We start from the raw sequence: 57,671 nt of genomic DNA on the forward strand, positions 1-57,671 counted from the left end.
GCTTTTTTGTCGTTAGCCTCGTCAGCTGTCGGCGTGGTGTCTGCAGCGTCGGATGGCGTATCGGCAGCCGTCTCAGGTTGTGGCTTGGTGTCGCCTTGCTGAGCCGCTTTGCGCGCTTTGGCGCGGGCAACCGCGGCGGCGACGGCGGCTTTTTTGTCGTTAGCCTCGTCAGCTGCCGGCGTGGTGTCTGCAGCGTCGGATGGCGTATCGGCAGCCGTCTCAGGTTGTGGCTTGGCATCGCCTTGCTGCGCCGCTTTACGTGCTTTAGCGCGCGCAACCGCGGCCGCGACGGCGTCCTTCTTGCCGTCTTGGCTGTCGGGGATTGCCTGTGAACCGGTGGCCTCTGAGGCTTTTTGCGCCTCTTTGGCCGCCTTACGTTCACGTGCTTGCCGTTTGCGCTCCTCACGCAACTTCATCATTTCACTGTTGTCAGGTTCATCACTGCCTGCTTGCGCCGCTTCGGCCTGTTTCGCTTTCGCTCGGGCGATTGCCGCCGCCACGGCAGGTTTGACATCGCTCGATGCCGACTGCGCGGCTTTTTTCGCCTTCACCCGCTCCACTGCAGCGTTAAGCGCATCATCGGAGCCCGTGTTTTGTTGCGCGGCTTTTTTGCGACGCTCCGCGGCTTTGCGATGTTTTTCTTCTCGCTCCTGCTTTTCACGTTCCATGCGCGCTTTTTTGGCTTCAAAGCGCTGACGTGCGCGCTCCGCGGCTTCTTTTTCCGCTTCAATTTCACGAATTTCCGCTTTGGCCTGGCGATAGTATTGCACCAGCGGGATTTCACTGGGACACACATAGGCACAAGCGCCGCATTCAATACAATCGAAGAGATCATAGTCTTGGCACTTGTCGTAGTCCTGATCTTTGGCATACCACTGCAATTGCTGAGGTAAAAGGTGAGCGGGACAGACATCGGCACAGGCACTGCAACGAATGCAGGCCATTTCTTGCTTGGCAGGCGCTATTTCCTTGCGCGTTGGCACCAGCACACAGTTAGTGGTTTTGGTTACCGGCACTTGTGTATGTGGGACGGTAAAGCCCATCATCGGGCCACCAATGATCACCCGTGGCTGTTTTTTCTCTGCCTTATAGCCATGGTGTTCCAAAAGCTCGCCAATTGGCGTGCCGAGAAGCGCCCACCGATTTTGCTGGGTTTTGAGCGTTTTCCCAGTCAAGGTGACCACACGCTTAATCAGCGGCTCGCCATCTAACACGGCACGTTTGATCGCATAGATGGTCCCGATGTTTTGCATCAGCACGCCAATACTAGCGGGAAAGGCTTTGGCAGGGACTTCTTTCCCGGTAATGATTTGAATCAGTTGCTTTTCACCGCCAGATGGATACTTGGTAGGGACGACCTGGATGAGTATATCCTCATCAACGGCTTTCACCGCGGCTTTAAGCGCCGCGATAGCCTCAGGCTTATTATCTTCAATGCCAATCACGGTCAGCTTAGGCTTAACAATGTGATTAAGAATCTGTATCCCTGCGACGATTTCATCGGCGCAATCTTGCATCAGCCGATCGTCGGCGGTGATATAAGGCTCACATTCTGCGGCGTTGATGATAAGTACTTCAGTACGCGCCAAGCCACTTTGCAGCTTTCTTGCGGTTGGAAAGCCTGCGCCTCCCATTCCCGCAATGCCCATAGACCGGATATGATCGATCAATTGCTCGGGCGGCTGAGTTTGATAGGCCGGTAGGGCAGGCTTAGGTCTCCACGTATCTTTGCCATCGGGCTGAATGACCACGCAACGGTCGGACAAGCCTGAGGGATGCGCAATGGTTCTATCTTCGATAGCAATCACGGTGCCTGATGTCGGTGCATGTACCGGCACACATTGTTGAATATCTGTCTCAGTGAGGGCTTGTCCCGCGAATACCTGATCGCCCTGGCTCACGCATAGTTTGCCCTTACTGCCAATATGCTGCTTGAGCGGTATAACAAGCTCGGTAGGGAGAATCTTTTCTAAAATGGCCCCCTGATTCGACTGGGTTTTATGCTCAGGCGGATGAATGCCACCATGGAAATCCCAGATCTGGCCATGTTTTATTTGTTCGATAAGGCTGTCCATCAGGCGCGTGCTCTCTGACTCTCAGTAACATCTAAAACGGGAATTTGTTCAAGCTTCCATTTCCAGGTTTCGGGCGTGTCCTGAACGGGGATCATTTCAATACAGTCGGTCGGACAGGGAGCGACACATAAATCACACCCAGTACAATCTTGCTCGATCACGGTATGCATCGCTTTGGTGCTGCCCACAATGGCATCGACCGGACAGGCCTGAATGCATTTAGTGCAGCCAATGCAATCTTCTTCATGAATGAAGGCAACGGTTTTGATACTTTTTTCTTCATCGTGGGCGAGTTCGGTCGCTTCGACACCCATCAAATCAGCCAAGTTTTCAATGGTTTGCTGACCACCTGGTGGACATTTGTTAATCTCGTCACCATTGGCAATGGCTTCCGCATAGGGACGACAGCCAGGGTAACCGCACTGGCCACATTGCGTTTGCGGCAGAATGGCATCAATTTGATCGACAATCGGATCCGCCTCCACTTTGAAGCGAATCGAGGCGAAACCGAGAATTGCACCGAATATGGCGGCAAGCGCGGCAAGCACTATCACCGCTATCACTATTCCACTCATGATAAAGTCACCAGTCCTGTAAAGCCCATAAAGGCGAGCGACATTAACCCTGCAGTAATCATCGCCACGGACGCGCCTTTAAAAGGTGCCGGAACGTCAGCGGCCGCAATGCGCTCACGCATTGCAGCGAATAAAACCAGCACCAAAGAGAAACCACACGCCGCACCAAAGCCATAAATAATCGACTCGATAAAACTGTGCTGTTGCTTAACGTTGAGTAGAGCGACGCCTAACACTGCGCAGTTGGAGGTGATCAAGGGCAAAAATACACCCAATAGCCGGTGCAGTGTTGGGCTGGTTTTATGCACCACCATCTCCGTGAACTGCACCACCACCGCAATCACTAAGATAAAGCTCAGTGTACGCAGGTATCCGAGATCAAGTGGGATCAGAATATAGGTTTCAACCAGATACGAGCTCACTGATGCCAAGGTCAACACAAAGGTTGTGGCAAGCCCCATCCCAATTGCTGTTTCCAGTTTTTTTGATACGCCCATGAATGGACACAAGCCCAAAAACTCCACCAGTACGAAGTTATTGACCAATACCGTGCCCACCAGTAGCAACAAATACTCAGCCATGCTGTTTAATCATTTAATGTTTTTGTGATCTGCCTATTATCGACCTTTGAAGCGGCTATAACAACCGCCATTACGCAGGGTTTTTGCTTGGCTCGCTGTAAGCTGTTAGTGACGCTTTACGCGTACCTTATTCTAGGGGTAGTGGCAGCGTAGCGTGTTCGATCACGGTAAGAGTGTGTGATGAGATCATGGAGAAAGTAGGATAGGTCAAGGAGAAGAGAGACATAGAATTGGCTCCCCCAACTGGGCTCATCGGGAACGCCTAGTTGGGGGCGCCCAGCCCAGTGACATATTCCGCATTGCGGAACGATTAGTCTGAAGAACTAAATTTGCCATCGGACATAAATTTGGCTCCCCCAACTGGACTCGAACCAGTGACATACGGATTAACAGTCCGCCGTTCTACCAACTGAACTATGGGGGAATCGTGTCGCTATTGTGTTCTGTGAGGTCTCAAGATAGTGGCTCCCCCTGCGGGATTCGAACCTGCGACATACGGATTAACAGTCCGCCGTTCTACCAACTGAACTAAGGGGGAATTGCCTTGAGAACGGAGCGAATGTTAACGAGCGCCTTGAAAGGTGTCAACTGATGAAAAGCAATAAAATCTATCTTTTCAATCGACTGCTGAAAAGCTAGCCATCGACGAGGATAAAAACACCATAGTGGCGATTGATTAAGCATGGCGGCTAATTTTATCTTGACTTTTTATACGGCCGATTATGAAAGGGCTCTCAGCGGTTACCCACAGATTCTGTGGATAACCATGTGTGTGGATCCTGATCAACTCACGCGATGACTGATTTTCTACCAGCTTGACGCAGTGGTGATACGCATAAACAAATATATAACGTGTTTATTTTTAATGGTTTTTGTTTGTTTAACGCAATAAGATTGAAAAAAAAACTGTTGGGGATTATACACAGGTCGCTATGTGTTCACCCCCTGAGTATCGGGGATAAAACGGTCGTACTAGAGAGTATTGGGCAGAGATACGCACGAAAACACGTGATTTAGAGGATTTATTTTTATCGCACTATCTTTAGTTAGCGTTTTCTTTGCTTAGCGCTTTGTCTTCGTGTAGAGGCTGGATGCAGTGCATGCATGCCAAAAGAGGACAGACAGGTTACCTAGGAGCCATAGTGAGATCAAGCATTCAATGAGAAAAAGATCGCAATGATTATCTTGCGAGTAATGAACCGCAGTCGTTGACTCCGTAGGGCGAGTCAGGACAATAGGCTTTTCGCGTTAGCGCCCCAATCTAGACACAGTGGTCAGCCCCTAACAGGATAGTTTCATGAGTAAAACATTTACACTGCACTCTGCTTTTAAACCATCAGGGGATCAGCCTGAGGCCATTCATCGCCTGTGTGAAGGATTAGAGGCCGGTCTTGCCCATCAAACACTGCTGGGGGTAACAGGGTCGGGGAAAACCTTCACCATGGCCAATGTCATTGCTGAGCTTAATCGTCCGACGATGATATTGGCCCCCAATAAAACCTTGGCGGCGCAGCTCTACGGAGAGATGCGCGAGTTTTTCCCTGATAATGCGGTGGAGTATTTCGTCTCTTACTACGATTATTATCAACCAGAGGCGTATGTCCCTTCGACGGACACCTTCATAGAGAAAGATGCATCGATTAATGATCATGTTGAGCAGATGCGCTTGTCGGCGACAAAAGCGTTGATGGAACGCCGTGATGTGGTGATTGTGGCGTCGGTCTCTGCCATTTATGGGTTGGGCGACCCCGATTCATATTTAAAAATGATGCTTCACATCCGTCGTGGTGACTTTTTAGACCAGCGCACCATCTTACAACGCCTCGCTGAATTGCAGTACACCCGCAATGATTTGGCTTTTGAGCGCGGAACGTTTCGCGTTCGCGGAGAAGTCATCGATATCTTTCCGGCCGAGTCAGACAAAGATGCCATACGGGTAGAGCTGTTTGACGACGAGGTGGAAACCATTAGTGTGTTTGATCCCTTAACCGGGCAGGTGAGTGTCAAAGATATGCCTCGATGCACCATCTATCCTAAAACGCACTATGTGACACCGCGCGAGCGGATCCTCGAAGCGGTCGAGCAGATAAAAGTGGAGTTAGCGGACCGTAAAAAAACACTGCTTGAGCACAATAAACTGCTGGAAGAGCAGCGGATCACTCAGCGAACGCAGTTTGATATAGAGATGATGAACGAGTTGGGCTATTGCTCGGGTATCGAAAACTACTCGCGTTATTTGAGTGGCCGCGCAGAAGGCGAACCACCACCGACCTTGTTTGATTATTTACCCGCCGATGGACTGTTGATCATCGACGAGTCGCACGTCACGGTGTCGCAAATTGGTGCCATGTACAAGGGCGATCGCTCGCGTAAAGAGACCTTGGTGGACTATGGGTTTCGGCTGCCTTCAGCGTTGGATAACCGACCGCTAAAATTTGATGAGTTCGAGGCACTGGCACCACAAACCGTGTATGTCTCTGCCACGCCGGGTAACTATGAAGCTGAGAAATCGGGCTCGGATATCATTGATCAAGTCGTGCGTCCAACGGGGCTGATCGACCCTGAAATAGAAGTACGTCCGGTGGCCACCCAAGTTGATGATTTGCTCTCCGAAGTACGCGCCCGTCGTGAGCGAGACGAGCGCGTACTCGTCACGACCCTGACTAAGCGCATGGCTGAAGACTTAACCGAATATATGCAAGAACATGACGTCCGCGTGCGGTATCTGCATTCCGATATTGATACGGTGGAGCGTATGGAAATCATTCGAGACTTGCGCCTCGGTGAGTTTGATGTGTTAGTTGGGATCAACTTGCTGCGAGAAGGGTTAGATATGCCCGAAGTGTCATTGGTGGCGATTTTGGACGCGGATAAAGAAGGCTTTTTACGCTCTGAACGTTCATTGATTCAAACCATTGGCCGCGCAGCACGTAACCTTCACGGCAAAGCGATTTTGTATGGCGATTCGATGACCAAATCGATGAAACGCGCGATTGATGAAACGGAGCGACGCCGGGCTAAGCAAATTGCGCATAATGAGGCGCATGGCATTACGCCTCAGAAACTGAACAAGAAAGTGATGGACGTGATGGAGATAGGTACGGGTAAACGGAGTAAACCTGCGAAACCAGCAGCCAAATCGCTGCGTGCCGTTGCCGAGCCTGATGCGGATTATGCGTTGAAGTCACCACAACAAATTGATGCTGAAATCAAAAAATTGGAAAGTCAGATGTTTGAGGCCGCGCAGAACCTTGAGTTTGAAACCGCGGCACAATTGCGAGATCAGTTACAAGCACTGCGTGAGCAGTTTATTGTTAATAGTTAATGGGGTGAACAATCACCGCTTGAAAGTAAAAAAAAAGCCAACCTAAACGACAGGTTGGCTACAGTGTTTCAGTGAGTGAAAACTCACAAACAACGTCAGTTGGCTAGGTGACCCCTGAGGGTCACTGGAATAGATGCATTTGGCGTGCCAAAAATAAAATATAGCCATTACATCGACAAAACGTGTGGTTTTAACGGACTCGTCCCGCTACAATGGTTGCAAAATTGCATAATGCAACGCATTTCGCATACGCTCGTGCAACTGAGTGAGTTAACGCTACACGCCGCGATGCGATTCTTGGAGGATACATGCCAGCACTATCACCCAGTAAACGAATATTGATGGTGGAAGATACAGCGTCGGTGGCGGCGTTATATAAATCCTACCTTAACCCCTTAGATGTGGATGTCACCATTGTAGGGACGGGGCAGGATGCAATGGCTTTTTTCGAGCAAGAAGGCGACCAGTTAGCACTGATGATTTTAGATTTACGCCTGCCAGATATGTCGGGCATCGATGTGCTTGCCAAAGTGCGTGCGGTCGCGCCCGATTTACCCGTGATTATCATGACCGCTCATGGTTCGATTGATGCCGCTGTCGATGCGATGCGTCATGGTGCCAATGACTTTTTGATCAAGCCTTGTGAAGCCGATCAGTTGCGTGTCACGGTCAATAAGTCGCTCAAACCCAAGCCGAGTCATCCAGGGAAAGCGACAAAACAGGAAAGTGAATACCACGGGTTCATTGGCCGTAGCTTGCCGATGCAGGCGGTCTACCGTGTGATCGAATCGGCCGCACCCAGTAAAGCCACGGTGTTTATTACCGGTGAAAGCGGGACCGGTAAAGAGGTGTGCGCCGAAGCGATTCATGCTGCCAGTACACGAAGTAACAAGCCGATTATTGCACTAAATTGCGCGGCGATTCCGAAAGATTTGATTGAAAGTGAGTTATTTGGCCATGTGAAAGGAGCCTTTACGGGCGCTGCGTCCGAGCGTGAAGGGGCTGCAGAAATGGCCAATGGTGGCACCTTGTTTTTGGATGAAATTTGCGAAATGGATATGGATTTGCAATCCAAACTGCTACGTTTCATTCAAACGGGGAGTTTTCAAAAGGTTGGCTCTTCGCAAGTGAAGTCAGTGGATGTTCGATTTGTCTGTGCCACCAACCGCGATCCCTGGCTCCAAGTACAGCAGGGGAAATTCCGGGAAGATCTCTACTACCGCTTGCACGTCATTCCACTCGAGTTGCCACCTTTAAGAGAGCGTGGAGACGACGTCATCGCCATTGCCAATGCGTTGCTTGCTTTGTTTTCCGCGGAAGAAGGCAAAGATTTTTGTCGTTTTAGTGACGAAGTGACCACGCAGCTCCTTCGCTACGATTGGCCAGGCAATGTTCGGCAGTTGCAAAACGTGATTCGTAACATTGTGGTGTTGCATAACGGCGAAGAAGTCAGCAAAGAAATGCTACCATCGCCAGTCGCTCGCGTTTCTGGTGTTGAAATTGCATCTAAAGGGGATAACACGCGATCGGAAACGGCGAACAGCGCACTAGCGACGCACGAGCCCGTCAAACCAGCATCACCAGTGGTGATGAAAGCCGATATAGAACCACTATGGAAAACGGAAAAACGGGCGATTGAAGTCGCGATCGATGTGTGTAATGGCAATATCCCGCAAGCAGCGGGGTTACTTGAAGTTAGCCCTTCAACCTTGTATCGAAAGCTACAAGCTTGGCAAAAATCTGCGGCGCATGAATGATAGGAATGGATGTATGGCCACCACAGTAAATACTGACACATTACGTCGACTGAAATCAGAAGTAGGCGAGGATACGGTGACGGCTTTGCTCACTGTTTTTAGCGATGAGCTATCGCAATACCATTCTCAATTGTCTGGTTCTCCGTCGATCGAGCAAGTGCGTGAGATCAGCCATGCGATAAAAAGCAGTGCAGCCAGTTTTGGTGCGGATGATCTGGCCGAGATGGCGCGTGAGTGTGAATCACGGGTCAAGCAAGGCCAGCAAGAGTGGATGACACATCATTTAGATGAGCTAACCGAAATGCTACGAGGAACGGCTTCTACCTACCGAGAAATGGCCGTCGAGCAGAGTTTCATCAATAGCTTGACGTAGTTTATCCCTGTCATGACGCCAATGATGATTTGAAGAGGCCAAGCTGGCCTCTTTTTGTTGGTAACGCGTGGCGAGCTGCGGCGCGTGTTGTTCTCCGATCACAACATCGATTTCTTTCCCGCCCATCGTGCGCTCGCACCAGGAAAGCATCGTCGCTAAAGGCATCTCGCCCGCTGGCCCGATTTCCTTGCCGAGGTTCCTAATAAACACCAGCTTGGCCTGAGCATGTTTTAACGCACGGCCGAGTTCAGGGACCAATAGTGGCGGCATCACACTGGTCAAAAAGCTGCCAGGGCCGAGTAAAATCAAGTCAGCCTGCTCGATAGCCTCAATCGCTTCGCGGGTCGCGGGGACGGTTGGGGACAAAAAGAGACGCGTCGGTGGCGCGCTTAGCTCATCAATGTGTGTTTCCCCCGACACTGTTTCGCCCTCTGGCGTTAACGCGGCAAGTTCAGAAGGGTGCTCAGACATCGGCAGTAAATTGGGGCGGATATCTAGCAGATCGCGAATAAGTTGGATGGCTTCAAGCGGACGGACTGAGAGGTTATCCAGCGCCGTCAGGATCAGGTTACCTAAATTATGCCCGTTCAGCTCACCTTTCCCTTTGAAGCGATATTCAAACAGCATGGAGCCGACCGAGGGCTCGGTAATTAGTTGGTTGAGGCAGTTACGAATGTCGCCCCAGGCTATCCCCCCTTGGCATGCGCGAATACGACCCGTTGACCCGCCGTTATCGGTTGTGGTGACAATGCCTGTTACCTGCTCGCCATAGTCACCCAATGCCGATAAGACGCGTCCCAGACCATGTCCGCCCCCAATCGCGACGATACGTTGTGAATGCTGATCTGAAACTTGTTGGGTCATTGCTTGGTTTCCTGAGAAAAAATCAATGCGCCTAGTTTACCTGAAGCTCGAGCGACAAGGTATTGACCGCAGCAGTAAAGTGTGAACAAGTCAGGAAAGTAGGATAAAAGGGTGAAAGCAAAAAAAAGAGGTAACGCGTCGCGTTACCTCGCCCAATCAAGCAAATGAATAAATAGGGCAAATAGCAAGGCAGCAATAAAAACGGTTTAATGGGGATCTTGCATCATACTCAACAGATAATCCCGTGTGGCGACACAGGAGCTGTTCGCCATTAACTGTTGTTTTTCCCCGGTGGGGAGCGGCAGCAGCTCTAACCAGCGCTGGCATAACCACGCCAAATTGGAGAACTCGGTCTCTCGGTGCATTTGTTGTAGTTCAGGATAGCGCTCAAACATCGACTGTAAGCGCTCCACGAGAGGCTCGCTTTGTTTGTCGACGTGGCAATCAGGCCACCGAGGTAACGCGTTTACCGAGGCAAACAAGATGTGGCTGTGCTGCTGGTTAAACGCATGAATCGCAAAGCGTGCGGTTCCCCGTGCCGTGATCACTAAGCAGCCATCTTCTTGGCTTCGGGTATAGTCCTCAATTTCAATAAAGGTACCAATATCCACGTGAGAGCGCTGAGCTTGTGTTTCCGCCATACACACCCCGATAGGCAGTCCATGCTTTAACGCGAATACGAGTGTGTCTAAAGAGTCGCCTGTTGGAATGCGAAGAGGCATCCGCCCCCCTGGCAAGATGTGACGATCATTAAACAAAATTGGTGTGGATTGTCCCATGTGACACCCCCTGACAAGCAATGGCGTTGGTCTAGTAATTTAGATATTGCAAAAGGGGTGCCTACTTTTTGAAACGCCCTTATACCAGCGGTTCGGCATGGTGACGCCGCGGTTGCGTAGCGCTTGAGAGAGAAAAGTCGCAATTTGCAATGCAAATCCGCTCGTGATACCGCATTACGCAAACGCTAACTTGCCCGCGTTGTGGCGGCTTGTGAGTAGGGGATTGCTCTGACTCGTCGTCAGCATCGCGGTATGAAGACAAAAAAATAGCCTCGACGTGGAGGCTATTAAAGGGGGTGTTTTAACATCAACACCGCGTTAGCGGTTAACCTGTGGTTTTTTTCCTTTATTTGGGTTGTAACCATGGCGAACGCGAGCGCATAAAGGGCGCGAGGTTGAGCTTTGTGGTCTCATAGTCTAGCTTTTTACTCTCTTGTCGGAAGAAAAATCAGGTTGATGATCGGGAACAACGCATCAACAACATAATGATGGGGGATATGGCGTCGAATAACAACATTGTTTGCTTAAAAAAGCATCAATATTGGTATTTCGTCTAAACAGCCGCTTATTATCAGCAAATGTTATTAAACTAAAGCAAGAGCGGGCCGATATCCGCTCTGGTCCTGGGCTGCGACGTCAAGGTGCTGTAGGGGCGATACTGTCTGGTATGCCTTTTCGGCCATATTTTGCTTTATTGACGATGAAGGTGTAGCGTAAAAATTGCACAAGCGGTTTGTACTGGCGCAACAGCCGATCACACTCGGTCGGTGTTGTGCGAGTGACTGTGCCAAATACTGATGAGTTCAGGAGGACACAATGAAACACAAGCGCTATAGCAACAAGAAAATGAAAGAAATGCTCAACGAGGTCATGCCAGAAATGGAAAAAGCACGCGAGGACAACCGTGCTCTGCACGATGAGGCCAATGATCGCTCATCCGATAGTGGCCCCGTTTTTAGTCCCGACGATGCCAAAAAATAGTGGTTTACAGGACAAAGCCAGCCTCGAAGCTGGCTTTGTTGCGACATTATCACCGCTCGAGTCTACCGTAGCAGCCGTTTCTACCTTCTCCCTCCATTTTATATCCTCGCTCGACCCTCGTGCCTATTCGCGATGACAGGTTCCATTTACGCTCATCCAAGCCAGATTTTGTGACCGTGATAGCTGTCTGACATCACGTGCATGTGTTTCTGTTGAGTTTTTCCGACAAATAACGTTTAGTAACGGCTTTACAATTAAGTAACATTTGACGCATATTGGCAGTCAAAGTCACTGAGATTGCGAAGATAGAGAGAGGCTTGTGTGTTCTTTTGACCGCAAGCTAGTTCAGCATTAGTGCCAATGCCCCCAGATTCAGTATAAATAGCAATTTGTTCCGTATTTTGTTTCTTGTGGTGAATAAAGCGCTAACGCGGCCTCGTCTTACCAGCTTAAAATTCCTTTATGTGACTTTTGAGTAGTGAAAGATGAGTTTTTAATCTCATTCTATGGCAAAATACTTCAGATTTATGGCAAAACACAGCGTTGCTTGGTAATGTTTTGCCTCTAATCGCGCAGTGAGGCGTAGCACAGCTTTTTAGATTGTGCAAAACGGATTCTCCCGCCAAGCGGCGTCGATTGTCATGGATGCAATAGCGATTGTTATGGAGTTACACGATGAAGCTAAACACGATCACCCGAACCCTCTTTATGGGCGCTGGCCTTTCTCTGGCTCTAGCAGGATGCAGTGAACCAGAGCAAAAACAGACCTCTCAATCTAACCCTGAAACCAAACAACAAGCCGAGTCCGCGACAGGCGAACCGCAACTGGCGGCAGAGCAAGAACTCGTGCGTGGCAACGGTGCCGAAGTGGCGTCGTTAGATCCGCATAAAACCCAAGGTGTGCCAGAATCGCACGTTATTCGTGACCTGTTAGAAGGCCTGGTTAACCAAGATGCAGATGGCAATGTCATTCCAGGCGTCGCTTTACGCTGGGAAAACGAAGATAACAAGGTGTTTACCTTTTATCTGCGGGAAGACGCCAAATGGTCTAACGGTGATCCTGTGACCGCGCAAGATTTTGAATACAGCTTTAAGCGTGTGGCTGATCCAATGACCGCATCACCGTATTCTTGGTATCTTGGCTACACCCACATGGAAAATGCCAAAGCCATCATTAAGGGTGACAAAGACAAAGACACATTGGGCGTTGAAGCGCTAGATGATCATACCCTTCAGGTGACGTTAGACACCGCCGTGCCTTACCTGGTGAAAATGATGGGCCACACCACCATGAAGCCGGTGCATAAAGAAACGGTAGAAGAATATGGTGAACAGTGGACCAAGCCTGAAAACTTCGTCGGTAATGGTGCGTATGTGGTCGACGAATGGGTGATTAACGAGCGTCTTGCATTAACGCGCAACGACCAGTATTGGGATAATGAAAACACCACGCTCGATAAAGTCACTTTCTTGCCGATTGAAAACCAAGTATCGGAAATGAACCGTTACTTGGCCGGCGAAATCGACATGACTAATGAGATCCCCAACGAGCATTTCCGTCGTCTTAAAAAGGAACATCCTGAGGATCTTTCAATCGTCGGTAACCTGTGTAGCTATTACTACATCTTCAATACCAAGCGTGAACCTTTTAATGACGTGCGTGTACGTAAGGCGCTGTCTTACGCGATTGACCGTAACGTGATCACTGATGCCTTGCTGGGTCAGGGACAAAAGCCGGCGTACTTCTTGACGCCTGAAATCACTGCTGGATTTGATCCTGAGCGGCCTGCGTACGCCAAAATGAGCCAAGAAGAGCGTGACGCGGAAGCGAAGCGTCTGCTCAAAGAAGCTGGATTCGGTGAAAATAATCCGCTTGATTTCTCACTGCTGTATAACACCAGTGAAAACCACAAAAAGCTGGCCGTCGCCATTGGTCAAATGTGGAAAGACAAGCTGGGTGTGGATGTTGCACTCAATAACCAAGAGTGGAAAACCTACCTCAACACCAAAGATGAGGGGAACTTTGATGTGGCGCGTGCCGGTTGGTGTGGCGATTACAACGAAGCCTCTACTTTCCTTAGCTTGATGCGTAGCTCTAACTCGTCAGGTGGTGTGCACTATGATAGCCAAGCCTACGATGCGATCATGGAAAACGCCATGACCACCACAGACGACGCGAAACGCACACAACTGTACTTGGATGCAGAAGCCCAAATGGCAAAAGACATGCCGATTGCGCCTATTTACCAATATGTAAAAGCGCGTCTGCTTAGTCCACAAGTCGGTGGCTTCCCTGCCAATAACGCTGAAGAAAAGATCTACTCAAAAGATCTTTACATCAAGGCGGAGTAACGCCTGATTCACAGCTGATAAGGGAGCTGCAACATGCAGCTCCCTTGGCTGGTTGTCGCTATGTAGGTATCGCCTAGGTAGCAGACGCTGTGAGGCTCAAAACGAAACGGTACAGTTATGTTGAAATTTATCGCCAAGCGCCTTTTGGAAGCTATTCCAACCTTGTTGGTCTTAATTACTATCTCTTTTTTCTTGATGCGGTTTGCACCAGGCAACCCTTTTTCAAGCGAACGCCCATTGCCCCCTGCCGTAATGGAGAATATCAATGCCAAATACGGCCTCGATAAGCCGGTGTTTGAGCAGTACACCACCTATTTAGGTAATATCCTAAAAGGCGATTTTGGTCCCTCATTCAAGTATGTGGACTACTCGGTGAACGAGTTGATCGCGGGCTCGCTCCCCGTGTCAGCGCAGATTGGTGCTGTCGCATTTATTTTTACCCTCTTATTCGGCGTGAGCATTGGCACCATTGCCGCGCTTAAGCAGAACACCTGGATTGATTACACCATTATGTCCACGGCCATGTTGGGCGTGGTGATGCCATCCTTTGTGCTCGCGCCCGTGCTGATTTACATCTTCGCCATTAACCTTGGTTGGCTCCCTGCGGGTGGCTGGCAAGGCGGGGGCTGGCAATTTATGGTGTTGCCGATGATTGGCATGTCCTTGCTGTACGTGGCCACATTTGCTCGTGTGACTCGTGGCAGCATGATTGAAACCCTAAACAGTAACTTTATCCGCACCGCGCGTGCCAAAGGGCTCAGTTACCCTAAAATTATTGTTAAACATGCGCTCAAGCCTGCGATGCTACCGGTTGTCTCCTACATGGGGCCCGCGTTTGTGGGCATTATTACTGGGTCGGTGGTGATCGAAACCATTTTCGGCTTGCCGGGTATCGGTAAGCTATTTGTGAACGCCGCGTTTAACCGTGATTATTCATTAGTGCTTGGCTGTACCATTTTGATCGGTACACTGACCATTCTTTTCAACGCGATCGTCGATATCCTGCTTGCGTATATCGATCCTAAGATTCGTTACTAGGGGTGACATGATGCTGACGAAAAAAGAAAACATTGACGCCCTCGAAAACTTTGCTGAAGAAGTCGATGTCAAGGGGCGTAGCCTTTGGCAGGATGCAGCGATTCGTTTTAAGCGTAACCGTGCTGCGATGGCGAGCTTGGTGATTCTTGTATTGATTGGCTTAAGCGTGATCCTTGGCCCCTACATCAGTGCTTATGCCTATGACGCGACCGATTGGTATGCGATTCATGCCGCGCCTTCATTGGGCTTAGAGGGCCATTGGTTTGGTACCGATGCGTTAGGCCGAGATCTCTTTACTCGCACCATGATGGGCGGGCGTATATCGATCATGGTAGGCGTCATGGGCGCCTTTGTCGCCGTCTTGATTGGTACCTTATATGGTGCCACATCAGGCTTTATTGGCGGCCGCACCGATGCGGTGATGATGCGCTTGGTGGAAATCCTCCAGTCGATTCCGTTTATGTTCTTTGTGATTGTGCTAGTCACCTTCTTTGGCCGTAATATCGTGCTGATCTTCGTGGCCATTGGCTGTATTGCCTGGTTAGATATGGCACGTATTGTGCGCGGTCAAACCCTGAGCTTGCGGAGTAAAGAGTTTGTCGAAGCCGCTCACGTTTCAGGGGTGAGCACGCGCCATATCATTACCCGCCATATCGTGCCAAACGTACTTGGGATTGTTGCGGTTTACTCGACCTTACTGGTGCCGAACATGATCTTGTTTGAGTCTTTCTTGAGTTTCTTGGGGCTAGGTGTACAAGAGCCAATGACCAGTTGGGGGGCCTTACTACAAGAGGGCTCGCAAACCATGGAAATTGCGATTTGGCAGCTGCTGTTCCCTGCCGCCTTTATGGTGATGACATTGTTCTGTTTTAACTATGTCGGCGATGGGCTTCGTGATGCCTTGGATCCAAAAGACAGATAAGCGACGTTTTTTGCCATCGTAAAAAACGCAATAATATGAAAAGCGCAGGTTTATTTCCTGCGCTTTTTTGTTACTGTTAAATGCGTGTTTCAAGGATGAGAATCGATAGCAGTGGTGGCTGTCGATAGAGTGACAAAGGAGCTGTCATGCGATCCCTCTCAATTCAATGGAAGGTCACCCTGGTGGCCAGTGTGTGTGTTGCCGTAACCGCGGTGACATTATTAACCTTCTCAACATACGTTAATAACCAGTTTCAGCAAACGGTGGGGCAAGCGAGTACCCAAACGCTGCGCAATGCGGCCCAACGCCTCGCGACCAGCCAAGCCCAAGTGCAAGCGACGCATGTTCAACGCTCGTTGGATGAAGCGGTGTATCGTGCCCAAATGCTGGCGCAAAGTGTGGTGTACCTACAATATAACGCTGAGCAAAACTTTACCGACAGTGGCGAGCTTCGCGGCTCAATCAATGAGCTGGTGCGGCGCTCAGTGGAGAACTTCGATACGGTGCAAGCTGCGTTCGTGGTGTTTAAGCCCAACGCGCTCGATCAAGAAGATGACTTTTATCAGCTCGATACAGAACGGGGCGCCAATGCCGCAGGGCGTTTTGCCAGCCGCTGGCAAAAGCGGGACGGCGAGCTGCAAGGTACCGTGCTCAGTGAGAAACAAATTAACAACGGCGATAAAAATGACAACGGGCAAGCAGCGAATCATTGGTACCAGTGTCCATTGAGCCAAGGCGCCGCTTGTGTATCTGCGCCCAAACAAGCGGGCAGCAGTATGAGTGTCACCATTTCCTCACCGCTGATGCGTGATGGGCAAGTACTGGGGGTACTAGGCATTGATATTGCGCTTGGCGGCTTACAGTCAGTGATCTCAGAGGCGGATAAAGCCCTATTTGAGGCGCTGGCAATGTCAGTGTACTAAGCCAAGGTGGGAGAGTAGTCGCGTCGGATAACTCGCAAGCAACGGGAGGGAAGGTCGATGATTTGCCGTCGGCGCCCGGTAACATGGGTGGGTGGCTGACCGAAGGTCAACCACAGACCGTGTGGCAAAAAAGCCAGTTGATGACCTATGTGCCGATTGCTTTGCCAGGCACCACGTGGGGAGCCCTTATCACCTTGCCGGAAGATGTCTTACTCTCTGAGGCAAACCAATTAAGCCAACAAATTACCGCGCAACGCAGTCAAGCCGCGTGGACAGAACGTAGCTTAGGGGTTGTGGCAACCCTGCTTGCATTGGTGATCGCCGGATTCGCGGCGCGCCAAATCGTTAAACCCCTGAAGCTACTGGCGGAACGATTGGCAGAGATTGCCGACGGCGATGGCGATCTCACGCAACGTATCCAGCTTAAAAATCGTGATGAAATCGGGGTACTGGCGGGGCGCTTTAACCGCTTCCTCGATAAGCTGCAGCCTATTATGGCGAATGTGATTAATAGCGTTGAAGAAGCGGAACATACGGCCAAAGAAGCTGCCCGTGTGGCCGCGCAAACCCGAGATGGTAGCCGTGAGCAAGTATCAAGCTTGGATGCAGTGGCGACAGCATCAGAAGAAATGACGCAAACTGCCTCACAGGTTGCCAGCCATACTGAGTCAGCGCTGACTGCAGCCAACGCGGTCAACACAGCCACTGAGAAGGGTGAAACCATCGTCACGGGATCGTCGCAAGCCATGGCGCGTTTGGTGGAGACGCTGAATGGGGCGACCCATGATGCGCAAGCCTTACAAAAGAGTAGTCAGGACATTACTGAAATCTTAACTGTGATTGATACCATGTCTGAGCAAACTAATTTGCTGGCGTTAAATGCGGCGATAGAAGCGGCGCGTGCGGGTGAGCAAGGGCGCGGGTTTGCGGTAGTCGCTGACGAAGTGCGTGAACTGTCACAGCGTACTAACCAGTCAATCACCCAGATCCGTACCGTGATTGATTCGTTGCAGTCCGGCGCACAATCAGTGGTAGCGGCGATTCATGATGGAAATCAGCTAGCGGATGATACCGCTGAAAAGGTGCAAGAAACCGTCACCAGTTTGGACCAAATTCGTACTGCGATGCAGGATATGATGGGGCTTAACAGTGAAATTAGCGCGGCGGCGGAACAACAAAGCGCGGTGTCAGGCGACGTGACGCAAAACGTGACCCATATTCGTGAGCGCAGTGATGAACTCTTGTCGCATGCCGAATCGGCGGCGAGTATTGCCAGTCAACTGGAAGCGCTGGCTGGCCGTCAGCGTGCGCTAACGGCCCAGTTTAAAGTCTAACCTTGGTGATCCGCGGTTACTCTGGCGCTTCCTCTAGAGGATACCAGTAGCCGCGGTTTACCCACAGCGTGAGCATCGGCCAAAACAGACTATTGTCAGCGGCTTTACCGAGCGTTTCCCAATCGATAAAACGTTGATTGCACAGCCTAGGGGTCAGTGACTCACAGCCTTCCGGTAAGTCAAAGCTCTCACCGAGCATAAAAACCATCTCTGGCTGATCGGCGTGATAGAACGCACGCAAGCCACTGAGCTTTTCCAGACAGAGTCCATCTTGCATGGCGGCTTTGAGACTATCCGGCTGCCACTGAGGATCGGGGCTCAGCAAATCGAGTTCATGCCGAGCTTGAGAGAGAAACTCGCCAATCCAGCGCTTTTTGCGGGTCTCGTCGTGCATTAATTCCATCATCATTTCGTCCATCTGGGCGAGATGCTGTGGATCCAATGCCGCAGGCGCGTCTGGTTGGGCTGACATGGCAGGCCAATGGAAATGATTATCGCCGGCTTCGTCAACAATCACTTGGTCGGCATAACTGCTCAGTAGCTCGCGGGCTTTTGGTGAGCGATAGCCAATTGAGTAGCTGAGTGAAGGCTCAAGGGTATCGCCTTCGTGTGGAAAGCCTGGCGGGATATAAAGAATATCGCCTGGCTCTAGCACCACATCGATGATGGCATCAAAGCCGGTGATCTGCTTGAGCCCGGTGTCTAAGTTGGCTTCTTGGTAATCACCTTTTGGCCCAACGCGCCAACGGCGGCGGCCTTGGCCTTGCACGATAAACACATCATACTGGTCAATGTGTGGCCCGACGCCGCCCTGAGGCTGGGAATAACACACCATCACATCGTCAAATAGCCACTGCGGTAGCGAGGTAAATGCGTCAGCCAGTTCACGTACGCCTGGGTGCCAATGGTTAGCGGCTTGTACCACCAGTTGCGCATGGGTCTCTGGGAAATCATCGAAGTGCTCGAAAGGGCCGTTTGCGACTTGCCACTTGCCATCGGCTTGGGTCACCAGGCGCGAGTCAATGTCCTCTTCCATCGTGAGTCCTGCGACTTCTTCAGGCTCAATCGGATCGTCAAAATCGGCTAATCCCTGGCGGATAACGGTGGGGCTTTGATGCCAATGTGTGGCCATAAATTCGGCGAGCGAGAACTGAAATTGATACATAACGACTTAGTTTACGAAATTTGCGGCAGTATAACGTGACGAGCGGGGCGGTGCGAGGGGGAGAAAAAACGGCCTCCATATTGGAGGCCGCGAGCATTGGACGCATTTTGCTTACAGTTTATCCGTGAGCTTGACCGCATCGCCAATGTAGTTAGCCGGTGTCATTTGCTTGAGGCGTGCTTTCTCGTGCTCAGGCAAATCAAGGCTATCAACAAAGGTACGCATTCCTTCGCCATCAACCCGTTTGCCACGTGTTAGCTCTTTGAGCTTCTCGTAGGGCTTTTCTATCCCATACCGACGCATCACGGTTTGAATAGGCTCGGCAAGGACTTCCCAGTTTTGATCCAATTCCGCTTCGAGTGCGGCTTGGTTGACTTCCAGCTTGCTGATCCCTTTCAGAGTCGACGCATAAGCAATCAGGGTGTAGCCCACACCCACACCGAGGTTACGTAATACGGTGGAGTCAGTCAGGTCACGCTGCCAGCGAGAAATCGGCAACTTTTGCCCAAGGTGAGAGAAAATGGCATTGGCTAGGCCGAGGTTACCTTCCGAGTTTTCAAAATCAATCGGGTTAACCTTGTGCGGCATGGTCGATGAACCAATTTCACCCGCGATAGTTTTTTGCTTAAAGTGGCCCAGCGCAATGTAGCCCCAGATATCACGGTCAAAATCAATCAAGATGGTATTGAAGCGCGAGACGGCATCAAAAAGCTCGGCAATATAGTCATGCGGCTCGATTTGAGTGGTGTACGGGTTCCAATCAATACCTAATGAGGTCACAAAGGCTTCGCTGTAGGCATGCCAATCGATCTCTGGATAGGCCGACAAGTGCGCGTTGTAGTTGCCCACTGCGCCGTTGATTTTACCAAGGATTTCACTGCTTTTAACCTGCTTGATTTGGCGCGCCATGCGGTACGCCACGTTTGCCATTTCTTTACCCATGGTCGATGGAGACGCAGGCTGACCGTGGGTGCGTGAAAGCATGGGCACATCGCGGAACTGCTGGGACAGATCTTTGACGGCGTCCGCCAGACGTTGCATTTCTGGCACGATCACGGTGTCACGTGCTTCTTTGAGCATCAATGCATGCGACAGGTTATTAATGTCTTCAGAGGTGCAGGCAAAGTGAATGAACTCGCTCACGGCATGGAGTTCTGCGTTATCGGCAATCTTTTCTTTTAGAAAATACTCAACCGCTTTGACATCATGATTGGTGGTGCGCTCAATCTCTTTGATACGCGCGGCATCTTGTTCGTCAAACTCAGCAGCAATGCGGTCGAGTTGGGCATTGGCGTCATCGCTGAAAACGGGCACTTCAGCAATGCTGTCTGTGGCTGCCAGTTTTTGCAGCCAACGGATTTCTACGATGGTGCGGTATTTAAGCAATCCAAATTCACTAAAAATCGATCGCAACGCAATCGTTTTCGTACCGTATCGGCCATCGACCGGTGAAACAGCAGTCAGCGCTGACAGTTCCATTTTTTGTCTCCTGAGTTCAATCTGATTAGCTTCGGGCTAGAATGAGTTTGGCCTGCTCAACCATTTGTTTGCGACCAAAGATAAGATGCCGGCGTTTACCGCCTACTTGACGCCATAGGACAGCACTGCGGATACCGGAAAGCAAGATGGCACGCACGCGATGTTGCACGCCAGTTTGCTGTAAATGTTGTGGATCACCAGATACTTGAATGCGCGGCCCAAGTGGGCTGATCACGTCGAGATAAATGCTGGCAAGGTTGCTGATCATTTGCTCATCGAGCAAATCAAAATGGCTCACTTGGCGCTCGATCGTTTCAATACGATCGCCCAGTTGTGCCATGGCATCACGGCGGCTGGACAGCTTGCGCTCCAACGCCAACAAATTAATCAGGTAGCGCATGGTTTCGCTACCATTGCGGCTATTATCGAGTTGGCCAATGAGGGTCTCTAAACCAAGGTGAAGGCCTGATTCACCGCCACCGGTGACATTCCCTACTTCTCCACGAAATACGTCTAGGGTAGAAGAGGGATTGGTGATGATAATGCTGCTCAGGCTCGTATTTAATGCGTCTTGGTCACAATACCCATTGCGAGATACGTCCTGCACCAATTTTGCTGCCTGACAAATGCTGGCAAACGCCAGGGTGCGATCATAAATCGTCTCTGCCACTGATCACGGCTCCTTAAATACGTTGCTCGATAATGCCACCGCCTAGGCACACATCGCCATCGTAAAAGACAGCGGATTGCCCCGGCGTTACCGCAATTTGCGGCTCGTCGAAGATAACTTTCACTGTATCATCATCAACGGGCGTGATAGTACACGATATATCGTGTTGACGGTATCGGGTTTTTACCGTGCAACGGCGGGTCTCAGTCACAATCTCGCGATCGACCCAGTGTAATTGCGCTGCGATGAGTCCTTCTGAATAGAGTCGAGGATGATCATGGCCTTGACCGACGAGCAATACATTACGCGCAACGTCCTTATCGACCACATACCAAGGCGCTTCGCTACCGTTGCCACCTTTAAGACCGCCAATGCCTAAGCCTTTGCGCTGACCCAAAGTGTGGTACATCAACCCTTGGTGTTCACCAATCACGTCGCCCTCAGTGGTTTCGATAGGGCCGGGCTGTGCGGGTAAGTACTGCGACAAAAAGTCAGTGAACTTACGCTCGCCGATAAAGCAAATGCCGGTTGAATCTTTTTTCTTCGCCGTCACCAAACCTTGCTCTTCCGCGATTTGGCGTACCTGCGGTTTTTCTAAATCGCCCACAGGGAACAGGCTGCGTGCCACTTGATCATGGCTAAGCGTGTACAAGAAATAGCTTTGGTCTTTGTTATTGTCTAAGCCGCGCAGCATTTGCGCTTTTTCGCCGTTTTCAGGGAAGGTGCGACGGACATAATGTCCCATGGCAATATAATCGGCATCCAGCACTTCGTCGGCAAACTCGAGAAACGCCTTAAATTTGATTTCTTTATTGCAGAGAATATCAGGGTTGGGCGTGCGACCCGCTTTGTATTCGGTCAAAAAGTGCTCGAAGACGTTGTCCCAGTACTCAGCGGCAAAGTTAATGGTGTGCAGCTCGATGCCAAGCTTGTCACACACATCTTGCGCATCGGCCAAGTCTTCTGCAGCAGAGCAGTATTCTTCGTTGTCATCCTCTTCCCAGTTTTTCATAAACAGGCCTTCTACCTGATAACCCTGTTGTTTCAACAAGTAGGCAGAAACGGAGGAATCAACACCGCCGGACATTCCGACAATCACTTTTTTGCTGCTGTTATCTGACATGGTGATCACAAATGCTGCTATCAATAAACGGACGCTGAGTTTAACAGAATCAAATCGCCGGATACAGATGTGATAGGGCTCACACGTTAACCGTTATCCAAAGTGAGTAGATGGGTGGGGAGGTGGTCGCGTGGCCTGTGACCGAGGCGGCATATGTTAATACTATTAGTAGCAATGAGGGTTAATACTTGGGATTGGATGCCGCGCAAAGACTTGTGAACCCCTTAGGTTTATCGACCGATTCCCGCACGCAGACACGCCGTATACCCATCCCTGGGGGCTCCGCCGCGCCATCCTTGGCGCGGAGGGTCTGTGTGCGCAAATCGATCGATGGTGTGTTCAGGTACTCCTAGTACTCATTGCGTTTCTTCGACGGTGCGCGCTTGGACGAGCGAGTGCGTCGGCGTGGTGCTTTCCCTTTTGGTCCTTTGGGTTTAGGGGTGAACTGCTCGAAGCCTTTCGGGGGCGCAACCTCACGCCACTGGCCCAGTTGCAAATCATCCAGCTGCCATGGGCCGAGTTGGGCGCGAATCAAGCGCAATGTCGGGTGGCCGATGTGCGCGGTCATCCGGCGTACTTGCCGATTTCGTCCCTCTTGTAGCACCACCTCTAACCAAGTGGTGGGAATGTTAGCGCGATAACGCACCGGAGGGTGGCGTTCCCATACAGCGGGCGGGGCGATCTTGGCGACATCGGCAGGCAGCGTCAGACCATCTTTCAGTTCGACACCGTCACAGAGCGCCTGAATCGCCTCATCGCTGGGCTCGCCTTCGACTTGTACCCAATAGGTTTTGGGAGACTTGGATGAAGGTTGGGTGAGTCTCGCTTGCAAGGCACCATTATTGGTGAGCACCAGTAAGCCCTCGCTGTCTTTGTCGAGCCGACCGGCCGGATACACGTCTTTCACCGAGACAATGTCGGCCAATGTACTGTCACCTGGCTCCCCACTAAACTGGGTCAACATGTTATAAGGTTTGTTAACAAGTATCACTTTGGTGGCGACGGTGGCCGCTCGGGGGGGCTTTCCACCTTTGGCCGATGGAGCTTGGGTGTTTGAAACAGCCTTTGACGCTGGCTGGGGGCGGGCTTTATATGGCATGAGGGCTGTCAAATAGATTAAACGGCAAATGAGACTTCCGTATTATACACGTAATAATCTGTTTGGCGTGTTGTATGAATTCGAGTATCCTCAACTCGCATCTTACACAAAGATAACAAATGGACGCTAGGAGATTAAAATGGAAAGTAAAGTAGTTGTACCGGCGGAAGGTCAGAAGATCACACTCGACGGCACAAAACTGGTAGTCCCTAACCACCCTGTGATCCCTTACATTGAAGGGGATGGCATCGGGATGGATGTTAGCCCTGCAATGATCAAAGTTGTTGATGCAGCTGTTGCTAAAGCCTATAACGGTGAGCGTAAGATTTCATGGATGGAAATCTATACTGGTGAGAAGTCTACTAAGGTATATGGTGACGATCAGTGGCTGCCAGCTGAAACTCTCGACTTTATTCGCGAATACAAAGTGGCAATCAAAGGGCCACTGACGACCCCAGTAGGTGGTGGTATTCGCTCATTGAACGTGGCGCTTCGTCAAGAGCTCGACCTTTATATCTGTGCGCGTCCGGTACGTTACTTCACTGGCGTTCCTAGCCCACTGAAAAAGCCAGAAGACACGGACATGGTGATCTTCCGCGAAAACTCAGAAGACATCTACGCGGGTGTTGAGTTTAAGGCAGGCACCGCCGAAGCGGATAAAGTGATTAAGTTCCTGCGTGAAGAAATGGGTGCCAACAAAATCCGTTTCCCTGAGCAGTGTGGTGTAGGCATTAAGCCAATCTCAGAAGAAGGCACCAAGCGTTTGGTTCGCGCCGCTATCGAGTACACCATTGATAACGACCGTGACTCACTGACTATCGTCCACAAAGGTAACATCATGAAGTTTACCGAAGGGGCGTTTAAAGATTGGGCATACGAAGTAGCCAATAAAGAGTTTGGTGCCGAGTTGCTTGATGGCGGTCCTTGGATGACGATGAAAAATCCAAAAACCGGTAAAGAGATCATCATCAAAGATTCCATCGCGGATGCCTTCTTGCAGCAAATTCTGCTGCGTCCTGCGGAATATGATGTGATTGCCACCATGAACTTGAATGGTGATTACGTATCTGATGCCTTGGCCGCACAGGTTGGTGGTATTGGTATCGCCCCAGGTGCCAACATTGGTGACGGCGTGGCGCTGTTTGAAGCGACCCATGGCACGGCGCCAAAATACGCCGGTCAAGACAAGGTGAACCCAGGCTCACTCATTCTTTCAGCTGAAATGATGCTGCGTCATATGGGCTGGTTTGAAGCGGCTGACTTGGTGATCAAGTCAATGGAGAACACCATCGCCAACAAAACAGTGACGTATGACTTCGAGCGCCAAATGGAAGGGGCAAGCCTCCGTAAGTGCTCTGAGTTTGCTGACGAGATGGTCAAGCAAATGTAATCACTGCCTATCAGTGAAGACCAAACCCGGCTCAGTTAGCCGGGTTTTTTAGTTGTGGTAGAGGGGATAATCCACTTGGGCTATCAGTCTATATCTTCCCATGACAACGGGGTGCCTTTGGTTAACGGGCGTGTCGCGCGCTTTCCGATCACCGCATCATAGTGTTTCGGTGCCAACCCAAAGCCAGGTCGAATACTGCGCACATTATCCGCCGTCAGTGGTTCACCGGACGCGATATCCTCACAGACATACAAAGAGCGCCTAAATTGACGGTTGCTTGCTTCGGCCTCTCGGGTGGTGAGGGCGCTTTCTCCTAACGCTTGCCACGCCGCGCGGGTTTGCTCACAAAGCGCACTGAGTACAGGTGGGGTAAGCGAGAAAGCGGCATCTGGCCCTCCCGAGTTTTCAGAGAGCATCACGTGTTTTTCAATCACGCACGCGCCGAGTGCCACGGCAGTGATCGCGGCGGTATTGGTCAGCGAATGATCGGATAAACCCGCCAATGCTTGATAGCGGGTGGCTAAGGTTGGAATGGTTCGCAGATGGCTTTGTTCAAGCGGCGCAGGGTAGGCGCTGATACAATGAAGCAACACTAACTCACGACAGCCGTTATCACGGGCGGTTGCCACCGCCTCGGCAATCTCTGTCTCGTCAGCCATGCCGGTTGAGATGATCATTGGTTTGCCGGTTTGCGCGGCATAGCGAATCAAGGGCAAGTCAATCGCCTCGAACGAGGCAATTTTATAGGCGGGGGCGTTAAGATCTTCGAGCAAGTCAATCGCGGAGCAATCAAAAGGAGAAGAGAATAAGGTGATGCCTTCTTTTCTCGCGTGATCAAATAACGGCTTGTGCCACTCAAACGGGGTTTGTGCCCAGCGATATAGCTGGTGGAGACTATAACCATCCCAGAGTCCGCCTTTGATCTGAAACTCATCGTGGTCGCAATCAAGGGTAATGGTATCGGCGGTATAGCTTTGCATTTTGACGGCATCGGCACCGCAGGCTTTGGCCATGGAAAGGGTTTGTTTGGCAAGCTCAAGGCTACCATTATGGTTGGCCGACATTTCGGCAATGATATAGGGTGGATGTTGGGGACCGATCAAACGGCCTGCAATCTTAATGTCGTTGTTCATAAACCGCATCGATATTCAGTTTGGTTTGAAGGGCGCTGGCGCCTTGCTGCCACTCATCAGTGGACAAAGACAGGCACACAATCTCGACTGTTTTTCCCTCAGGCAGAGAAAAGGTGCGTTGCCGACTTTGCGGCGTTTCACGAAAGCCAAAGCGTTGATGTAGCCGAACCACCCCCTGATTATGACTGAGCACTTCACAGTTCAACTGGGTCACGCCCAAGGTCTCAAACGCTACACTTAATGCGCCAAACTCCATAAGCGCGCCGCTGCCACGCGGTGCATCCGGAGCCGCATAAAAAGCCCAGGTCGCACTAGTACTATTCTCGCTATCGAGGTCAAGATTGACCACGCCAAGTGGCTTGTCCGGTTGGCCGTCTACGCGCTTGTAGACGATATAGAAATAACGGTGCGTGTTGGCGAGCATATGGCTGAACCATTCCTTGTGCTCATCATGGCTAATTTCATGCTGGGTGTACATAAACTGGCGGACATTGGGACGATTGCGCCAATGCCATAAAGTGTCACTGTCCGCGTGACTCACCGCTTTAAAAATCAGTTGCATAAGTCATGCTCCAAGGCCGCGACCACGCGCTCTGCGCCTTTTCCATCAGTGATCGCTGGCAGGGTAGGAAGCTGATGCCAGTTTGCCGCAAGGTGCTGCAGTGCAGACGCGTAATCTTGCCAGCGGGTATGCTCACCACGTCCTAAGTATTGATAGCCCGGCTGTCCGGCGAGATACTCGGCCATGGCGTGTTGGTTTTCCGCCACACACACCAAGGTGCTCGGGATCCCCAAGCAGCTGCGCTCAATGGCGGTCACACCGGCCGCCCCAAACGCGTAGCGTGCCCGTGCCATCTGGGCATCAAAGTCCGACAGTGCTTCCACCACGCTAACCCCATCGGGGACAGACGCTTTACACAATGCGTCGCGGTCTGGGTTACGTCGTCCGGTGACAATTAATAGCGAGAAAGGCAGTCTCTCGCGCTTCTGCTCTTTTGCTAGGTGTTTCACCGCGTCCACAAGCTTACGGCTTTCACCGGTCGGATCCGTGCCGGAGAAAAAGGCGATCACCTTATCTTCCCTTGGCGGCGGAGACTGATGTAAGGCGGCAAATGCTGGACGCAATAGTGCATAGTCTGGCCCCAATAAGCATCGGGTTTGTGAATTTAAAAGCTGTGACGCATAGCGCGTGGTAAGCTCAGGCCAAGGGTTTTGATCGAGCAAAAACGCGCAATCGTGGGGCCGATTGGCGAGATCATCGACCACCATCACCGGACAGCCCAATTGGGTGTGAATCGATTGTTCCCAGCGGGCATCTAAGGCGTAATGATCCACCACCATTAAATCCACCGGCTGGTTAGCCACGCATGCGCTTGTCTCGTCGGCATCTTGCCACTGGCTCACACCCAGCCAGTCGGTGTTGCTAAGCGAGTTTTTGGGAGCAGGCAACACCGCCACCGTTAAGCCTTGTTCATGGCTGACCGCTATTAAATTTCCGGGTAAATCGCGACATACCAAGGTTATCTGATGGCCAGATGCTTGTAGCATGCTAGCCAACACGTGCATGCGGCTGACGTGCCCGGTGCCTATCGCTTGGGAGGCATCGACTCGAATGGCAATATGGCTCATAGCAAGGCCTGTTGCTCCAACAGTTGATACATTAGCTCAGCGCGTAGCCAGTCGTCCGGCTCATCAATGTCTTGCACGCGGTAATGAGGGATCAACACGGCTTTCGAGTGGGGGGCAAAAACCGGCTCCCGCGCTAAAAACGCACTTGGCGTGCCCCAGTAAAACATTCCTGCATCGTGGTACGCGGGTTGTAAGTCTTGTGAACGAGTGGTGAAGTGCTCGGGCCACAACATGCTGACGCTGCCATCGGCATCGACATGAATACTGCGCTGAATTGGAAAGGCGTAGCGGGTGGCAGCAAAACTGTATTTGACGGTGTCGCCGTCCAGTAACGCTAAGCCTTGGCGCAAGTCATCCGTGGTGACAAAGGGAGTGGTCGCATACAGGCAGCATATCGCTTGCAAAGGCGTTTGCTGTGGCGACTGATTAAGCCACTGGATCGCATGCTCAAGCACATCCAAGGTCGTAGCGTGATCACCGGCAATCTCGGCGGGACGTACAAAAGGCACATCAGCCCCTGCATCGCGCGCCACACTGGCAATGTCGTCGCAATCGGTGGAAACCAAGACGCGATCGAATAGCCCACTTTGACGTGCTGTCGCAATGGCATAAGTGATAATGGGCGTACCGTTAAACAGTTTGAGGTTCTTGCCCGGAATGCGTTTGCTGCCACCTCGGGCGGGAATAATACATACATTCATCGGTCACGCATCCTCAATGGCTTTTTGTAGCGCAGCAATCACTGTATCTTGCTGTTGCTCGGTTAAATCGGGGTAAAGCGGCAAAGTGAGTGCGCCCGCGTAATACTGTTCGGCAAGCGGAAAGTCTCCGGGCTGGAAGCCCAGTGCCTGATAGTAAGGTTGCGTATGCACAGGAATATAGTGCACGTTCACGCCAATGCCTTGCGCACGCATTGCTTCAAAAACCGCGCGGCGTGTATCGGCGTGCTCAAGCTCAATCAAATACAAATGCCATGCCGACTCAGGGTCTAAAACGGGCCGCTTGACGGGCAAATCCGCCAGCGCTTGATGGTAACGCTCTGCGAGTGCAAACCGTCTGGCGATAAAGGAACGAAGCTGGGTTAATTGTGAACGGCCAAGCGCGGCATGAATATCCGAGAGGCGATAGTTCATCCCCAATGCATGCTGCTCATAACCCCAAGGCGGTAAACTAGCGTGGCTATCTTCTGCGTCACGGGTGATCCCGTGGCTGCGCAACTGACGCAGTGCTCTCGCCAATGTGGCACTTTGGGTGGTGGCAACCCCAGCCTCTCCCGCGGTAACTACTTTGACCGGATGAAAACTAAACACGCTAATATCGCTGTACTGGCATCCACCCACTGCCGCGCCTTGATAGTGTGCGCCCATCGCATGTGACGCATCCTCAATAATGGCTATCTGATAACGCTTGGCAAGCGCGGCAATCTCGGCCATTGGCGCACTGGCGCCGGCCATATGCACCACTACCAGCACTTTGGGTAAGGTGTGAGTCGCGGCCGCTTGCGCTAGCTTTTTCGCGAGCTGTTGGGGACACAGGTTACGCGTGTGCGGGTCAATATCGACAAAGTCCACCTCGGCACCACAGTATCGACCACAATTGGCTGACGCGACAAAGGTGATGGGCGAGGTCCATAAACGATCGCCTGGGCCTAACCCTAGCGCCAGACAAGCGAGATGCAGGGCAGATGTCGCGCTATTGACGGCGACCGCATGCGCAGCCCCGGTGAGTTCGGCGACGGCGGCTTCAAAAGCCGGAACTTGCGGGCCTTGCGTCAGATAATCACTTTTTAGCACCTCAAGCACAGCGGCACAGTCTTGCTCGCTAAGATGCTGCTTTCCGTATGGGATCAACGCCATACTCCTTTACTGCTCGGTGTCGAGTTGCAAAATAGCCTCGACGGTTAACACATCTGGGTTAGTGCCGGATTGATACTCAAAGCCCTCTGGCACGGGCTGTCCTTTTTCGCCCAACGCATTTTCTCGGTAGTCATAATCGGCGTCGTAGAACTTAATGGTTGGGCAAATCACGTAATGTTCGGCAAATTCGAGCGTCAGATGCGCATCGTCAGCCGGACACATCACTTCATGCATTTTTTCGCCGGGGCGAATGCCTATCACCTTGACGGGTGTGTTCGGGGCATAGGCGCTGGCGAGATCCGTCAGGCGAACTGATGGGATCTTAGGAACAAATATTTCTCCGCCATACATGCGCGAAAAGTTTTTCAGCACGAAATCCACCCCTTGCTGCAAGGTAATCCAAAAGCGGGTCATTTCAGGGTGAGTAATGGGCAAATGATCCGCGTCTTCCGCTGCCTTTTTCTTAAACAAAGGCACCACAGAGCCGCGCGAGCCGACCACATTGCCGTAGCGCACCACCGAAAAACGTGTCTTTTGGCCCCCGGTCATATTGTTAGCGGCGACAAACAATTTATCTGAACACAGTTTGGTGGCGCCATAGAGATTATTGGGGCTGGCGGCTTTATCGGTCGAGAGCGCAATCACCTTTTCGACCCCGTTGGCAATCGCGGCACGAATCACATTCTCTGCACCGTGAATGTTGGTCTTGATACACTCCATCGGATTGTATTCGGCGGCAGGTACCTGCTTGAGTGCAGCAGCATGAATCACATAGTCAATGCCTTGCATCGCTTGCATTAAACGATCGCCATCACGCACATCGCCGATAAAATAGCGCATGCAAGGGGCGTTAAAGGTTTGCTGCATTTCATATTGCTTGAGCTCATCGCGAGATAGCACCACGAGGCGACGTGGTTGATAGCGTTCAAGCAGGGTGCGGACGTACTTTTTACCAAAAGAGCCAGTACCGCCGGTGATCAGAATGGATTTGCCGTTAAACATAGGACGCCTTGTCACTAACTGTCGGGAATACAGGCAGTTTAACTGATCTGAGCAGGATTTGGCGATCTGCTAAGGCCATGCGGCGCGATTAAGCGACATCAAGCGGTTTTATTTTTTCTACCTCGTGTTTAATTGATTGCGACGCCTCCCAAAGATCAACGGCCCTTTGCGCATTGAGCCAAAACTCAGGCGAGTTACCAAACAGACGAGCGAGACGGAGCGCCAGCTCCGGGCTCATGGCTTTGCGTTCATCCAATACGGCAGTCATCGATTGACGAGAAACGCCCAAAGCGTCAGCCAATTGTTCTACGCTTAAGCCGTAGTCAGGCAGAAAGTCTTCGCGCAACATGGCTCCAGGATGCGTCGGTTGGCGTTGAATGCCAGTTGTATTGAAAATCGTCATCACTGTTACCTCATTAGTGGTCGTCGCAATCGTGCCTGCGTTCGTCTATCTAAATATAGCGATATCCACGGTATCTACCCTGAATTATTTTAAAATCGACCTATATGATCACAGCCCGAGGAGATCATCAAACTGATCTTTTTTGGTTAAAAGACGTTCGCGATCTCGCCTAGGGCTAGGGGCAAGCCAGCATAAATAGAGTCTACCTATGTCAAGTTCAAGAGATCCCAGTAGTATGAAAATTTAATTTCCTATATAAATCTAATAGATACCTAATGTTTCTAATAGATACCTAATGTTACAAACCCTATTAGGAATCCAAATGAAACACCCCACACATCTGCGTTTGTTTCCAATTTTATAAGCTTACCCCATACGTATTTATTTTCTATAATCACCGATATAGCAATAATTGGAACCAAAAAAATGAAAAGCATTGATTTATCTTGAAAAAACGGAAACTCTCCAAGCAGTAGACGATGGAAACCTTCGCACTGCTGAGCTAACCAATAACCAACTACCGACCCGGCAATGCTGGGAATAATACACCTTTTTGGTATCAAGCCAATAATCCTTCTTTGTTATCTTTATAGCTTCTATTGGTAAAATATGACTCGGTAATTAAGCTAACTAGTATTGACTGAAAAATTGCTAAAGTCACAAGTAGTAAACTAAGCATTATAACTGGGCCGCCAACAATCAATCCAGTACCAAGTTTAGAAAACAAGCAACTAGAAAGCGCATAAGAGCCAATAAAAGCTGCGGTATTTACGACCACTTGACCTACCTTTTAACTAGTCGTTAGATCTAGGTTTAGTATAGTGTTAATGATCGAGGTTGCTAAGATTGTAGTTCCAAATATCTTTGCAGTGATAATCTAAACATCGCTAGATTAATAAGTTTAATCATGTAGGAAATAGCACCTTTTTACTCATGTCCTTTTATTGCTTTCTCATCAATCCAGAAGGTGTTAAAGCCATTTTTTATCAGTGCGTTACTATATAAGTTCTCGTTTTTTTTTTGTAAAAAGTTTAGACTTAAGGCTACGACGATTGATGAGTATATCCGGTCATATTTTATCTTGTTAATTTAGTTTAGTCGAATTAAAAAATAAATAATCTAGAATCATTTACAAACCCAAACTTCTATCGATTACACGGATGGAAAAATAAAAAAATAAAAACCACCATAGAAGAAAATAAACATGATGAATGTCACTAATCCAGCAAAAAAATGCGATTTATTTTCATGATAACTAATCCAGCCGCCAGCAAAGAATATTTCTTTTGTTACAAAAGCACATGTTACATTTAACAGCGACAACGCAAAAGCAATAAAAAATAGTATTTCCATTATTCACCTTGTTTTATAAAAAGATAAATAAAAAATTCGCCTTAAAAGATTAATTTGAATAACTGGTTAACTGATTATGTTAACACAGAAATAGACACCGAGTGAATAAAGACCATAGTCTGGGGGCAAGCCAGCACCAATAGAATATCCACCTATTTCTAGATTTCCCCCAACTGCCAGTCCGCGCTGACTGTTGCCGGAACCGGAGTTGAAGTCACTAAAAATATAACCACTAAAGTTAGTGGCAGGCCGAAGTAAATCATCATTTTCAGCGTTAGCAGAATAAGATGTTACAAAAGCTAATAATAGTAAGAGGAGTTTCCTTTTCCTCATAAAATAGTCTTCCTTTATAGTTTTATTTCTATAGCTAGGAGCTATTGATTTTTCGTGGTTCATTTCTACTGCGTTATCGGCTTTTCATATAGGCTAGCTACACGTCAAAATCTCTTCTTTGTATAAATTTCCCACAAAGTGGTGTAAAAGCCAGATAGAAAGGTCAATAGCCCCTAGTAATAAGTTTATTATTTTGTGTAAAGTTATATTTCTCTATATTTAGTACATTACATTAATCAACAATCTCGAACATTTACAAACCAAAAATTTTCGACCAACAACACCCGAATATTGAATAAATAGACATGTAATTAACATAATGCTGCGAGCTATAAATGTTATATAACATGAGATAGTTAACATTTTCCTTAAATGTCAGCATCTAAGCCATAGCAGGGCTAGATCGCGAGCGTTTTTTGACCCAAAAGATCGGTTTGACGAGGCGTTTTTGATCAAATCAGTCACCTAAAGCACTGATAAAATTTAGTTTATTTCCATCAGTCAACTTGGCAACTAACAGGTATATCGAGTTGATTGACTTTGTTCATCACTTTCATGTTGGCCAATGCTTCGCCAGCTTGTGCATTGTAATTACGCAGAGTCAGCTGAGGGATGAGTAACTTTTTGTATCGAGATATCCCTGTTTCCGACAGAGAGCGTTGGTGGTAACCCGCTTCTCGTTTTCAGTCTTCCAAGTCACCGGATTTCAAGGCGTTGACGGCTGAATTGCGCTCCCACTAAACCGCATTGCTGCGCGGTGGAATGGCCGGTTTAATGCCTTTCCCCTGTGACCGACCTTGAGGCTTTGATGGTCTGATCGCCGCTAGAGTAATAAGTTCAATGATTTAGGAAACAACGCCGTTTTAAGCGAACTAGCACAACTTAAAAAGCGCCGCATGTGGGCGGCGCTTTGAAGGGACCATGGTTAGGTTAACGCGCGTGGCCGTTAGCCTTGGTGGCGAGAGGCGAGGACTTCGGTCACTTGATGGAGGCTAAGCTCTTGGTCTTGCAGCAGTACCAATAGGTGATAAAGCAAGTCGGCGCTTTCGTTTAATAGCTCGGCTTTATCGCCTGCCGTGGCAGCGAGGGCGACTTCGACGCCTTCTTCCCCCACTTTTTGCGCGATACGCTTGGTGCCTTTGGCAAATAAGCTTGCGGTGTAAGAGTCATCAGGCGCGGCGTCTTTACGGCTGGCAAGCACTTGCTCTAGGCTCGACAAAAAGCCGGGCCCCGTGTGTGGTGGTTTGTTATCGCTGTCAAAGCAGGTGGTCGTGCCGAGGTGACAGGTGGGCCCGTGTGGCGTCGCCGTGACCAACAAGGTGTCTTGATCGCAATCGAGTGCAATGTGCTCCAGACTTAACACATGGCCGGAGCTTTCGCCTTTTACCCAAAGGCGTGATTTACTGCGTGACCAAAAGGTGACGTGACCGGTTTCGAGCGTCGCGTTCAGTGCATCGGCATTCATGTAGCCCAGCATTAACACTTGGCCGCTATCGCTGTGTTGGATAATCGCAGGCACCAAGTCGGCGTTTTTCTCCCAATCGATACGTTCTACCCACGCTGCCGTCATACTCTTACCTCGATCCCTTGTTGTTTTAATGTTTGTTTTAATTCGCTTATCGCGATGATTTGCTTATGAAACACCGAGGCGGCCAGCGCGCCATCGACATTCGCTTGTAAAAAGGCGTCGGCGAAATGCGACATTTCACCGGCACCGCCGGAGGCAATCAGGGGCACCTGACAGCGCTCTCTTACCATTTTGAGTTGGGTTAAGTCATAGCCTTGGCGCACGCCATCGCGGTTCATCATATTGAGTACGATTTCGCCTGCGCCCCGCTGTTGAACTTCCTCAACCCACGCGGCGGTTTGCCAAGGCGTGGCCTGAGTGCGGCTTTCATCACCGGTAAATTGATAGACCTGATAGTATCCGGTCGCTTCATCGAAGAAGGAATCAATCCCGACCACCACGCACTGCACGCCAAACTTATTGGCCAGCCGCGTGATCAGACTCGGATCGGCCAAGGCGGGTGAATTAATCGATATTTTATCCGCACCGAATTCCAAGATTTGCTGGGCATCGGCTTCGGATTTAATCCCACCGGCAACGCAAAAGGGGATATCAATTACTTCCGCGACGCGACTGACCCAGCTTTTATCGACCACCCGGCTGTCACTGGAGGCGGTGATGTCATAAAACACCAGTTCGTCAGCGCCTTCTTCGGCATAGCGTTTGGCGAGCGGGACGATATCGCCGACGATTTCGTGATTGCGAAATTGCACGCCTTTAACCACTTGTCCGTCGCGGACGTCCAAACAAGGAATTATCCGTTTTGCCAGCATGCGATCGCCTCCTCTGCGCTAAAGTTGCCTTCCAGTAGGGCGCGGCCGACGATCACGCCTGCCACGCCAGTATCGCGTAAGGCGCGAATGTCTTCTAGACGGCCAATGCCGCCTGATGATTGAAATGCAATGCTCGGATAGCGCTGACACAAGTCGCGATAGAGCGCCACATTACTGCCTTGCAAGGTGCCATCGCGGGAGATATCAGTGCACAGCACATGCTTGAGCCCGACGGATAGATAATCGTCGAGTAGCGCTTCAATGGTGACGCCGGAGTCTTGTTGCCAACCGGACACCGCCACGCGTCGCGTCCCGTCGCTGTCAATGTGAATGTCGAGTGCCAGTACAATCCGGTCAGGGCCGTAGGTTTGCATCCAGCCTTTGACCAAATCGGGGGATTTGACCGCGGTGGAGCCGATCACTACGCGCTGCGCGCCAGTGTTTAGCAGCTCAATCACGTCCATTTCGGTGCGCACGCCGCCGCCGATTTGGATATTGGCAGGCGTTGATTGCAAAATCTCGGTGATTAAATCGACCTGACGCGCGGTGGGATCTTTGGCACCGGTTAAATCTACGAGGTGCAGCCAATCTGCCCCCGCTTGATGGTAACGCGCAAACTGCTCACGCGGGTCAAAACTGTAGTCGGTTTTTTGCTGATAATCCCCTTGATAAAGGCGCACCACTTGGCCATCTATCAAATCGAGTGCTGGTATAATCATCCTTGCTTACATCTCCAAAAAATTCTGAATCAAACGCGCGCCCACTTTGCCCGAGCGCTCAGGGTGAAACTGAACCCCATAGTAGTTGCCTTGATTGATGGCCGCACTGAACGCATGGCCATAATGACATTGTGCCAAGGTGTAATCACCGACCGGCATCGCGTAACTATGGACAAAGTAAAAGTGGCTACCCGCGGGAATGCCATCGAATAAGGGATGGTCATTAACGGTGGCGACCCGGTTCCACCCCATGTGAGGGAGAGGCTGCCCTGCGGTATCCATCAGCTTGGTGGGGGCGGGGATGTGACCGAGGCACTCGACCGGGCTATCGCCTTCATCGGAGTGCGTCCCCAACATTTGCATACCAAGACATATTCCCAGCAGCGGTTGCTCCACTTGCTTAACCAAATCCACCAAGCCGCGTTCGGTGAGGTTCTTCATCGCTTCACTGGCCGTGCCGACACCGGGCAAAAAGAGCTTATCCGCCCCAAGTACCACGTCCGGATCGCGGCTTAGTGTGGCTTGATACCCCAAACGCTCGACAGCAAAGCGCACCGAGGACACATTGGCGCAGCCGGTATCGATAATGACAGTTTGTTTGTTCATTACAGCACTCCTTTACTGCTTGGCAGGGCGTCGCCTTCGACCTTGATGGCTTGACGCAAGGTGCGGCCAAAGGCTTTAAATAAGCTTTCCACCAAATGGTGGGTGTTTTCGCCCGACACCGTCAGGTGCAGAGTACAGGCCAAAGTATCGGTCAATGAGCGGAAGAAGTGTCCTACCATTTCGGTTGACATGTCGCCCACTTGTGGCTGCGGGAAGCTGGCCTCAAATTTCAAATAGGGGCGCCCAGATAAATCCAACGCACATTGCGCCAAGCATTCATCCATCGGCAGGCTGAACCCAAAACGGCCAATACCGCGTTTATCTCCCAGCGCCCGTTTGAGTGCGTCGCCCAACGCCAGGGCGGTATCTTCAATAGTGTGGTGGTCGTCGATGTGCAAATCGCCTTTGACGCAAACGTTGAGCTGAAAGCCGCCGTGGGTGGCGATTTGGTCTAACATGTGGTCAAAAAAGCCCAATCCGGTTTCAATGCGACTGCCGCCACTCTTATCCAGGTTAACATCCACCTGAATGTCGGTTTCTTTGGTGGCGCGGGTGACGCTGGCCAATCGCGGCTGCTGGGTGAGGCGCTCGACAATCTGTGGCCAGCCCATCACGTCGCGTTGATATTTGATCCCTTGTAGCGCCATATTGTTCGCCAAAGTGATATCTGTGTCGCGATCGCCAATCACCGCCGATTGGGCGAAATCAATTCGGCCTTGCTGTAGGTAGTCTTTCACCAAGCCTAGTTTGGGTTTGCGACAGCTACAGTCATCGCTATCAAAGTGCGGGCAAATCAGTACGTCTTCAAAATGGACCCCTTGTGAGCGAAACAGGGCCATCATCATGTTGTGTGGCGCATCAAAGTCCGCTTGCGGGAAGCTCTCGGTTCCCAGACCATCTTGATTGCTCACCATCACCAAGGTGTAACCTGCCGCTTGCAGGCTAAGTAGTGCGGGGATCACGCCCGGCTCAAGGGCTAATTTATCCAGACGATCCACTTGATAGTCTTCAGGCGGCTCCACAATCAAGGTGCCATCACGGTCGATAAATAGAATCTTGTCTTTCACAGTGGTTGTCCTTATTCACTGAGTTGCTGGCGGATAAAGGCCAGCACTTTTTCACATTCGTCACGGTTACCAATGCTGATGCGCAAGCTGTTGGCCACGGCGGTCTGGCGCACTATCATGCCGGCACGCCCTAAACGTGCGAACACCGCGTCAGCGTCATCTAGGGTGATGAGCAGATAATTGCCAAAACCTGGATGCACCTCGACGCCTGGCAGCATACTGAGGCCGGCTTGCAAATAGGCACGGTTGGCGGTTAAGTCCAAAACCTGATATTTCATCCGCGCCAAACCCGCTTCGGAGAGCGCTTGTTCGGCAATGTCTGCCACGGGCACCGGCACGGGGTATGGCGGGATCACCTTGAGCATCAAGTTAATAATCGCGGGACTGGCGAGGGTAAAGCCGCAACGCAGTCCCGCCAGAGCGAACGCTTTTGATAGCGTGCGCAAAATGGCCAGATTATCAAAGCGTGCGAGCAAGTCGGTGCAGGTCGCTTCTGGACTAAATTCAATATAGGCCTCATCTAGCACCACAATCGCCCGACCTTGGGTACGGGTGAGTAGCGCCTCAATGTCGTCACGGTTAATGAGATTGCCAGTCGGATTATTAGGACTACACACGAAGATAAGCTTGATGCTGGCATCTGCCTCCAAGGCGGTATCAATCCCTGCCATGTCTAACTGCCAGTCGGCGGTGAGAGGGACTTGGGTGGTGGCGATCCCTTGGTTTTCGGCACTGACCGCATACATGCCATAGGTAGGTGGACAGATCAGCACGCTATCTTGGTTTGGCTCGCAAAAGGCACGCAGCAACAAATCAATCCCTTCATCGGCGCCGCGGGTGGTGATGACTTGGTTGGTTGCTACGCCGGCATAGTCTGCATAGGCATTAATCAATGATGCTGGCTGGCAGCTGGAGTAGCGATTGAGCCCTTGGCCGCTTACGGTATAAGCATTGTCAAAGGGCGACTCGTTGGCATTGAGCCAGACATCCCCGCTACCACCGATGCGGCGGGCTGACTGATAAGGCGTGAGCGCTTGTACTTGCTCACGGGCGAGTTTTTCGATGCTCATGCTAACGAGTCCTCTGAGTCTTGGATTTGTTGTAGTTTAGTCAGACGAATATCGACCGCTTGGCGGTGTGCATCCAAGCCTTCTGCTTCGGCAATGCGCATCACTGTCGGGCCCAGTGTTTGTAACCCCGTGTCGCTAAGCTCTTGCACCGTCATCCGCTTGGTAAAGTCGGCCAGCCCAAGGCTGCTGTAGGTGCGCGTATAGCCATAAGTGGGGAGCACGTGATTGGTGCCAGAGGCGTAATCACCCACAGACTCGGGCGAGTAGGCCCCTAAGAAAATCGAGCCGGCATTATCCAACAGGGGCAATAAATCCCTTGGCTGCTGGGTTTGCACAATCAAGTGCTCCGGCCCATAGCGGTTAGAAATCGACACGCACTGAGTGAGGGTGTCGGCAATGATAATCACACTGCTACCCAGCGCTTGTTTAGCAATCTCCGCGCGGCTTAGCGTGGTTAATTGCTGCTGCACCGCATCCGCCACTTTCTCCGCCATTTCCGGGGCGGGGGTCACCAGCACCACTTGCGAATCGGGGCCGTGCTCCGCTTGGCTGAGTAAATCGGCGGCCACAAAGTCTGGATCCGCGCCGGCATCAGCAATCACTAACACTTCCGAGGGGCCAGCAGGCATGTCCATGGCTGCACCATTGGCGGCAAGGCTCACTTGACGTTTGGCTTCGGTGACATAGGCATTGCCCGGGCCAAAAATTTTATCCACCTTGGTCACACTTTGAGTGCCAAAAGCCATCGCCGCCACCGCTTGTGCGCCGCCAAGGGTATAAATCTCATCAATCTCGCACAGTTTGGCACAGTATAAAATTTCATCGGCCACCGGCGGTGGGGTACACAGCACCACTTTACGACAGCCGGCAATTTGTGCGGGTACGCCCAACATCAATACGGTAGAGGGCAAAGGCGCGCTGCCACCGGGAATATACAGCCCCACGCGGTTAATCGGGCGGGTAATGGATTCGCACACCACCCCTGGCATGGTTTCGACTTTCAACGGCTGCGCTTTTTGCGCACGGTGAAAGGTGCTGATGTTATCGTAGGCTTGGCGTAAGGCGAGTTTGATATCTTCTCCCAAGCGCGCTTCAGCCTCGGCCAAGGTCCCTTTGTCGAGTTTGATGCTATCCAGTTCGACACCATCAAACTTTTGGGTCAATGCTTTTAAGCTTTCATCTCCCCGCTCACGGACATCGGCGATAATCTCCGCGACGCTCGCTTGGGTTTGGGCGCCGGTTGTGATCGCAGGGCGGCGCATTAAGCCTTCTTTTTGTGACTCTCCGAGTGATTTCCAGACTACTGTACGCATGGCGATTTACTCCATCATCTTTTCAATCGGCAGGACCAAAATTGAGCTTGCACCCAACTGCTTCAGTTTTTCCATGGTTTCCCAGAACAGGTTCTCGGTACTCACCAGGTGCACAGCGACACGGCTCTTCTCATGTGCCAAGGGCAAGATGGTGGGGTCTTCCGCGCCAGGAAGTAACTCGACCACTTGCTCTAAGGTCTCGCTGGGTGCGTGGAGCATGATGTATTTGGACTCTTTGGCTTGGATGACCCCTTGCATGCGGGTGAGCAAGCGTTCAATCAATGCGGTTTTCTCTTCACTGAAGCTGCCTTCGCGCTGAATTAATACCGCTTTAGAGCGGAAAATCACCTCGGCCTCTTTCAAGCCGTTGGCTTCTAAGGTGGCACCGGTTGAGACCAAATCACAAATCGCATCGGCGAGTCCTGCTCGTGGCGCGACTTCGACGGAGCCATTGAGCATACAGGTGCTAAAACTCACACCTTGCTTATCCATGTAGGCTTTAAGAATGTTGGGGTAGGTGGTGGCAATGCGTTGGTTGGCCAGATCTTGTGGGCCGTTATAGCTTTGGTCTTTATCGAGGGCGATAGAGAGACGGCAGCCGCCAAAGTCGAGGCGGCGCAGCAGCTGGTACTGGCTGGGCTCGCCCAGCTTGATGCGCTCAAGGCGAACTTCTTCTAACTCGTTTTCGCCAATCACCCCTAAATCAACTACGCCGTCCATGATAAGGCCCGGGATATCATCGTCACGGACCAGTAGCAGATCGATGGGCATGTTTTCGGCGTGAACCACTAAACGCTCACCGGTGTAATTGATTTTTACCCCGCAGCGTTTGAGTAGCTCTTGGCACTCCTTGGCGAGACGGCCCTTTTTTTGGATGGCGATACGTAAGCGTTGTGTTTGCATGTGTGCTTCCTTGTCTAAAAATGAAAAGCTAAAAAAGAAAAAACCCTCGGAAGACGGTGCTCCCGAGGGTCTGAATCTGTTAGCTGGCTAATGACCGACGGAAGCGCTTTTTACTCGTCTTCCAGTCGAAACCATTCCTCCCGAAAGACTAGTCAGGATGATGGTGGTGATGCATTGTCATTAGCGCTGAAGTCATTTGTGTCGTCCGTCGTTAGGTAGAACTTTATTTAACTGCTTTTGACATTATCAAAATCAGCTTAGATTGCAACCAATGATCTGCTATTTTTTCCATGCGTTTTTATCTGTGGTGGCGATAGCCTAGCGGCTGGGCGATGAACATATCTAGCTCACCGTCTTTTTTTCTCTTGTTTTCCTCATGCTCTGTCTGAGCGTGATGTTGAGGATCATTAGGGTCATCTAAGCGGCGCTGCTTGCGCTCCTCAATATGAGCTTGTTTTCGAATCGCCCATACTTTGGTGGGCGGCGCATGCGGTGTGCGATAAACGGGACTGAGATTGCCGAGCCAATTCATGATTCATCCTCCTCTGGTCTTACTAACATTATCGACTAAGGAAAAGAATTCTTGATTGTTTTTTAACCAGCTTTTGGTCAGAGGGTGAAAGAAACTAGCCGCAACACTTTTTAAATTTACGTCCGCTTCCACATGGGCAGGGATCGTTGCGCCCCGCTTTGATATGGCCGGGGAAGACTCCGTCGATATATCGCCATTGAAACTGTCCATCGATCGTTTCTTTAACAAAACGAGAACGCTCATGCAGGCATTGGGGCTCGCCGTCCGCGATAAAGTGGGCTTTGAAGGTCACAAAGCCAAGTTCACCTTGCTGCAACACCTCGCTATCGAAGACCTCGAGTGACTGCCACTGATGTTGGATCATGGTGGCAATGTCTTCACGAAATGATTCGGCGCCACATTCACTGTGATAGGTCGCAACGATAAAATCTATCAAGCCTTTGGGATGTGCGCTGTAGCGAGCGCGCATTAATTGCTCCGGATGGATAGCATTGGCGGGGTTTTGATGAATGGGCGCGCAGCAGTCTTGATAGGCTTGATTGCTGCAACAAGGGCATAGATCAGTCTGCATAACTATCTCTTAACGATGAGCTAAATAGCTTATTAATTGGCGAAGTCGCGGCTTTGTAACTCGCAGCCTTGTTGGCGACACACCAGTACAGAGCCGTGTTGATACCAGTCGCCTAACACAATGCGTTGGTACGCGGTGCCGTGTAGGTGCCACTGATGAATATGAGGGCGGTGAGTATGGCCGTGAATCATGTTAACCACTCCCGCCTTATCTAACTGGCGCTGCACTTCTTGTGGCGTGACATCCATGATGGTTGACGACTTTTGCTGGTTGGCATTGGCACTGCCTGCGCGCATTTTGGCCGCAATCTTGCGGCGCCATGTTAGCGGCAAGCACAAAAAGAGTCGCTGTAACCAGCGCTGGTGGACTTTGCGGCGAAACGCCTGATAATCAACATCCTCTAGACACAAGGTATCCCCGTGCAAGATCAGGGTGGGGGTGTCATATAAATCGATGCACTCAAGCTCGCTTAACAGGGTTACGCCGGTTTCTCTAGCAAAGCGTTGGCCAATTAAAAAATCGCGATTGCCATGAATAAAATACACCGGCACGCCTTGCTCAGTCACTGCAGAAAAGGCGGCTTTGATTTGTTGGTGGAACGGGCTGTGGTCGTCATCGCCAATCCACACCTCAAATAAATCCCCCAACACATAAAGTGCGTCGGCGTTTATCGCCTCTTTGTGCATAAAACGCTCAAAGCAGTCGGTAATATCTGGCCGCGTTGGGCTTAAATGGAGATCGGCAATAAAGAGGGTATGTGACATGCGTTGGCTTTATGGTGGTGATAAAAGAAAGGGTAGCCTTAGCTACCCTTGCTCGATAGTGTCATCTTAGTCTTCGATAGTCACGCTATTGATCAACACTTCTTCGACCGGCACGTCCTGGTGCACATAACCCCAGTTACCGGTGGCAACGCCTTTGATCTTGTTGACCACGTCCATGCCCTCAACCACTTCGGCAAACACACAGTAGCCCCAGCCATCTGGTGTCTTCGCTTTGTGATCCAAGAACAGGTTGTCATTGACGTTGATAAAGAATTGCGAGCTTGCTGAGTGCGGCTCCATGGTACGCGCCATCGACAAGCGACCGGTCAAGTTGCTTAGGCCGTTATCTGCTTCGTTTTTAATCGGCGCACGCGTTGCTTTTTCTTCCATGCCAGAGGCCATGCCACCGCCTTGGACCATAAAGCCGTCAATCACGCGATGGAACAGGGTTCCGTTATAAAAGCCGTCACGGCAGTATTGTAAAAAGTTCTCGACCGTGGCCGGTGCTTCGTCTGCAAACATGCGGAGTTTGATGTCACCGAACGTGGTATGAAGAGTCACCATGATGTAATCCTGTCATTGGCTTGGCTAAAAAGGATCACAGATTTTAGCCGAAAGTACTCGCTGATCAAGAAAAGATCCCCTGGATGTGGAATTAATCATCATCCCTGTACGCTTCACTGGCCTCAAAGCGGCATCGCAGTGATTAAGATGCAGGCTCAACATGCGCGAGCAACTTTTTAAGCAACACGGCGAGCTCGGCTTGCTCGTCGGCGGTGAGGCCCGCCAAGAGCTGGTGTAAATTGTTGGTGTGATCGGTCACTGCATCATCAATTAAATCCATGCCCGCATCTGTCAGTGACACATACACGCCACGGCGGTCGTTGGGATCCGGGCTCCGAGATACCAAGCCTTTTTGTTCGAGGCGATCAATACGGTTAGTCATCGCGCCCGAGGTAAGCATCAGGGCATCGAGCAGCTGGTTGGGGGTTAACGTATAGGGCGAGCCCGCACGTCGTAGGGAGGCCAACACATCAAACTCGCCAGGGTTGAGGTTATATTGACCAAAGATTTGTTGTAGTTTGGGGTTAATATTGCCCAAAACCCGCGCGAGTCGGCCGGTGATCGCCATCGGACTGGGGTCGATATCCGGGCGCTCGTCGTGCCATTGGCGTAAAATGAGGTCAACTTTGTCCTCTTGGGGAGCGGAAGGGGTTGCGTTATCAGTCATTATTTTGCCACTTCGGTTAGTCTCAATAAGATCGGTGAGTGCCAATCAGTCAGAGGGCCAGTTTGCCTAATAAATACTTATCGATAAAGATTCTTCACTGAAAAATAATTCAAAGGTATCGGTTAGCTCAAGCGATAAGGGGAGTTTCAACGCTAAGTTGTGAGCCTAGTCTGAATGTTTCACCGGGTGTCGCGGGCGTGAGAGGCTTGCGTCAAGCCAGTAGAAAAGGTGTAATAGCTGCTTCACCTTACTCATTGTCACTATTGTAACGAGTCATCAAATAATTATGTCGACGCAAACCCCCCCGTTAAAGATCTACAACTCACTGACGCGAGATAAAGCTGTCTTTCAACCCATCACGCCGGGAAAAATCGGCATGTATGTGTGTGGGGTGACGATTTACGATCTCTGTCATATTGGTCACGGGCGTACCTTTGTTTCGTTTGACATGATTGCGCGCTACTTGCGCTACTTGGGCTTTGATTTAACCTTTGTCCGCAACATCACGGATATCGATGACAAAATCATCAAGCGTGCGGCAGAAAATGGCGAGAGCTGTGATGCATTGACCGAGCGTTTGATCGGTGAAATGTATCAAGACTTTGATGCCTTGAACATGGCGCGTCCCGACATCGAGCCACGCGCGACCGACTACATTGACGAAATCATCGCACTGGTAGAAAAGCTAATTGAGCGTGGCTTTGCGTATGTCGCGGATAATGGCGATGTGATGTTTGAAGTGGCCAAGTTTGACGATTACGGCAAGCTATCGAAGCAAGATCTCGATCAGCTGCAAGCAGGCGCCCGCGTTGACGTTGAAACAGCCAAGCGCAGTCCTCTCGATTTTGTGGTGTGGAAAATGTCCAAACCTGGCGAGCCGACCTGGGAGTCGCCTTGGGGGCCAGGCCGCCCTGGCTGGCACATTGAGTGCTCGGCAATGAACTCCGCGATCTTGGGCGAGCATTTTGATATTCATGGTGGTGGCTCTGATTTGCAGTTCCCGCACCATGAGAATGAAATAGCCCAATCTTGCTGCGCCCATGACACCCCATATGTTAACACCTGGATGCATAGCGGCATGGTGATGGTTGATCGTGAAAAGATGTCCAAATCCTTGGGTAACTTTTTCACCATCCGTGACGTGCTAGCACACTATGATGCCGAAACCGTGCGCTATTTCCTGCTTTCAGGTCACTATCGCAGCCAGTTGAACTACAGCGATGAAAACCTCAACCAAGCCCGTTCAGCACTTGAGCGTCTATACACCTCGCTTCGCGGTTTAGACACTCAGGCCGCACCTGCCGGTGGCGATGAATACGTGGCACGCTTTGAAGCGGCGATGAACGATGACTTTAACACCCCAGAAGCCTATTCGGTGCTATTCGATATGGCTCGTGAGATTAACCGTTTACGTAGCGATGATTTGGCAGCGGCATCCGCACTGGGTGCGCAAATGCGTAAGTTAGCGTCGATTCTTGGTTTACTCGAGCAAGATGCGGATAGCTTCCTGCAAGGCGATGCAGGGGCTGATGATGACGTGGCTGAAATAGAGGGGCTCATTCAAAAACGGAATGATGCTCGCAAAACCAAAGACTTTGCCACCGCCGATGCCGCGCGTGATGCGCTCACCGCGATGGGTATTGTGCTGGAAGACGGCCCGCAAGGCACCACCTGGCGCCGTAAGTAAGCGACTATTATTTGCCATTGAGCCACTAAAAACGGAGCCGACCCGCTCCGTTTTTTGTTATCGGTATCTCGTGCTTTTACGCGCAGGCCTGCCGTGTCACTCAACGTGAAGCCGTGTTATAGCCCAGGTGTAACCACGCGCTTATCGGCTTCTGGCAGCTCACTGCCACAGTGCTTACAAAATGAGGCGTCGGACTCATGGCCGCTTTTCGAGCAGTTAGGGCATTTTACCAAGTTGCGATGCAGTGACATCTGCTGACCGATTTCGGCGGTGATGATCCCGGTAGGCACGGCAATAATCGAATAGCCCATCAACATGGTGAAAGACGCGAGTGCCTTGCCAATATCGGTTTGCGGCACAATATCGCCATAGCCGACGGTGGTGAGGGTGACGATGGCCCAGTAGATGGCATATGGAATACTGGTAAAGCCATTCTCTGGCCCTTCAATCACGTACATGAGTGCGCCGAAGACGGTGACCAGGATCGCCACGGAGAAGAAGAAAATCATTACCTTTCGCGATGACAGCATCATCGAGCGTAACAAGATGTTGGAGTCTTCCAAAAAGCGCATCAGCCTCAAAACGCGGAAAATACGCAATACCCGCAATAGGCGTACCACCATCAGGTATGTCGTCCCTGGGACAAAAATCGCGATATAGGTGGGCAGAATCGCCAGTAAATCCACCACGCCGTAAAAACTTCGCGCATAAGCAGACGGGCGCGGAGAGCAATAAAGGCGCAGTAAATACTCGACGGTAAAGATGCCGGTAAAGCCCCATTCAATCCAATAAAGCCATTGTGACCATTTAGCATGGACACTTGCGATCGACTCCAGCATCAACGCCACCATCGAGGCCAAGATCATCACAATCAGCGCCAAATCAAATGCTTTCCCGTGCTTCGTCTCGGTGCCAAAGATGGTGGTGTATAGGTAGTGTTGAAGACGGCTTTGTGACTTATTCATTCGCTTACCTTGCTAAAAATCTTCCATGATTGAGCCGCAAAAAACCGGCACGGCAACTGACTGCGTGCCGATTTTCTATCTCTACGCGCTGAAGGGGCTTATCGCGCGTTTAGCTAAGGCCGGGGAACAAGGCGCGCATGCCAGAGGCGATAAACTCAATCCCGAGGGAACCAAGGATAAGGCCCATTATCCGCGTAATAACGTTGATACCCGTTTGGCCTAAAAATTTCACCACTGCAGGACCGACTTTAAACAGCCCCCAAATCCCTGCAGAGAACAGCACTAGGGTGGTGATGAGTGTAATTGTACTCCACGTATCGGGGTACTGAGAGCCATACACAATGGTTGAGCTGATCGCACCTGGCCCCGCGAGCAGTGGCATCGCCAGCGGTACCACGCCCACTTGTTCACGGCTAATGGTCTCGGATTGCTCCTGCTTGTTTTGCTTACCTTCCCCCAACTTACCGTTCATCATGGTAAAAGCGATACTGAGCAGCAGCATGCCACCGGCTACCCGGAATGAATCGAGTGAGATACTGAATAAATCCAGCAACATCTGTCCGGCAAGCAAGGAAACAATCAAGATGACCGCCACCGCGATGGCGGCGGTGTATGCCGTGCGGTTTCGTTCTTGTTTATCAAGATGTACGGTGAGGGTGACAAAAACGGGCATGATACCGATAGGGTTAACGGCGGCAAAAAGCCCGACAAAAAACTGCACAAAAATCATGGTGTCGAAAGCGGCCATGGTGACTCTCGTAATGCTGTGAGGAAGTCCAGTTTCTCTCGGGTTAAATCAATGGCGCCAGTATAGCGATGTCAGCCTAAAAACCAACCACTCAGCTATTATTTTCTGAATGCAATAGTTGCGCGTTTTGAACCCGCTTATCGCTGATAACCCAAACGATTTATCGTCATGCAACTTTCGCTCGGCAAACTATACTGAGGGTCGATGTCGTGAACAGAAACAACCGTCTTTCGGGTTTTTTGTTGAAATTTACATACAGTATCGACATTTATATTTGCCTTACCATGTAAATTATATGTTACCGTGATGAAAATTTTAGACACATGTGTTCTGTGCTACAAAAATATTAAACCCAGTGATTGTGGGGGTTAAGCGTAAATTTTATTGCGGTTGATTTGATAACAACTGATCGAGATCAAGTTACTCACGCTGTGAAAACTTATACTCAGTTTTGAAAGTTATTTACTAAATGCCACGCACCGAACGGCGACACTAAGTAAAGATAAACAAGGCTTAGTAAGCCAAGACGCTGCGGCAAGCAGTTACTAAATGATTTTCAAATATGAACCAGGAGACGACTATGCCTGTCACTAATATTGCTGAACTCAACGCGATGGTTGAGCGTGTCAAAAAGGCACAACAAGAATTTGCCACCTATTCACAGGAGCAAGTAGATAAGATCTTCCGTGCCGCATCACTGGCTGCAAACAACGCGCGTATCCCACTGGCGAAACAAGCGGTTGAAGAGTCAGGCATGGGTATCCTCGAAGACAAGGTTATCAAAAACCACTTCGCCTCTGAGTTCATCTACAACAAATACAAAGACGACAAAACCTGCGGCATTCTGGAAGAGAATGACGAATTCGGCACCATGACTATCGCCGAGCCCGTTGGCCTTATCTGCGGTATCGTGCCAACCACTAACCCAACGTCGACTGCGATCTTCAAATCACTGATCTCACTGAAAACGCGTAACGGCATCATCTTCTCGCCACACCCACGTGCGAAAAACTCGACCAATGATGCGGCGAAGCTGGTTCTCGATGCAGCAGTGGCTGCGGGCGCACCTAAAGACATCATCGGCTGGATTGACCAACCATCAGTTGAGCTTTCTAACGCACTGATGAAGCACGACGACATTAACCTGATTCTGGCGACCGGTGGCCCAGGCATGGTGAAAGCGGCATACTCATCAGGTAAACCGGCGATTGGCGTAGGTGCGGGTAACGTGCCTGTGGTTATCGATGAAACCGCTGACATTAAACGTGCTGTCGCGTCTGTACTGATGTCAAAAACCTTCGATAACGGCGTGGTGTGTGCGTCCGAGCAAGCAGTTATCGTGATGGACGAAGTCTACGACGAAGTGAAAGAACGCTTTGCGTCGCACAAAGGCCATGTATTGAGCAAAGCAGACGCCGATAAAGTGCGTAAAGTACTGCTCATCAACGGTAACCTTAACGCGGATATCGTGGGCCAACCTGCCACTAAGATTGCGGAGATGGCCGGCGTAAGCGTGCCATCAGACACTAAAATCCTGATTGGTGAAGGGCTGGAAATCAGCATTGAAGAAGAGTTTGCGCACGAGAAACTCTCTCCAACCCTAGGTATGTTCCGTGCCAAGAGCTTTGAGCACGCGGTCGATATGGCGTGCAAAATGGTAGAAATGGGTGGTATCGGCCACACCTCTGGCCTATATACCAACCAAGACGTTAACCAGGACCGTATCAAGTATTTCGGTGATCGCCTGAAAACAGCACGTATTCTGGTGAACATTCCAACCACGCACGGTGGTATCGGTGATTTATACAACTTTAACGTTGCACCTTCACTGACATTGGGCTGTGGCTCATGGGGTGGTAACTCAATTTCTGAGAACGTTGGGCCTAAACACCTGATGAACAAGAAAACCGTAGCGAAGCGAGCTGAGAATATGCTGTGGCACAAACTACCAAAATCTATCTACTTCCGTCGCGGCAGTTTGCCAATCGCATTGGGTGACTTGGAAGACAAGAAACGCGCGATGATCGTGACGGACCGTTTCCTGTTTAACAACGGTTATTCTGAGCAAATCGAGTCAATGCTTAAAGCGCAAGGCATGGACGTAAATACCTTCTTTGAAGTAGAAGCGGATCCAACATTGACCGTGGTGCGCAAAGGTGCGGAAGCGATGAAGAGCTTCCAGCCAGACGTGATTATTGCCCTAGGTGGTGGTTCACCGATGGATGCTGCGAAAATCATGTGGGTCATGTACGAGCACCCTGAAACGGCGTTCGAAGAGCTAGCGATGCGCTTTATGGACATCCGTAAACGTATCTACAAATTCCCGAAAATGGGTAAAAAAGCCGAGCTGGTTTGTGTGACAACCACATCAGGTACCGGTTCAGAAGTGACGCCATTTGCGGTAGTGACAGACGATAAAACGGGCGCGAAGTACCCACTGGCCGACTACGAGCTGACACCACAAATGGCAATTGTGGATGCCAACCTAGTGATGAACATGCCGAAGTCACTGACTGCCTTTGGTGGTTACGACGCGATTACTCACGCGATGGAAGCCTACGTGTCTATCCTGTCTAACGAGTATTCAGAAGGGCAAGCTCTGCAAGCGTTGAAACTGCTGAAAGACTATCTGCCAGCGAGCTATACGCACGGTGCAAACGACCCAATCGCACGTGAGAAAGTGCACAATGGGGCCACCATTGCTGGTGTCGCGTTTGCTAACGCCTTCTTGGGTGTGTGTCACTCAATGGCGCACAAAATCGGTGCTGAGTTCCACCTTCCACACGGTTTGGCGAACGCATTGCTGATTTCCAACGTGGTGCGTTTCAACGCCAATGACAACCCAACCAAGCAAACAGCTTTCTCACAGTACGACCGCCCACAAGCACGTCGTCGCTATGCAGAAATCGCTGACCATCTTGGCCTAGCTCAAGCCGGTGACCGTACCGCACAGAAGATTGAGCGTTTGCTAACCTGGTTGGAAGACATGAAGTTGAAACTAGACATCCCAACCTCTATCCAAGCGGCGGGTGTACCAGAAGCAGACTTCATGGCTAAACTGGATGAGCTGGCGGAAGAAGCGTTCGATGACCAATGTACAGGCGCTAACCCACGCTATCCACTGATCAAAGAGTTGAAAGATGTGTTGGTTGCGTCTTACTACGGTAAACCATACGTAGAATGTGAAACCTTTGAAGGCACCACGGTGATCAAGAAGAAAGATGACCGACCAGCCGCCGCGCCGACTAAAGCCGCGAAAGCTGTGAAAAAAGATGAAAAAGCAGACGCCTAATATAGCCTAGGCAACCGCTTAACGACAAAGACCCGCTCCGGCGGGTCTTTTTGTATTTGAGAGAGCGATCTTCTACCCACTTGCCTCTAACAACCGGCCGTTAAAAGAATCGTTGGAGACGATGTACTCGGCATTGCGAATAAATTCATCATCAATGCCGCTGTTCGCCTGGTGACGATGGCGCGGAACAATACCGCCGACACGAATTTTCAGCGCTGATAGTTCCTTCGCCCACCGCTGGGTCAAACCGCCAATCATGGCGTTGGCAACCGTATCCGGCGTGAGGTGGGTGCCCGCGACATTAATGATCACCCCAGGTGTGCCGCGTTGTTGCATGCATTCTGCTGCGCGTTGGACCACCAGAAAATATTGTGACGTGGTATCACTGAGTGTTTTGGGTGTGTCCCATTGATTGTCACTGTCAAAAAGCTTAGGCAGGATATCCCCTTGCCAATGATTAATGAGCACATCAATGCCACCAAAAAGCCGAGTGACTTGGGTGAACGCATCGTGAATCGAATCAGGCTCATGATCGGCGAGACAAATAGGCTGAACACGCCCCAAGTAGTCGCGACATTGATCGGCACTTAGGCGTAGTGCTGGCCACTCGGTATCGAGCAAAACCACGTTTGCGCCAAGCGAGCAAAAGTGCTCAGCCATGGCGCGTCCGGACGGTGAGCCACCTGCGGTAATGACGACCACTGCGCTATCGATCTTCATGAGAGTTTCCTCATAATTATCAGTCTGTTAAAACAACCTGATGCATTTATTTACCCAAGTAAGTCACGAGAAAGTGACAGCTTACTCACACCTTATTCAAGCGTGGGAGTGTAATACTGGACCATAAATACGAGGACTGCGAAAAAAAGACGCAAAACGTCAGGACGAATGGCAAAAAGAATATCGGGAATCTATAGAGGATCACAGTTTGATAAAGGATCAACAAATGTCATCAAGATCGACTTGCGATCTGACGCATTATGCGCTCACACGCATTTTATCGAAGCAATGCGAAGTGGTGAGTTTTTCATACAAGGTGGCAGGGTTATAGGCGGGGCGCTTGGGCTCGGTATCGGCTAAATGACGGCGCTCGTGGCCAGACAAATTATGATAGACCGCCTCATCAAAACCGTGTGTGCCTTGAGGGGGATAATGCATTGCCGCTGGGGCAAGCTGAAAGCGTAGATTCGCGCTGGCAATGCCGCCGCGGTGAAAGGCATCGGCTTGTGCCCCTGCACGCAAATAGTCTTGTTCATTGCTCGCGGCAAGAGGTTGCGGCTCAGCCAGCTGGAACTGCTGACGGAGTACCTGATCATTACTGACGGGCTTATCGACGGGTGTCAGTGGGGTTGACTCGTTGGCATCCGCTGACAATAAGGCCATCATCAGGGCAAAGTCGGAACGACGACCTTGTACCACCGCTTGGTTTAGGTTGTCCCCAAACTGAACGTCGCTAATCAGCTGCGCTTTGTCGATGGTATGGATAGTCACTGTGGTTACCCTAGTTATGACCTGGTCGATAATGGTGATAACTAGGGTATCGGCCGCGAGAATAAAACTTTAACACTTTTATTTTATCCTACGCCTGTCTGTGCGGTCTTGTATTCTCTATGGATGTACACGGGAAATTAGCCTGCTTGGGCAAGCCGCGGTTGCAAGGGCTGCGTGCTCTGACCCGCAAAATGCTGCATCGAAAACGCCACCCGGTCTTCCGGTAAAGGCGGATAGCGACAAGGTGGCAGCGATTCGATTAGGGCAAGACGCGGAAGCAGGCCACATCCATTGGCAATTTGAATGGCGAGGCCTGGGCGAGCATTGAGCTCCAGTACCATTGGACCTTTATCTTTATCCAGCACCATATCGGTGCCCATATAACCCAAATCTGTCATTTCCCATGCGCTGGCGGCGAGGGTCAGCAGCTGCTGCCAGTGAGGCACTTTCAGGGTATAAAGGTCATGTTCCGTGTCCGGGTGATGGGTGATAGGACGGTTAAATTGCACCGCCTTTAGCGCCTTACCGGTGGCCATATCTAGCCCGACGCCTACTGCCCCTTGGTGCAAATTGGCCTTGCCATCAGATGCGGAGGTCGACAGCCGCATCATCGCCATCACCGGATACCCTTGAAACACAATCACGCGAATATCAGGGACACCTTCATAGCTAAAACCGCTGAAGCTGTCGTCGAACGCGATCAAGTTCTCGACCACGGCGACATCCGCTTTGCCACCGAGCGAGAACAGACCCGCGAGCGTATTGGTGATATGACGTTCAACATCGATGTGGCTCACGGTCTTGCCAGAGGCCTTGGTATAGACCCCTTGATGATTTTTCGTCACCACTAAGATGCCTTTCCCGCCAGAGCCCTGTGCAGGCTTAATCACAAAGCCGGGCCAATTGGCGACCATGGCGTGGATGCGTTTGACATCCGCTTGGCTATCAATCACACCGATTAACTCAGGGACGGTAGCGCCGGCTTGCTGGGCGATCAACTTGGTTTTAAGTTTGTCATCCACTAATGGATAAAGACGCCTATCGTTGTAACGACCAATGTAACGGATATTACGCTGGTTCATTCCCATAATGCCGGCGTGACGCAGGCGAAAGGGAGAGGCGAACCTTGAAAAGAATTTAATCATCACGACCGCTCCCATCCTGATGTGCTAACGGGCGAAACCGCTTCAACTCCGACAAGCGGTAGCCGGTGTAATTACCCAGCATTAATATCAATGCCAAGATCACTAGCTGCAAGCCAATAAAGTTAAAGGTCAGATGCCGGACCAACTCATTGGTCATCGCCAAATACACCAACACCGCAGTGACGAGTGAGCCACCGCCTTGAATCACCACTTCCTTCGCTCCTTCTTCTTCCCACAAAATCGACATTCGCTCGATGGTCCACGACAAAATGATCATCGGGAAGAAGGTAATGGTGAGTCCCTCCATTAAGCCAATGTGGAAAGCAATCACGCTAAAGACGGAAATAATCAGGATCACGGTAATAATCACGGCCGATATACGTGCTACCAAGAGTAAATTGAGCCGGGACAAGTAGCTTCTGATCACCAGCCCCGTACCGACAATGAGTACAAAGCCAACAATACCGGTAATGAGCTGGGTCTGGACAAAGGCGACGGCAATGAGCACTGGCATAAAGGTACCAGAGGTTTTGAGCCCCACAATCACCCGCAAGAACACCACAATGAGCGCACCGATTGGGATCAGCATGATGGTTTTGAACATCGCTTGCTCTTCAATCGGCAAGCTATGAATCGAGAAGTTAAGCAAATCGTCGGCCGACACCTTGGCCGAGGTGGCCTGTTGCGGACTGATATCTTGCGAAATGATGGAGAAATGCACCTGGCTGTGCTCACCGCCCATCACTTCAAGCAGCGGCCCGCCATGTTGGTTCCATAACAGCGTGTTATCGTGATGGCCATTTTGGCCGCTCACCAAGTCAAACAAATGCCAGCGGCTGTCTTGCCACACTTGCAACATGGGAGAAATGCTTTGTCGACGCCGGCCATCCTCAAGCTCTAAACCGCCCACTACGCGCGCATGAATGCCTTCAAGGGCCAAGGTTTTGCGCAGGGCGTCGGGTTTATCCAGTGTGTTGAGCAGCAGCGCCGCGTTTTGACTATCAGGACTATTAAGCTGCTTGATCAGCTCGCGGGTCAAAGTAATGTTATCGGCAGAGCGAGCACGAGCACGGTCAAGCAAAGCGAGTGCGGCGTTTTTAGCCGCATTATCCATGACAGGCGTCGCCACCGCGTCATCCTCTGGTGGGGTCATGGTGTAGCGCGCACTGTCATCGACCAGCATCTGGTTTTTAAAATAAAGGGTTTGCTCACCGTTGGCTTGGCGCGTCGACCACTGTGCTTGGCGGCCATGTTCAGTGTTAAGCAATGAAAAGCCATAGCCTGCCGAGGAGGTGCTCTCATCGATAAGCGTAAGCCCAGGTTGGCTATCTGGTGCAGCAAGGCTAACTTTTACTGGGCCATCGTCGGCGTCAAAGTTAATTCTGGCCTCAATTTGCCAGACTTGGCGGGTGTCATCCGCTTGCCAAGGCACCCCATAGCCTAGGTGACGATAGGCACTGAGTGCGATACCGGCCAAAATTAAAAAACCGATCAAAAAGTAAAAAGGAACCCGTGAAACCATGTCGATTACCTATTTTCGAAGAGCCTAGCTTTTCGTAAAGCCTATTCTTGTAGAGCCGATTCTTTAGACGCTGATGGCGGCTGACGATCATCATCACTAGGCTCCGGGGGAGTGTCCGGCTGATATTGCGGATGAATGTGCACTTGGCTGACATCTACCACGGCTAAATCTTTAAAAAACGAGCGGCCCAATAATACGGGGTATTCCATATTGGTGCGATCCGCGAGGGTAAATTCGGTTTTTTCGTGAATGTTACCCACCCGGATCCACGCTTCAACCACGGGGCGGCGGTCAGTTTTATCGGTCGATGATTGCCGTATACGCACCCAGCGCTTTACGGGCATTTCCATAAATACCGACTGGTCATTATTTTCACTGTGATTGACATTAAACTTGACCCAGGTGTCACCATCGCGCTCAAATTCTTGAATATCTACCGCATTGAGCGACGAGGTTGCCGCACCGGTATCTACGCGCGATTGGAAGGTGGATTTGGTTTCATCAAACCAAATCCACTCACGTGCGCCGAGGACTACTTTGTCGTTATTCACGGGTACCCGGACCACTTTTTCTTGGATTCTAACTTCCGGTTTTGGGTTGACGAAATTGGCATACATTTTTGCCTGAGTCCGCTGCATGACGTTTAATTTATCAGCCAGTTGACGCATCTCGTCGGTCAATACGGTCAGGGTTTTGTCATGCGCTTTTAATTGGTCCTGTGTGGCCGTTTGTTGCTCATGCACATGGGTGGCGGTGGAATGAATGGTGTTTAGCGTTTCTTTGTGCTGGTGCTGTGAAGTCAAGGTACAGCCAGAAACGATAACGAGCAAACCACCAATCAATGTGTAGCGATAAACCATGTAAAACCCTCGGCGCTGGAAAGATAGTTCTAGTATATGCTTGAAATATAGCTTGTCGATTACTTAGTCGCGAAGCCGATTTGTATTTCATCAGTCGGTTTATGTTGCTTAGCCTGACAGGAAGGATGAAACGACAAGCCGTGGACGCAGATTCTAAAGGATGCGACCAAGATGGATAGAGGGATTCTGTCAAATGTTAGTCAGAATTAACTAAACGTTGATTATCTCAACGCTATCGGTGAAAAATTGCCCGAAAACAGGCAGTCGCGCCCTTGTGCATAAAGTGAACAACAATAAAAGGGCGCAGATCGCGACATCAGCGTCAGCGTTGCGTGTGCTCTAGGTCAAATTAACTACACTAGGTAACATTAACCACAGCACACGCCGCCTGGCGCGATTTAATCAGGATTGCGCGCCACTAAAATTGCGCGTTTAGGCGCCGGATACCCTTCGATGGTTTGCGCGGGATTATCTGGGTTTAGGTAATCTGGCAGCGAGTTATGGGTCATCCACTCGGTACTGCGCTGTTCATCCGTGGTGGTGACGCACTCGTCGACAATACGCACATCGACAAATCCGACTTTTTCCAGCCAGACTTTTAACGCACGCGCGGACGGGAAAAAGTAGACGTTGCGCATTTGTGCATAGCGACTGGTCGGCGCCAACACCGCGTTTTCGTCTCCATCGATCACTAAGGTTTCCAGCACCAACTCGCCATCTTTGCGCAACTGATCTTTGAGTTGCATTAGATGGTCGAGGGGGGAGCGGCGATGGTACAGCACGCCCATGCTGAATACGGTGTCGAACGCGCGTAGCGCAGGGAGTTTCTCGATCCCTAAAGGCAACAAGTGTGCGCGCTGATCGTTACCCATCAAGCGGCGAATGGCATCGAATTGCATCAAGAAAAGCTCTGATGGATCGATGCCCACGGTCAGTTCGGCCCCTTCGCCCAACATGCGCCACATGTGATAACCATTGCCGCAACCGACATCAAGCACATAACGCCCTTTTAGCGGCGAAATATGCGGCAGCACCCGATCCCACTTCCAATCGGAGCGCCATTCGGTATCAATATCAATGCCGTGTACTTGGTACGGGCCTTTACGCCAAGGGTGCAAGGTGCGTAATAAGTTTTCTAATTTTTTGCGCTCGCCATTAGGTAAGCTACTGTCATCACCTATACGCACCGCGTCTTTCAGTTCAACTGTCTCGGGCGCAGTGGTTGGTATCTTGTGCAGGACTTTTATCCACTTAGGCATATCGCCATGCGGCTGGTGTTGCCACTCGGCTAACTGCGCTGGCAACACCTCGAGCCAATGGCTTAAGCGGTTTTTAGCAATCAGCTGATAAAAATCGGAAAAATCAAACATCAGATTACTCGTACTATCAGGTTGGTCTTACTTAATGGCGAGCATCGAACCAAAGTTAAAACACTGGAACCACATGGCGACGCTGCTAAAGCCAATGGCATTAAGTCGCGCTTGGTGGGTGGTAATACTGTCTGGGCGCATCACATTCTCAAGTGCACTGCGCTTTTGGCTGATCTCAAGCTCGCTATAGCCATTGGCGCGCTTAAAGTCGTGGTGTAAATCGATCAGCAACTCATTGGCGGTATCATCTTCAAAGCGGTACTTCTCGGATAAAATCAGGATCCCACCTGGCTTCAAGCCTTGATAAATGCGAGTGAGTAGGGCTTGGCGATCGTCAGGGCTTAAAAACTGTAGGGTAAAATTGAGTACCACCATCGACGCATTGGTTATCTCGACATCGCGAATATCGGCTTCGCGAACCTCAACATCGGCGGCGCCGCGATACGCGTTAACATGCAAGCGACAACGCTCAACCATGGCTTGAGAGTTATCCACCGCGATGATTTTGCAGCTGTCATGAGCGATATGACGGCGCATCGATAAAGTGGCTGCGCCCAATGAGCAGCCCAGATCGTAAATGTGGCTGTCAGGGGTGGCAAAGCGTTTGGCCAGCATGCCAATGGCCGAAATGATATTGCTGTATCCCGGCACCGAGCGCTGGATCATATCCGGGAACACTTCGGCGACATTTTCATCGAAGGTGAAGTCGCCCATTTTCTCGATAGGCGCAGCGAAAATTTTATCCTGATTAGCCATGTAAGCCCCTACACATCAGCCTAGCAGGCAGGTTCTCGCGCATGACGCGCGTAAACCCTGCCACAAAAGCGGCGTATTGTAGTGAATTTTTCTGCCCCTGTCTGCACGGTGAGCGCGCCGCGTGGGGCGGACATTAAAACAATGCCCCTTGCTGGCTTTGCGCGGCGCGCGTGACGGAAGCCAGTGGCGTTGATAAATCAAGACG

The 57,671-nt window shown here is 50.8% G+C and carries 53 protein-coding genes, 2 tRNA genes, 2 pseudogenes and 1 other annotated feature (1 of these 58 running past the window's edge); of the genes and pseudogenes, 12 read left to right on the forward strand and 45 right to left on the reverse strand.

The window, feature by feature from the left end:
• From rsxC to BGL48_RS02540, 5 genes are all read right to left on the reverse strand, one after another.
• Positions 1–2,075: electron transport complex subunit RsxC (gene rsxC / locus BGL48_RS02520; RefSeq protein WP_069361185.1), on the reverse strand; the 2,075-nt coding region annotated here is incomplete at its 3' end.
• Complete coding sequence (gene rsxB, locus BGL48_RS02525) at positions 2,075–2,650, reverse strand: electron transport complex subunit RsxB (protein WP_069361186.1); 576 nt, start codon at positions 2,648–2,650, stop codon at positions 2,075–2,077. The genes rsxC and rsxB, both read right to left, overlap by 1 nt.
• Positions 2,647–3,231, reverse strand: coding sequence for an electron transport complex subunit RsxA (gene rsxA, locus BGL48_RS02530; protein ID WP_046075315.1), 585 nt, complete (start codon positions 3,229–3,231; stop codon positions 2,647–2,649). Before rsxA ends, rsxB begins: the two co-directional genes overlap by 4 nt.
• A gap of 348 nt (positions 3,232–3,579) precedes the next feature.
• Positions 3,580–3,655, reverse strand: a tRNA-Asn gene (locus tag BGL48_RS02535).
• Positions 3,656–3,693: 38 nt separating this feature from the next.
• A tRNA-Asn gene (locus BGL48_RS02540) sits at positions 3,694–3,769 on the reverse strand.
• A gap of 759 nt (positions 3,770–4,528) precedes the next feature.
• Between BGL48_RS02540 and uvrB the strand changes: the two genes are divergently transcribed.
• The 3 genes from uvrB (at position 4,529) to BGL48_RS02555 (ending at position 8,686) form a co-directional block, all read left to right on the forward strand.
• Positions 4,529–6,556 carry an excinuclease ABC subunit UvrB gene (gene uvrB / locus BGL48_RS02545; protein ID WP_069361187.1) on the forward strand — a complete coding sequence of 676 codons (2,028 nt, stop codon included), beginning with the start codon at positions 4,529–4,531 and terminating at the stop codon, positions 6,554–6,556.
• Between the two features lie 308 nt (positions 6,557–6,864).
• Positions 6,865–8,313, forward strand: coding sequence for a quorum-sensing sigma-54 dependent transcriptional regulator LuxO (luxO, locus tag BGL48_RS02550; RefSeq protein WP_069361188.1), 1,449 nt, complete (start codon positions 6,865–6,867; stop codon positions 8,311–8,313).
• A 13-nt stretch (positions 8,314–8,326) separates the two neighbouring features.
• A complete protein-coding gene (locus BGL48_RS02555) occupies positions 8,327–8,686 on the forward strand; it encodes an Hpt domain-containing protein (protein ID WP_069361189.1) in 360 nt (119 codons plus the stop codon).
• Here the strand turns inward: BGL48_RS02555 and yvcK are convergent.
• Positions 8,618–9,550 (reverse strand): uridine diphosphate-N-acetylglucosamine-binding protein YvcK, encoded by a 933-nt coding sequence (gene yvcK, locus BGL48_RS02560; RefSeq protein WP_069361190.1) that lies wholly within the window; start codon positions 9,548–9,550, stop codon positions 8,618–8,620. The two genes, BGL48_RS02555 and yvcK, sit on opposite strands and share 69 nt — an antisense overlap.
• A 206-nt stretch (positions 9,551–9,756) precedes the next feature.
• Positions 9,757–10,329, reverse strand: a complete 573-nt coding sequence (locus BGL48_RS02565; protein WP_069361191.1) for an LON peptidase substrate-binding domain-containing protein — start codon at positions 10,327–10,329, stop codon at positions 9,757–9,759.
• Between the two features lie 816 nt (positions 10,330–11,145).
• On the opposite strand from BGL48_RS02565, the gene BGL48_RS16195 reads away from it, so the two are divergent.
• The 6 genes from BGL48_RS16195 (at position 11,146) to BGL48_RS15960 (ending at position 17,879) form a co-directional block, all read left to right on the forward strand.
• Positions 11,146–11,310: a hypothetical protein gene (locus tag BGL48_RS16195; RefSeq protein ID WP_155522562.1), complete on the forward strand. Its 165-nt coding sequence runs from the start codon at positions 11,146–11,148 to the stop codon at positions 11,308–11,310.
• Positions 11,311–11,985: 675 nt separating this feature from the next.
• The gene (locus tag BGL48_RS02570; RefSeq protein WP_069361192.1) at positions 11,986–13,662 is read left to right on the forward strand and encodes an ABC transporter substrate-binding protein; all 1,677 of its coding nucleotides are present in this window, start codon (positions 11,986–11,988) and stop codon (positions 13,660–13,662) included.
• A gap of 117 nt (positions 13,663–13,779) precedes the next feature.
• Positions 13,780–14,700 carry an oligopeptide ABC transporter permease OppB gene (oppB, locus tag BGL48_RS02575; RefSeq protein ID WP_069361193.1) on the forward strand — a complete coding sequence of 307 codons (921 nt, stop codon included), beginning with the start codon at positions 13,780–13,782 and terminating at the stop codon, positions 14,698–14,700.
• A 10-nt stretch (positions 14,701–14,710) separates the two neighbouring features.
• Positions 14,711–15,622, forward strand: a complete 912-nt coding sequence (oppC, locus tag BGL48_RS02580) for an oligopeptide ABC transporter permease OppC (RefSeq protein ID WP_100297933.1) — start codon at positions 14,711–14,713, stop codon at positions 15,620–15,622.
• Between the two features lie 146 nt (positions 15,623–15,768).
• Positions 15,769–16,545, forward strand: a complete 777-nt coding sequence (locus BGL48_RS15955; protein ID WP_083238388.1) for a cache domain-containing protein — start codon at positions 15,769–15,771, stop codon at positions 16,543–16,545.
• A 62-nt stretch (positions 16,546–16,607) separates the two neighbouring features.
• A complete protein-coding gene (locus tag BGL48_RS15960) occupies positions 16,608–17,879 on the forward strand; it encodes a methyl-accepting chemotaxis protein (protein ID WP_141698052.1) in 1,272 nt (423 codons plus the stop codon).
• A gap of 16 nt (positions 17,880–17,895) precedes the next feature.
• Here the strand turns inward: BGL48_RS15960 and BGL48_RS02590 are convergent, their stop codons facing one another.
• The 5 genes and pseudogenes from BGL48_RS02590 to BGL48_RS02610 form a co-directional block, all read right to left on the reverse strand.
• On the reverse strand, positions 17,896–19,044 hold the full coding sequence (locus BGL48_RS02590; RefSeq protein ID WP_069361195.1) for a cupin domain-containing protein: 1,149 nt from the start codon (positions 19,042–19,044) through the stop codon (positions 17,896–17,898).
• Positions 19,045–19,155: 111 nt separating this feature from the next.
• A complete protein-coding gene (gene purB / locus BGL48_RS02595) occupies positions 19,156–20,523 on the reverse strand; it encodes an adenylosuccinate lyase (protein ID WP_069361196.1) in 1,368 nt (455 codons plus the stop codon).
• A gap of 25 nt (positions 20,524–20,548) precedes the next feature.
• Positions 20,549–21,193 carry a high frequency lysogenization protein HflD gene (gene hflD / locus BGL48_RS02600; RefSeq protein WP_069361197.1) on the reverse strand — a complete coding sequence of 215 codons (645 nt, stop codon included), beginning with the start codon at positions 21,191–21,193 and terminating at the stop codon, positions 20,549–20,551.
• A 13-nt stretch (positions 21,194–21,206) separates the two neighbouring features.
• A complete protein-coding gene (mnmA, locus tag BGL48_RS02605; protein ID WP_069361249.1) occupies positions 21,207–22,316 on the reverse strand; it encodes a tRNA 2-thiouridine(34) synthase MnmA in 1,110 nt (369 codons plus the stop codon).
• A gap of 460 nt (positions 22,317–22,776) precedes the next feature.
• A pseudogene (locus tag BGL48_RS02610) lies at positions 22,777–23,415 on the reverse strand (pseudouridine synthase); the annotation flags it as partial.
• A gap of 139 nt (positions 23,416–23,554) precedes the next feature.
• Here BGL48_RS02610 and icd point away from each other — a divergent pair.
• Positions 23,555–24,805 carry an NADP-dependent isocitrate dehydrogenase gene (icd, locus tag BGL48_RS02615; RefSeq protein ID WP_069361198.1) on the forward strand — a complete coding sequence of 417 codons (1,251 nt, stop codon included), beginning with the start codon at positions 23,555–23,557 and terminating at the stop codon, positions 24,803–24,805.
• A gap of 83 nt (positions 24,806–24,888) precedes the next feature.
• Here icd and pseI read toward each other — a convergent pair whose 3' ends face one another.
• From pseI to BGL48_RS02730, 23 genes and pseudogenes are all read right to left on the reverse strand, one after another.
• Positions 24,889–25,938, reverse strand: coding sequence for a pseudaminic acid synthase (pseI, locus tag BGL48_RS02620; RefSeq protein ID WP_069361199.1), 1,050 nt, complete (start codon positions 25,936–25,938; stop codon positions 24,889–24,891).
• Complete coding sequence (gene pseH, locus BGL48_RS02625) at positions 25,922–26,500, reverse strand: UDP-4-amino-4,6-dideoxy-N-acetyl-beta-L-altrosamine N-acetyltransferase (protein ID WP_069361200.1); 579 nt, start codon at positions 26,498–26,500, stop codon at positions 25,922–25,924. The genes pseI and pseH overlap by 17 nt, the downstream gene beginning before the upstream one ends.
• Positions 26,491–27,567, reverse strand: coding sequence for a UDP-2,4-diacetamido-2,4,6-trideoxy-beta-L-altropyranose hydrolase (gene pseG / locus BGL48_RS02630; protein WP_069361201.1), 1,077 nt, complete (start codon positions 27,565–27,567; stop codon positions 26,491–26,493). The genes pseH and pseG overlap by 10 nt, the downstream gene beginning before the upstream one ends.
• Entirely contained in the window at positions 27,564–28,268 is a 705-nt protein-coding gene (pseF, locus tag BGL48_RS02635; protein ID WP_069361202.1) for a pseudaminic acid cytidylyltransferase, read from the reverse strand. The genes pseG and pseF overlap by 4 nt, the downstream gene beginning before the upstream one ends.
• Positions 28,269–28,271: 3 nt before the next feature.
• Positions 28,272–29,417, reverse strand: a complete 1,146-nt coding sequence (pseC, locus tag BGL48_RS02640) for a UDP-4-amino-4,6-dideoxy-N-acetyl-beta-L-altrosamine transaminase (protein ID WP_069361250.1) — start codon at positions 29,415–29,417, stop codon at positions 28,272–28,274.
• Positions 29,418–29,429: 12 nt separating this feature from the next.
• Entirely contained in the window at positions 29,430–30,425 is a 996-nt protein-coding gene (gene pseB, locus BGL48_RS02645) for a UDP-N-acetylglucosamine 4,6-dehydratase (inverting) (RefSeq protein WP_069361203.1), read from the reverse strand.
• Positions 30,426–30,513: 88 nt separating this feature from the next.
• Positions 30,514–30,828, reverse strand: coding sequence for a HigA family addiction module antitoxin (locus BGL48_RS02650; RefSeq protein WP_069361204.1), 315 nt, complete (start codon positions 30,826–30,828; stop codon positions 30,514–30,516).
• 1,152 nt (positions 30,829–31,980) lie between these two features.
• Positions 31,981–32,181 (reverse strand): hypothetical protein, encoded by a 201-nt coding sequence (locus BGL48_RS02660; RefSeq protein ID WP_069361206.1) that lies wholly within the window; start codon positions 32,179–32,181, stop codon positions 31,981–31,983.
• 66 nt (positions 32,182–32,247) lie between these two features.
• A complete protein-coding gene (locus tag BGL48_RS02665; RefSeq protein ID WP_141698053.1) occupies positions 32,248–32,577 on the reverse strand; it encodes a collagen-binding domain-containing protein in 330 nt (109 codons plus the stop codon).
• Between the two features lie 434 nt (positions 32,578–33,011).
• Positions 33,012–33,296: pseudogene (locus tag BGL48_RS16445) on the reverse strand (IS5/IS1182 family transposase); the annotation flags it as partial.
• Positions 33,297–33,460: 164 nt separating this feature from the next.
• Entirely contained in the window at positions 33,461–34,084 is a 624-nt protein-coding gene (hisIE, locus tag BGL48_RS02670) for a bifunctional phosphoribosyl-AMP cyclohydrolase/phosphoribosyl-ATP diphosphatase HisIE (RefSeq protein WP_069361208.1), read from the reverse strand.
• A complete protein-coding gene (gene hisF / locus BGL48_RS02675) occupies positions 34,081–34,854 on the reverse strand; it encodes an imidazole glycerol phosphate synthase subunit HisF (RefSeq protein WP_069361209.1) in 774 nt (257 codons plus the stop codon). The genes hisIE and hisF overlap by 4 nt, the downstream gene beginning before the upstream one ends.
• On the reverse strand, positions 34,836–35,573 hold the full coding sequence (gene hisA, locus BGL48_RS02680; protein ID WP_069361210.1) for a 1-(5-phosphoribosyl)-5-[(5-phosphoribosylamino)methylideneamino]imidazole-4-carboxamide isomerase: 738 nt from the start codon (positions 35,571–35,573) through the stop codon (positions 34,836–34,838). Before hisA ends, hisF begins: the two co-directional genes overlap by 19 nt.
• Before the next feature lie 6 nt (positions 35,574–35,579).
• The gene (gene hisH / locus BGL48_RS02685; protein ID WP_069361211.1) at positions 35,580–36,179 is read right to left on the reverse strand and encodes an imidazole glycerol phosphate synthase subunit HisH; all 600 of its coding nucleotides are present in this window, start codon (positions 36,177–36,179) and stop codon (positions 35,580–35,582) included.
• A complete protein-coding gene (gene hisB, locus BGL48_RS02690; protein WP_069361212.1) occupies positions 36,179–37,246 on the reverse strand; it encodes a bifunctional histidinol-phosphatase/imidazoleglycerol-phosphate dehydratase HisB in 1,068 nt (355 codons plus the stop codon). The genes hisH and hisB overlap by 1 nt, the downstream gene beginning before the upstream one ends.
• A gap of 11 nt (positions 37,247–37,257) precedes the next feature.
• Positions 37,258–38,310: a histidinol-phosphate transaminase gene (gene hisC / locus BGL48_RS02695; RefSeq protein ID WP_141698054.1), complete on the reverse strand. Its 1,053-nt coding sequence runs from the start codon at positions 38,308–38,310 to the stop codon at positions 37,258–37,260.
• A gap of 2 nt (positions 38,311–38,312) precedes the next feature.
• Complete coding sequence (gene hisD, locus BGL48_RS02700) at positions 38,313–39,629, reverse strand: histidinol dehydrogenase (RefSeq protein ID WP_069361214.1); 1,317 nt, start codon at positions 39,627–39,629, stop codon at positions 38,313–38,315.
• A gap of 6 nt (positions 39,630–39,635) precedes the next feature.
• On the reverse strand, positions 39,636–40,532 hold the full coding sequence (gene hisG / locus BGL48_RS02705; protein WP_069361215.1) for an ATP phosphoribosyltransferase: 897 nt from the start codon (positions 40,530–40,532) through the stop codon (positions 39,636–39,638).
• Positions 40,533–40,566: 34 nt separating this feature from the next.
• Positions 40,567–40,705 (reverse strand) — a sequence feature (His leader region).
• Positions 40,706–40,830: 125 nt separating this feature from the next.
• Positions 40,831–41,064: a hypothetical protein gene (locus BGL48_RS02710; protein ID WP_069361216.1), complete on the reverse strand. Its 234-nt coding sequence runs from the start codon at positions 41,062–41,064 to the stop codon at positions 40,831–40,833.
• 94 nt (positions 41,065–41,158) lie between these two features.
• Entirely contained in the window at positions 41,159–41,635 is a 477-nt protein-coding gene (locus BGL48_RS02715) for a YchJ family metal-binding protein (RefSeq protein ID WP_069361217.1), read from the reverse strand.
• A 32-nt stretch (positions 41,636–41,667) separates the two neighbouring features.
• Complete coding sequence (gene lpxH, locus BGL48_RS02720; RefSeq protein WP_069361218.1) at positions 41,668–42,399, reverse strand: UDP-2,3-diacylglucosamine diphosphatase; 732 nt, start codon at positions 42,397–42,399, stop codon at positions 41,668–41,670.
• Between the two features lie 66 nt (positions 42,400–42,465).
• Positions 42,466–42,963 carry a peptidylprolyl isomerase gene (locus BGL48_RS02725; protein ID WP_069361219.1) on the reverse strand — a complete coding sequence of 166 codons (498 nt, stop codon included), beginning with the start codon at positions 42,961–42,963 and terminating at the stop codon, positions 42,466–42,468.
• Positions 42,964–43,105: 142 nt separating this feature from the next.
• Complete coding sequence (locus tag BGL48_RS02730) at positions 43,106–43,630, reverse strand: MarR family winged helix-turn-helix transcriptional regulator (protein ID WP_069361220.1); 525 nt, start codon at positions 43,628–43,630, stop codon at positions 43,106–43,108.
• Positions 43,631–43,916: 286 nt separating this feature from the next.
• Here BGL48_RS02730 and cysS point away from each other — a divergent pair, with 286 nt between their 5' ends.
• A complete protein-coding gene (cysS, locus tag BGL48_RS02735) occupies positions 43,917–45,317 on the forward strand; it encodes a cysteine--tRNA ligase (protein WP_069361221.1) in 1,401 nt (466 codons plus the stop codon).
• Positions 45,318–45,433: 116 nt separating this feature from the next.
• Here the strand turns inward: cysS and BGL48_RS02740 are convergent, their stop codons facing one another.
• Positions 45,434–46,282: an ion transporter gene (locus BGL48_RS02740; protein WP_069361222.1), complete on the reverse strand. Its 849-nt coding sequence runs from the start codon at positions 46,280–46,282 to the stop codon at positions 45,434–45,436.
• Between the two features lie 109 nt (positions 46,283–46,391).
• Complete coding sequence (locus BGL48_RS02745) at positions 46,392–47,030, reverse strand: YchE family NAAT transporter (RefSeq protein ID WP_069361223.1); 639 nt, start codon at positions 47,028–47,030, stop codon at positions 46,392–46,394.
• A gap of 562 nt (positions 47,031–47,592) precedes the next feature.
• On the opposite strand from BGL48_RS02745, the gene adhE reads away from it, so the two are divergent.
• Entirely contained in the window at positions 47,593–50,322 is a 2,730-nt protein-coding gene (adhE, locus tag BGL48_RS02750; RefSeq protein ID WP_255377298.1) for a bifunctional acetaldehyde-CoA/alcohol dehydrogenase, read from the forward strand.
• A gap of 72 nt (positions 50,323–50,394) precedes the next feature.
• Here adhE and BGL48_RS02755 read toward each other — a convergent pair whose 3' ends face one another.
• The 8 genes from BGL48_RS02755 to BGL48_RS02790 form a co-directional block, all read right to left on the reverse strand.
• Positions 50,395–51,042, reverse strand: a complete 648-nt coding sequence (locus BGL48_RS02755) for an SDR family NAD(P)-dependent oxidoreductase (RefSeq protein ID WP_069361225.1) — start codon at positions 51,040–51,042, stop codon at positions 50,395–50,397.
• Positions 51,043–51,300: 258 nt separating this feature from the next.
• Positions 51,301–51,813: a VC2046/SO_2500 family protein gene (locus BGL48_RS02760; RefSeq protein WP_069361226.1), complete on the reverse strand. Its 513-nt coding sequence runs from the start codon at positions 51,811–51,813 to the stop codon at positions 51,301–51,303.
• A 137-nt stretch (positions 51,814–51,950) separates the two neighbouring features.
• A complete protein-coding gene (locus BGL48_RS02765) occupies positions 51,951–52,958 on the reverse strand; it encodes an alpha-L-glutamate ligase-like protein (protein WP_069361227.1) in 1,008 nt (335 codons plus the stop codon).
• A complete protein-coding gene (locus BGL48_RS02770; RefSeq protein ID WP_069361228.1) occupies positions 52,951–54,480 on the reverse strand; it encodes an inactive transglutaminase family protein in 1,530 nt (509 codons plus the stop codon). Before BGL48_RS02770 ends, BGL48_RS02765 begins: the two co-directional genes overlap by 8 nt.
• 41 nt (positions 54,481–54,521) lie before the next feature.
• Positions 54,522–55,340 carry an ATP-dependent zinc protease family protein gene (locus BGL48_RS02775; RefSeq protein WP_069361229.1) on the reverse strand — a complete coding sequence of 273 codons (819 nt, stop codon included), beginning with the start codon at positions 55,338–55,340 and terminating at the stop codon, positions 54,522–54,524.
• Between the two features lie 398 nt (positions 55,341–55,738).
• The gene (gene cmoB / locus BGL48_RS02780; RefSeq protein ID WP_069361230.1) at positions 55,739–56,710 is read right to left on the reverse strand and encodes a tRNA 5-methoxyuridine(34)/uridine 5-oxyacetic acid(34) synthase CmoB; all 972 of its coding nucleotides are present in this window, start codon (positions 56,708–56,710) and stop codon (positions 55,739–55,741) included.
• A 27-nt stretch (positions 56,711–56,737) separates the two neighbouring features.
• Positions 56,738–57,466 carry a carboxy-S-adenosyl-L-methionine synthase CmoA gene (gene cmoA / locus BGL48_RS02785; protein WP_069361231.1) on the reverse strand — a complete coding sequence of 243 codons (729 nt, stop codon included), beginning with the start codon at positions 57,464–57,466 and terminating at the stop codon, positions 56,738–56,740.
• Positions 57,467–57,599: 133 nt separating this feature from the next.
• Positions 57,600–57,671: the 3' portion of a DUF72 domain-containing protein gene (locus tag BGL48_RS02790; RefSeq protein WP_069361232.1), read on the reverse strand. The gene runs 807 nt beyond the window's last position; the window shows 72 of its 879 coding nt (coding positions 808–879); its start codon lies beyond the right edge, outside the window; the stop codon is at positions 57,600–57,602.

It is taken from the genome of Salinivibrio sp. SS3, from assembly GCF_001722105.1.
GTDB classification, from domain to species: domain Bacteria; phylum Pseudomonadota; class Gammaproteobacteria; order Enterobacterales; family Vibrionaceae; genus Salinivibrio; species Salinivibrio kushneri.

Coding starts and splice junctions, on each gene's coding strand:
- oppC (WP_100297933.1), top strand. CDS start 14,711: ATGCTGACGAAAAAAGAAAACATTGACGCCCTCGAAAACTTTGCTGAA.
- BGL48_RS02745 (WP_069361223.1), bottom strand. CDS start 47,030: ATGGCCGCTTTCGACACCATGATTTTTGTGCAGTTTTTTGTCGGGCTT.
- mnmA (WP_069361249.1), bottom strand. CDS start 22,316: ATGTCAGATAACAGCAGCAAAAAAGTGATTGTCGGAATGTCCGGCGGT.
- BGL48_RS02565 (WP_069361191.1), bottom strand. CDS start 10,329: ATGGGACAATCCACACCAATTTTGTTTAATGATCGTCACATCTTGCCA.
- rsxB (WP_069361186.1), bottom strand. CDS start 2,650: ATGAGTGGAATAGTGATAGCGGTGATAGTGCTTGCCGCGCTTGCCGCC.
- adhE (WP_255377298.1), top strand. CDS start 47,593: ATGAACCAGGAGACGACTATGCCTGTCACTAATATTGCTGAACTCAAC.
- hisG (WP_069361215.1), bottom strand. CDS start 40,532: ATGCAAACACAACGCTTACGTATCGCCATCCAAAAAAAGGGCCGTCTC.
- cmoB (WP_069361230.1), bottom strand. CDS start 56,710: ATGTTTGATTTTTCCGATTTTTATCAGCTGATTGCTAAAAACCGCTTA.
- cysS (WP_069361221.1), top strand. CDS start 43,917: ATGTCGACGCAAACCCCCCCGTTAAAGATCTACAACTCACTGACGCGA.
- hisH (WP_069361211.1), bottom strand. CDS start 36,179: ATGAACAAACAAACTGTCATTATCGATACCGGCTGCGCCAATGTGTCC.
- pseG (WP_069361201.1), bottom strand. CDS start 27,567: ATGAGCCATATTGCCATTCGAGTCGATGCCTCCCAAGCGATAGGCACC.
- BGL48_RS02660 (WP_069361206.1), bottom strand. CDS start 32,181: ATGGAAATACTATTTTTTATTGCTTTTGCGTTGTCGCTGTTAAATGTA.
- pseF (WP_069361202.1), bottom strand. CDS start 28,268: ATGAATGTATGTATTATTCCCGCCCGAGGTGGCAGCAAACGCATTCCG.
- BGL48_RS02740 (WP_069361222.1), bottom strand. CDS start 46,282: ATGAATAAGTCACAAAGCCGTCTTCAACACTACCTATACACCACCATC.
- pseB (WP_069361203.1), bottom strand. CDS start 30,425: ATGTTTAACGGCAAATCCATTCTGATCACCGGCGGTACTGGCTCTTTT.
- hisF (WP_069361209.1), bottom strand. CDS start 34,854: ATGCTGGCAAAACGGATAATTCCTTGTTTGGACGTCCGCGACGGACAA.
- purB (WP_069361196.1), bottom strand. CDS start 20,523: ATGGAACTGTCAGCGCTGACTGCTGTTTCACCGGTCGATGGCCGATAC.
- BGL48_RS02730 (WP_069361220.1), bottom strand. CDS start 43,630: ATGACTGATAACGCAACCCCTTCCGCTCCCCAAGAGGACAAAGTTGAC.
- BGL48_RS02710 (WP_069361216.1), bottom strand. CDS start 41,064: ATGAATTGGCTCGGCAATCTCAGTCCCGTTTATCGCACACCGCATGCG.
- lpxH (WP_069361218.1), bottom strand. CDS start 42,399: ATGTCACATACCCTCTTTATTGCCGATCTCCATTTAAGCCCAACGCGG.
- BGL48_RS15955 (WP_083238388.1), top strand. CDS start 15,769: ATGCGATCCCTCTCAATTCAATGGAAGGTCACCCTGGTGGCCAGTGTG.
- pseH (WP_069361200.1), bottom strand. CDS start 26,500: ATGCAACTGATTTTTAAAGCGGTGAGTCACGCGGACAGTGACACTTTA.
- BGL48_RS02770 (WP_069361228.1), bottom strand. CDS start 54,480: ATGGTTTCACGGGTTCCTTTTTACTTTTTGATCGGTTTTTTAATTTTG.
- BGL48_RS02665 (WP_141698053.1), bottom strand. CDS start 32,577: ATGAACCACGAAAAATCAATAGCTCCTAGCTATAGAAATAAAACTATA.
- BGL48_RS02765 (WP_069361227.1), bottom strand. CDS start 52,958: ATGATTAAATTCTTTTCAAGGTTCGCCTCTCCCTTTCGCCTGCGTCAC.
- rsxA (WP_046075315.1), bottom strand. CDS start 3,231: ATGGCTGAGTATTTGTTGCTACTGGTGGGCACGGTATTGGTCAATAAC.
- hisIE (WP_069361208.1), bottom strand. CDS start 34,084: ATGACGGCAGCGTGGGTAGAACGTATCGATTGGGAGAAAAACGCCGAC.
- hisD (WP_069361214.1), bottom strand. CDS start 39,629: ATGCGTACAGTAGTCTGGAAATCACTCGGAGAGTCACAAAAAGAAGGC.
- BGL48_RS02650 (WP_069361204.1), bottom strand. CDS start 30,828: ATGACGATTTTCAATACAACTGGCATTCAACGCCAACCGACGCATCCT.
- BGL48_RS02590 (WP_069361195.1), bottom strand. CDS start 19,044: ATGTATCAATTTCAGTTCTCGCTCGCCGAATTTATGGCCACACATTGG.
- BGL48_RS02715 (WP_069361217.1), bottom strand. CDS start 41,635: ATGCAGACTGATCTATGCCCTTGTTGCAGCAATCAAGCCTATCAAGAC.
- icd (WP_069361198.1), top strand. CDS start 23,555: ATGGAAAGTAAAGTAGTTGTACCGGCGGAAGGTCAGAAGATCACACTC.
- oppB (WP_069361193.1), top strand. CDS start 13,780: ATGTTGAAATTTATCGCCAAGCGCCTTTTGGAAGCTATTCCAACCTTG.
- cmoA (WP_069361231.1), bottom strand. CDS start 57,466: ATGGCTAATCAGGATAAAATTTTCGCTGCGCCTATCGAGAAAATGGGC.
- luxO (WP_069361188.1), top strand. CDS start 6,865: ATGCCAGCACTATCACCCAGTAAACGAATATTGATGGTGGAAGATACA.
- BGL48_RS02755 (WP_069361225.1), bottom strand. CDS start 51,042: ATGAAGATCGATAGCGCAGTGGTCGTCATTACCGCAGGTGGCTCACCG.
- BGL48_RS02555 (WP_069361189.1), top strand. CDS start 8,327: ATGGCCACCACAGTAAATACTGACACATTACGTCGACTGAAATCAGAA.
- uvrB (WP_069361187.1), top strand. CDS start 4,529: ATGAGTAAAACATTTACACTGCACTCTGCTTTTAAACCATCAGGGGAT.
- BGL48_RS16195 (WP_155522562.1), top strand. CDS start 11,146: ATGAAACACAAGCGCTATAGCAACAAGAAAATGAAAGAAATGCTCAAC.
- pseI (WP_069361199.1), bottom strand. CDS start 25,938: ATGAACAACGACATTAAGATTGCAGGCCGTTTGATCGGTCCCCAACAT.
- yvcK (WP_069361190.1), bottom strand. CDS start 9,550: ATGACCCAACAAGTTTCAGATCAGCATTCACAACGTATCGTCGCGATT.
- BGL48_RS02570 (WP_069361192.1), top strand. CDS start 11,986: ATGAAGCTAAACACGATCACCCGAACCCTCTTTATGGGCGCTGGCCTT.
- BGL48_RS02725 (WP_069361219.1), bottom strand. CDS start 42,963: ATGGTGACTCTTCATACCACGTTCGGTGACATCAAACTCCGCATGTTT.
- BGL48_RS02775 (WP_069361229.1), bottom strand. CDS start 55,340: ATGGTTTATCGCTACACATTGATTGGTGGTTTGCTCGTTATCGTTTCT.
- hisA (WP_069361210.1), bottom strand. CDS start 35,573: ATGATTATACCAGCACTCGATTTGATAGATGGCCAAGTGGTGCGCCTT.